44 protein-coding genes (1 of these 44 running past the window's edge) are annotated in these 57,671 nt (G+C 69.9%); 27 read left to right on the forward strand and 17 right to left on the reverse strand.

The window, feature by feature from the left end; genetic code table 11:
* Positions 1 to 2,235 (forward strand): M36 family metallopeptidase (locus tag ABZ783_RS27165; RefSeq protein ID WP_357442803.1); only part of this gene is annotated, 2,235 nt, incomplete at its 5' end.
* Positions 2,236 to 2,310: 75 nt separating this feature from the next.
* Here ABZ783_RS27165 and ABZ783_RS27170 read toward each other — a convergent pair.
* From ABZ783_RS27170 to ABZ783_RS27180, 3 genes are all read right to left on the reverse strand, one after another.
* Entirely contained in the window at positions 2,311 to 3,336 is a 1,026-nt protein-coding gene (locus ABZ783_RS27170) for an alpha/beta hydrolase family protein (RefSeq protein WP_357442806.1), read from the reverse strand.
* 226 nt (positions 3,337 to 3,562) lie between these two features.
* Complete coding sequence (locus ABZ783_RS27175) at positions 3,563 to 4,006, reverse strand: MmcQ/YjbR family DNA-binding protein (RefSeq protein ID WP_357442808.1); 444 nt, start codon at positions 4,004 to 4,006, stop codon at positions 3,563 to 3,565.
* A 48-nt stretch (positions 4,007 to 4,054) separates the two neighbouring features.
* The gene (locus tag ABZ783_RS27180; protein WP_357442811.1) at positions 4,055 to 4,444 is read right to left on the reverse strand and encodes an MmcQ/YjbR family DNA-binding protein; all 390 of its coding nucleotides are present in this window, start codon (positions 4,442 to 4,444) and stop codon (positions 4,055 to 4,057) included.
* Between the two features lie 607 nt (positions 4,445 to 5,051).
* Here ABZ783_RS27180 and ABZ783_RS27185 point away from each other — a divergent pair.
* The 11 genes from ABZ783_RS27185 to ABZ783_RS27235 all read left to right on the forward strand — a co-directional run bounded on the left by ABZ783_RS27185 (position 5,052) and on the right by ABZ783_RS27235 (position 14,005).
* Positions 5,052 to 6,248, forward strand: coding sequence for a TIGR04028 family ABC transporter substrate-binding protein (locus tag ABZ783_RS27185; RefSeq protein ID WP_357442814.1), 1,197 nt, complete (start codon positions 5,052 to 5,054; stop codon positions 6,246 to 6,248).
* A complete protein-coding gene (locus ABZ783_RS27190; RefSeq protein ID WP_357442816.1) occupies positions 6,245 to 6,634 on the forward strand; it encodes a hypothetical protein in 390 nt (129 codons plus the stop codon). The genes ABZ783_RS27185 and ABZ783_RS27190 overlap by 4 nt, the downstream gene beginning before the upstream one ends.
* A gap of 15 nt (positions 6,635 to 6,649) precedes the next feature.
* A complete protein-coding gene (locus ABZ783_RS27195) occupies positions 6,650 to 7,594 on the forward strand; it encodes an ABC transporter permease (protein ID WP_357442819.1) in 945 nt (314 codons plus the stop codon).
* Positions 7,591 to 8,442 (forward strand): ABC transporter permease, encoded by an 852-nt coding sequence (locus ABZ783_RS27200; RefSeq protein WP_357442821.1) that lies wholly within the window; start codon positions 7,591 to 7,593, stop codon positions 8,440 to 8,442. The genes ABZ783_RS27195 and ABZ783_RS27200 overlap by 4 nt, the downstream gene beginning before the upstream one ends.
* On the forward strand, positions 8,439 to 10,058 hold the full coding sequence (locus ABZ783_RS27205) for an ABC transporter ATP-binding protein (RefSeq protein ID WP_357442824.1): 1,620 nt from the start codon (positions 8,439 to 8,441) through the stop codon (positions 10,056 to 10,058). The genes ABZ783_RS27200 and ABZ783_RS27205 overlap by 4 nt, the downstream gene beginning before the upstream one ends.
* Positions 10,055 to 11,089, forward strand: coding sequence for a putative FMN-dependent luciferase-like monooxygenase (locus ABZ783_RS27210; RefSeq protein ID WP_357442827.1), 1,035 nt, complete (start codon positions 10,055 to 10,057; stop codon positions 11,087 to 11,089). The genes ABZ783_RS27205 and ABZ783_RS27210 overlap by 4 nt, the downstream gene beginning before the upstream one ends.
* Entirely contained in the window at positions 11,086 to 11,688 is a 603-nt protein-coding gene (locus ABZ783_RS27215) for a CMD domain protein (RefSeq protein ID WP_357442830.1), read from the forward strand. The genes ABZ783_RS27210 and ABZ783_RS27215 overlap by 4 nt, the downstream gene beginning before the upstream one ends.
* Positions 11,685 to 12,293, forward strand: a complete 609-nt coding sequence (locus ABZ783_RS27220; protein ID WP_357442833.1) for an alkylhydroperoxidase domain protein — start codon at positions 11,685 to 11,687, stop codon at positions 12,291 to 12,293. Before ABZ783_RS27215 ends, ABZ783_RS27220 begins: the two co-directional genes overlap by 4 nt.
* A gap of 22 nt (positions 12,294 to 12,315) precedes the next feature.
* Positions 12,316 to 12,942, forward strand: a complete 627-nt coding sequence (locus ABZ783_RS27225; protein ID WP_357442835.1) for a VOC family protein — start codon at positions 12,316 to 12,318, stop codon at positions 12,940 to 12,942.
* A 14-nt stretch (positions 12,943 to 12,956) separates the two neighbouring features.
* Entirely contained in the window at positions 12,957 to 13,496 is a 540-nt protein-coding gene (locus tag ABZ783_RS27230; RefSeq protein ID WP_357442837.1) for an OsmC family protein, read from the forward strand.
* A gap of 134 nt (positions 13,497 to 13,630) precedes the next feature.
* Complete coding sequence (locus ABZ783_RS27235; RefSeq protein ID WP_357442839.1) at positions 13,631 to 14,005, forward strand: VOC family protein; 375 nt, start codon at positions 13,631 to 13,633, stop codon at positions 14,003 to 14,005.
* Positions 14,006 to 14,066: 61 nt separating this feature from the next.
* On the opposite strand, the gene ABZ783_RS27240 is transcribed toward ABZ783_RS27235, so the two are convergent.
* Both ABZ783_RS27240 and ABZ783_RS27245 read right to left on the reverse strand, forming a co-directional pair.
* Positions 14,067 to 15,353, reverse strand: coding sequence for an MFS transporter (locus ABZ783_RS27240; RefSeq protein ID WP_357442841.1), 1,287 nt, complete (start codon positions 15,351 to 15,353; stop codon positions 14,067 to 14,069).
* Positions 15,354 to 15,394: 41 nt separating this feature from the next.
* Positions 15,395 to 15,553 (reverse strand): hypothetical protein, encoded by a 159-nt coding sequence (locus tag ABZ783_RS27245; protein ID WP_357442843.1) that lies wholly within the window; start codon positions 15,551 to 15,553, stop codon positions 15,395 to 15,397.
* A gap of 38 nt (positions 15,554 to 15,591) precedes the next feature.
* Here ABZ783_RS27245 and ABZ783_RS27250 point away from each other — a divergent pair, with 38 nt between their 5' ends.
* The gene (locus tag ABZ783_RS27250) at positions 15,592 to 17,289 is read left to right on the forward strand and encodes a carboxylesterase/lipase family protein (RefSeq protein ID WP_357442845.1); all 1,698 of its coding nucleotides are present in this window, start codon (positions 15,592 to 15,594) and stop codon (positions 17,287 to 17,289) included.
* 167 nt (positions 17,290 to 17,456) lie between these two features.
* Here the strand turns inward: ABZ783_RS27250 and ABZ783_RS27255 are convergent, their stop codons facing one another.
* Positions 17,457 to 18,749 (reverse strand): DUF1343 domain-containing protein, encoded by a 1,293-nt coding sequence (locus ABZ783_RS27255; protein ID WP_357442847.1) that lies wholly within the window; start codon positions 18,747 to 18,749, stop codon positions 17,457 to 17,459.
* 151 nt (positions 18,750 to 18,900) lie between these two features.
* On the opposite strand from ABZ783_RS27255, the gene ABZ783_RS27260 reads away from it, so the two are divergent.
* Positions 18,901 to 20,541, forward strand: a complete 1,641-nt coding sequence (locus tag ABZ783_RS27260; RefSeq protein ID WP_357442850.1) for a RecQ family ATP-dependent DNA helicase — start codon at positions 18,901 to 18,903, stop codon at positions 20,539 to 20,541.
* 818 nt (positions 20,542 to 21,359) lie between these two features.
* Here ABZ783_RS27260 and ABZ783_RS27265 read toward each other — a convergent pair.
* Positions 21,360 to 21,656: a hypothetical protein gene (locus ABZ783_RS27265; RefSeq protein WP_357442852.1), complete on the reverse strand. Its 297-nt coding sequence runs from the start codon at positions 21,654 to 21,656 to the stop codon at positions 21,360 to 21,362.
* Positions 21,657 to 21,869: 213 nt separating this feature from the next.
* On the opposite strand from ABZ783_RS27265, the gene ABZ783_RS27270 reads away from it, so the two are divergent.
* The gene (locus ABZ783_RS27270) at positions 21,870 to 22,511 is read left to right on the forward strand and encodes a GNAT family N-acetyltransferase (protein WP_357442855.1); all 642 of its coding nucleotides are present in this window, start codon (positions 21,870 to 21,872) and stop codon (positions 22,509 to 22,511) included.
* 364 nt (positions 22,512 to 22,875) lie between these two features.
* The gene (locus ABZ783_RS27275) at positions 22,876 to 23,670 is read left to right on the forward strand and encodes an SCO2525 family SAM-dependent methyltransferase (RefSeq protein ID WP_357442858.1); all 795 of its coding nucleotides are present in this window, start codon (positions 22,876 to 22,878) and stop codon (positions 23,668 to 23,670) included.
* 47 nt (positions 23,671 to 23,717) lie between these two features.
* Here the strand turns inward: ABZ783_RS27275 and ABZ783_RS27280 are convergent, their stop codons facing one another.
* Together ABZ783_RS27280 and ABZ783_RS27285 are read right to left on the reverse strand one after the other, a co-directional pair.
* Positions 23,718 to 25,724, reverse strand: a complete 2,007-nt coding sequence (locus ABZ783_RS27280) for a beta-propeller domain-containing protein (protein WP_357442861.1) — start codon at positions 25,722 to 25,724, stop codon at positions 23,718 to 23,720.
* A 393-nt stretch (positions 25,725 to 26,117) separates the two neighbouring features.
* Positions 26,118 to 28,340: an Ig-like domain-containing protein gene (locus ABZ783_RS27285; RefSeq protein ID WP_357442864.1), complete on the reverse strand. Its 2,223-nt coding sequence runs from the start codon at positions 28,338 to 28,340 to the stop codon at positions 26,118 to 26,120.
* A gap of 298 nt (positions 28,341 to 28,638) precedes the next feature.
* On the opposite strand from ABZ783_RS27285, the gene ABZ783_RS27290 reads away from it, so the two are divergent.
* The 11 genes from ABZ783_RS27290 to ABZ783_RS27340 all read left to right on the forward strand — a co-directional run bounded on the left by ABZ783_RS27290 (position 28,639) and on the right by ABZ783_RS27340 (position 48,274).
* Positions 28,639 to 28,836, forward strand: coding sequence for a hypothetical protein (locus ABZ783_RS27290; protein ID WP_357442866.1), 198 nt, complete (start codon positions 28,639 to 28,641; stop codon positions 28,834 to 28,836).
* Positions 28,830 to 29,870: a LacI family DNA-binding transcriptional regulator gene (locus ABZ783_RS27295; protein WP_357442869.1), complete on the forward strand. Its 1,041-nt coding sequence runs from the start codon at positions 28,830 to 28,832 to the stop codon at positions 29,868 to 29,870. The genes ABZ783_RS27290 and ABZ783_RS27295 overlap by 7 nt, the downstream gene beginning before the upstream one ends.
* Positions 29,871 to 30,014: 144 nt before the next feature.
* Positions 30,015 to 31,697 carry a ribulokinase gene (gene araB, locus ABZ783_RS27300; RefSeq protein ID WP_357442872.1) on the forward strand — a complete coding sequence of 561 codons (1,683 nt, stop codon included), beginning with the start codon at positions 30,015 to 30,017 and terminating at the stop codon, positions 31,695 to 31,697.
* The gene (locus ABZ783_RS27305) at positions 31,694 to 32,395 is read left to right on the forward strand and encodes an L-ribulose-5-phosphate 4-epimerase (RefSeq protein WP_357442875.1); all 702 of its coding nucleotides are present in this window, start codon (positions 31,694 to 31,696) and stop codon (positions 32,393 to 32,395) included. The genes araB (ABZ783_RS27300) and ABZ783_RS27305 overlap by 4 nt, the downstream gene beginning before the upstream one ends.
* Before the next feature lie 5 nt (positions 32,396 to 32,400).
* Positions 32,401 to 33,909, forward strand: coding sequence for an L-arabinose isomerase (gene araA, locus ABZ783_RS27310; RefSeq protein WP_357442878.1), 1,509 nt, complete (start codon positions 32,401 to 32,403; stop codon positions 33,907 to 33,909).
* 152 nt (positions 33,910 to 34,061) lie between these two features.
* Positions 34,062 to 35,360: a sugar ABC transporter substrate-binding protein gene (locus ABZ783_RS27315; protein WP_357442881.1), complete on the forward strand. Its 1,299-nt coding sequence runs from the start codon at positions 34,062 to 34,064 to the stop codon at positions 35,358 to 35,360.
* 107 nt (positions 35,361 to 35,467) lie between these two features.
* The gene (locus tag ABZ783_RS27320) at positions 35,468 to 36,379 is read left to right on the forward strand and encodes a sugar ABC transporter permease (protein ID WP_357442883.1); all 912 of its coding nucleotides are present in this window, start codon (positions 35,468 to 35,470) and stop codon (positions 36,377 to 36,379) included.
* Positions 36,380 to 36,383: 4 nt separating this feature from the next.
* Positions 36,384 to 37,304, forward strand: coding sequence for a carbohydrate ABC transporter permease (locus ABZ783_RS27325; RefSeq protein WP_357442886.1), 921 nt, complete (start codon positions 36,384 to 36,386; stop codon positions 37,302 to 37,304).
* A gap of 2 nt (positions 37,305 to 37,306) precedes the next feature.
* Positions 37,307 to 39,229, forward strand: coding sequence for a beta-L-arabinofuranosidase domain-containing protein (locus ABZ783_RS27330; RefSeq protein WP_357442889.1), 1,923 nt, complete (start codon positions 37,307 to 37,309; stop codon positions 39,227 to 39,229).
* Positions 39,230 to 39,744: 515 nt separating this feature from the next.
* The gene (locus ABZ783_RS27335; RefSeq protein WP_357442892.1) at positions 39,745 to 44,997 is read left to right on the forward strand and encodes a PxKF domain-containing protein; all 5,253 of its coding nucleotides are present in this window, start codon (positions 39,745 to 39,747) and stop codon (positions 44,995 to 44,997) included.
* Positions 44,998 to 45,352: 355 nt separating this feature from the next.
* The gene (locus tag ABZ783_RS27340; RefSeq protein ID WP_357442895.1) at positions 45,353 to 48,274 is read left to right on the forward strand and encodes a beta-L-arabinofuranosidase domain-containing protein; all 2,922 of its coding nucleotides are present in this window, start codon (positions 45,353 to 45,355) and stop codon (positions 48,272 to 48,274) included.
* A 145-nt stretch (positions 48,275 to 48,419) separates the two neighbouring features.
* On the opposite strand, the gene ABZ783_RS27345 is transcribed toward ABZ783_RS27340, so the two are convergent.
* The 8 genes from ABZ783_RS27345 to araB (ABZ783_RS27380) all read right to left on the reverse strand — a co-directional run.
* Positions 48,420 to 49,439 carry a LacI family DNA-binding transcriptional regulator gene (locus tag ABZ783_RS27345; protein ID WP_357442898.1) on the reverse strand — a complete coding sequence of 340 codons (1,020 nt, stop codon included), beginning with the start codon at positions 49,437 to 49,439 and terminating at the stop codon, positions 48,420 to 48,422.
* Positions 49,440 to 49,620: 181 nt separating this feature from the next.
* On the reverse strand, positions 49,621 to 51,126 hold the full coding sequence (araA, locus tag ABZ783_RS27350) for an L-arabinose isomerase (protein WP_357442901.1): 1,506 nt from the start codon (positions 51,124 to 51,126) through the stop codon (positions 49,621 to 49,623).
* A gap of 32 nt (positions 51,127 to 51,158) precedes the next feature.
* Positions 51,159 to 52,154, reverse strand: coding sequence for a galactofuranose ABC transporter, permease protein YjfF (gene yjfF / locus ABZ783_RS27355; RefSeq protein WP_357442904.1), 996 nt, complete (start codon positions 52,152 to 52,154; stop codon positions 51,159 to 51,161).
* Positions 52,154 to 53,224, reverse strand: a complete 1,071-nt coding sequence (locus ABZ783_RS27360; RefSeq protein WP_357442907.1) for an ABC transporter permease — start codon at positions 53,222 to 53,224, stop codon at positions 52,154 to 52,156. The genes yjfF and ABZ783_RS27360 overlap by 1 nt, the downstream gene beginning before the upstream one ends.
* A complete protein-coding gene (locus ABZ783_RS27365; RefSeq protein ID WP_357442910.1) occupies positions 53,221 to 54,768 on the reverse strand; it encodes a sugar ABC transporter ATP-binding protein in 1,548 nt (515 codons plus the stop codon). Before ABZ783_RS27365 ends, ABZ783_RS27360 begins: the two co-directional genes overlap by 4 nt.
* A gap of 180 nt (positions 54,769 to 54,948) precedes the next feature.
* A complete protein-coding gene (locus tag ABZ783_RS27370; protein WP_357442912.1) occupies positions 54,949 to 55,953 on the reverse strand; it encodes an ABC transporter substrate-binding protein in 1,005 nt (334 codons plus the stop codon).
* Between the two features lie 131 nt (positions 55,954 to 56,084).
* Positions 56,085 to 56,783 carry an L-ribulose-5-phosphate 4-epimerase gene (locus ABZ783_RS27375; protein ID WP_357442915.1) on the reverse strand — a complete coding sequence of 233 codons (699 nt, stop codon included), beginning with the start codon at positions 56,781 to 56,783 and terminating at the stop codon, positions 56,085 to 56,087.
* On the reverse strand, positions 56,780 to 57,671 hold the 3' portion of the coding sequence (gene araB, locus ABZ783_RS27380) for a ribulokinase (protein WP_357442917.1). It continues 806 nt past the right edge of the window; only the last 892 of its 1,698 coding nucleotides appear in the window; its start codon lies off the right edge, out of view; the stop codon is at positions 56,780 to 56,782. The genes ABZ783_RS27375 and araB (ABZ783_RS27380) overlap by 4 nt, the downstream gene beginning before the upstream one ends.

Here is a 57,671-nt window from a genome sequence, read left to right on the forward strand (position 1 = left end):
GGTTGGCAGCCGACCGACGACGGGCTTCGTCTGGCCTGGCAGCTGGTCATCGACGACTCCTCCGACACCCACCTGTGGAACGCCAGCGTCGACGCCCAGACCGGCAAACTGCTCGACGCCGAGGACTGGACCACCCACGAGGACACGGCGGAGATCGCCAACAACCTGGGCCGCACCGCGACGTCGGCGCCGCCGCTCAGCGCCGCGAACCCCAGCTCGCCGAACCCCGTCCAGGACGGGTCGAGCTACCGGGTGTTCAACGCCCCGAAGGAGAGCCCGAACGACGGCCCGCGGTCCCTGGTGACCAACCCGGCGGACGGCGACGCGTCTCCGCACGGCTGGCACGACACCAACGGCGCCGCCGGCGCCGAGCACACCACCACCCAGGGCAACAACGTCCACGCCTACCAGGACCAGGACAACAACAACGCGCCGGACGCCGGCAGCAGCCCGGACGGCGGGGCGAACCTGACCTTCGACTTCCCGCTGGACCTGGGCGAGCACGCGCAGAACTACCGGGAGGCGGCGACCGCCAACCTCTTCTACTGGAACAACATCGTCCACGACATCTCCCACCGCTACGGCTTCGACGAGGCGTCGGGGAACTTCCAGGCCAACAACTACGGCCGGGGCGGCACGGGCGGCGACTACGTCCGCGCCGAGGCGGCCGACGGCGGCGGCACCAACAACGCCAACTTCTCCACCCCGGCCATGGACGGCGGCACCCCCCGGATGCAGATGTACCTGTGGCCGGGCACCCAGTTCGGCAGCCCGAACCAGGTTGTCGTGGACGGTGTGGGCTCGTTCGACGCGTCGTGGTCGCGGTTCACGCCGGCGCCCACCAAGGCTGGCCTGGCCGGGCACCAGCTCGTCTACGCCGGCACCGGCTGCACCGCCGCGGCGTACCCCGCCACGCTGCCTTCCGGCGGCTGGATCAGCGTGGTCGACGGCGGCACCACCGCCTGCACCTACCTCCAGCGCGCCCAGGTCGCCCAGGCCGCCGGAGCCAAGGCGCTCGTCGTCGCCCACAACGCGACGGGTACCGCGCCGGTGCTCACCGGCGCCATGACGACCGCGCCGGTCACCATCCCGGCGGTCGCCGTGACCCAGGCCGACGGCGCCACCATCAAGGCCGCCATCGCCGCCGGCACCGCCACCGGTTCGGTGCGTATGCACCCGAACCACCCGGGCATCCGGGACGGCGACCTCGACGCCGGGGTCATCATCCACGAGTACACCCACGGCATCTCCAACCGGCTCACCGGTGGCCCGACGGTCAACTGCCTGACCGGCAACGAGCAGATGGGCGAGGGCTGGAGCGACTACGTCGCGCTCACCATGCTGCTCGACCCGAAGTTCGACACGGCCGACGGGCAGCGCGGCATGGGCCCGTACGTGCTGTTCCAGGACGACCGGCACGGCGGCGGCATCCGGCCGCGGCCGTACTCGCGGAACATGGACATCCAGCCGTTCACCTACGACAGCATCAAGACCGGCGGCTGGCTCAACGGCACCTCGCTGGCCGCGCCGCACGGCATCGGCCACGGCTGGACCTCCGTCCTGTGGGACATGACCTGGAACCTGATCGACCGCCACGGCTTCAACCCGAACATCTACGACGGGTGGAACACCGGCGGTAACAACCTGGCGCTGCAGCTGGTCATCGACGGGCTGAAGCTCCAGGGTTGCGGCCCGGGCTTCGTGACCGGCCGCAACGCGATCATCGCCGCCGACGCCGCCCTCACCGGCGGGGAGAACGCCTGCATCCTCTGGGGCTCCTTCGCCCGCCGTGGCCTGGGCTACAGCGCGGTGCAGGGCACCACCGCCCGGGACGACAACACCGAGGCGTTCGACACCCACCCGTCCTGCCGCGGTGACTTCGTCGGCCGCTCGGCGCAGCCGGCGCTGAACACCGTCGTCGCCGGCGACGCGGCACCGATGAAGTTCAAGCTCGCCACCGACCGGGGCCTGAACATCCTCGCCAGCGGCTCGCCGTACTCGCGGCTGGTCGACTGCGACACCCTCAAGACCGTCAACCCGAGCGGGGCGACCACCCCGCGGCCGACCCCGGTCGCGGCCCGCAACCCCGGCGGATCCTCGCTATCGGTCAGCACGCCCGGTCAGTACAACTACCCGTGGAAGACCGACCCGTCCTGGGCCGGCACCTGCCGCGAGTTCGTCCTGACCCTCGACAACGGATTCCAGTACCGCGCCTACTTCAAGTTCATCAGCTAGCCGGTAACACCCGCTGAAACCGGAGGGAGCGTTCCGATCGGAACGCTCCCTCCGGCCGTTGCAGGCCGACCGACCTCAGTGCTGAGGGGCGTGGGTCAGCACGCCGCGCCCCGTCTCCAGCGCGGCGAGCAGCATCGGGAGCGACCGGTGCAGCTCCCGCTGCCAGTACGGCCAGCTGTGGCTGCCGGGACCGTAGAAGTCGGTCGTGACGGAGACACCCTGCTCGCGTAGCTGCTCGACGAAGTCGACGTTCTCCTGGTGGATCAGCGCCTCCAGGCCGTCGGTCCGCCCCGGCGCGTCGAACGGCCCGCCCGCGGTGCCGTCGCCGGTGGCCACGAAGAGCGCCGTGTGCCGCAGCCGCTTGGCCAGGTAGTACGGGTCGTGGTCCTGCCAGATGTCCAGCTGCGCCACCGGGTCGCCCCAGAGCGCGTACGGGTCCAGCCCGGTGCGCGCGAAGAACGGCAGCCAGGACGACACGTCGCGCAACGGGTGCACGACGCCGCTGAAGGACGCCGCCGCCCGGAACATGCCCGGGTTGCGGGCGGCGTAGGACATCGCCCCGAAGCCGCCCATCGACAGGCCCGCCACCACCCGCTTCGGGCCCGCCCCGTAGCCGCGCTCGATGATCTGGCGCACCTCGCTCAGGTGGAACGTCTCCCACGCCGGGGAGCCGCCGCGGCCTCCGTTCCACCAGTCGCTGTACCAGCCGGCGGCACCGGCTTCCGGCATGACGACCAGGACGTCCCTGAGCTCGGGGATGCTGGCGACATCCGTGGAGCGGGTCCAGCTGACGTACGAGTCGCAGCAGCCGTGCAAGAGGTAGAGCACGGGCCAGTGGTCCCCGCGCGCCCGTTGCTCCCAGCCGTCGGGCGTCAGCAGGCGCACGGTGGCGGCCCGGCCGAGCGCCGGCGACTGGATCGTGAGATCGACCAGGCGCGGGCCGACGACCATCTCCTGCGCCACGTACGCGCCGTCGGAGGCCTGGGCAGGGGCGGCGACGGCGGGTGTCGCCGCCGCGACCGCCGGGTTTGCCGGCACGGACAGCCCGGCGAGCGCGAGCCCGACCGCGACGGCGATGCCGAGAGCCGATGATCTCTTCATTGGTTGTCCTCCTGACCGTGACAGGTCCGCGAACGTTCCTGCTCGACGCGGAACGATCCTGATCGTTGCCTGTCGATGGCGTGGGGCGAAGGACTTCACCGCGGACGAGCGGTCAGGGCGCAGGCGCGAGCGGTGACCGGCCGATCTCGCGCGACGAGTGGCCCTGGAGAACCGGGGGAGACCCGCCCGGGCGTACCCCGGGATGGGTGATCGCCGGGCGCCTCGGTCAGCCGCGAGCGGGTCGGCCGGGAGCCGGCTGTTCGGCCGGAGCGGCCACCTGGGCCACCAGTTTCTTGGGCGCCAGCAGGCAGTAGCTCTCGGTGAGCAACTCGCCGACCTCGTCCCAGTCGGTCGCCTCCTCGACGACCATGCCGAGGACGTCGGCGCCCCAGTCGGGCTTGAAGAACGGGTCGCCGTGGGCGACGAGGGCGTGCACCTCGTCGACCGGCGACCGGAAGGTCAGGACGCAGACGGGCTCGTCGGTGCCCGCCGCTCGGGCGTAGGCCATCTGGTGGTCGGGGTCGACGGTGAGCACGTGGGCGAAGGTGCGCTGGCGGATGCGCCAGCGCACGCCCACCCAGGCCGGCTCCTCGTAGGCCTGCGGCAGCGCGAGACAGATGGGCCGCAGCCGGTCGAGGAGTTCGGACGGTACGTCGCCAGGGCTGGTCACGGGAGAAACGGTAGCGGCGCCCTCCGACATTTCCCGCCGCGAGCGTCGCTAGCCGGTCGCCGGGCGATTGTCCAGCTCGGCGAGCAGTCGCTTGGGCGCTGTCGCCCGGTACGCCTCCTCGCAGGCCTCCGCCACCTCGGCCCAGTCCACGTCCTGGTCCAGCCGCACCCCGATCCAGCCGCGGTGCCCCACGTAGGGCGGCCGGAAGTAGACCTGCGGGTTGGCGGCCATGAGTTCCTGTTGGGCGCCGGGCGGCGCGGCGCACCACAGGTGGGGGAAGACGTTGTGGTGATGCCCGTCCGCCCACAGCATGACGAAGGACGTCTTGTCGCGGATGAACCAGGTCGGCGCGCCGTGGCTGGGGCGCTCGGTCACGCTCGGGAAGGCCGCGCAGATCCGGCGGATCTCATCGAGCAGGCTTTCCTCGTCGATGGCCACGATGCCTCCGGAGCGGTCGGATGGGGTGGCTTCAGCTTACGAGAGCACGGCCGGGCGGCGGGGGATGCGGGATCCGGTGGTGCGTCGGCGGTGCGGGCTCGCGGATACGGGGAGCTGCCCGGCTGAGGCGGGGCTCAGTGGCGGGGCCGGTTACCTGGAGTTTCCCGCGTCTCAGGATGCGAGCAGGACTTGTTTCCTACTAACCCTATGGGATAACTTCCTGACCATGATCCGTAGCAGCCACCAGGTGACCGGGAAGCACACCGTGACTTCCCTGGTCGCGCGGCGCTACGTCGACCATCAGCGCACCTGCAGCGCGCTGTGTCCGCGCTGATCGCCTAGCCAGCAAGCCGCTCGCGCAGTCGGTCCCGCCGGTCCCTGCACGAGCGGCAGTCGCCGCGCCCGTCGCCCGGCGGCTGCCAGCTCCTGGTCTCTGCCGGCTTTCCCCCCAGGGCACACCACACCGGGCGGCCCCGGTGCGAGCCGTTGCCCAGCGTCTGAATCCGCCATCCCGCTCCGCGCATCCTCTCTGCCTGCACGAAAGGCCATTACGCATGTCACGATCCAGGTTCCGGTCCGTCACGGCGGCCGGGGCTGCCGCCCTGCCGTGGCCGGGCTGCTCACCGCCTGCTCCGACCGGGGCCCGCTCGGCGATGTGAATGCCGCCGGCGACCCCGTCCACGGTGGCACGCTCGTCTACCTCGAACACCAGCCGCCGAGTTGCCTCTACCTGCCGGCCGCGGGCTTCTACCCGAACGGGGGCGTGCTCAATCAGCTCACCGACAAACTCACCTGGCAGGACCCGAAGACGCTCAAGATCGAGCCGTGGATCGCGAAGTCGTGGGAGATCAACACCGACGCGACCGAATACACCTTCCACCTGCGTGAGGGGGTGACCTTCAGCGACGGCAGCCCGCTGGACGCGGAGACCGTGGCGGCGAACTACGACGTCTACGGCCTCGGTGACCAGGAACGGAAGCTTCCAGTGGCCGAGTTCGTCAACAACTACGAGCGCAGCGAGGTCGTCGACAAGGGCACGGTGAAGTTCCACTTCAACAAGCCGTCGCCCGGATTCCTGCAGGGCACCTCGGTGATCGGCGCGGGCCTGGTGTCGAAGAAGACCATCTCACTGCCGTACGAGGAGCAGTGCCAGCTCAAGAACGTCATCGGCTCGGGACCGTTCACCGTGGCGAACCAGGTCATCGACAAGGAGATCGACCTGGTCGCCCGCCCGGACTACAACTGGGCGCCCCCGTCCTTCCCGCATCAGGGCCGCGCCTACCTCGACCGGATCAAGATCGTCGTGACGCCGGAGGACAACGTCCGGGTGGGGGCGCTGACCTCGGGGCAGGCCGACTACGTGCGCTACGTGCAGGCGTACGACGAGGCGACGGTGAAGGCCGCCGGCTACCGCATCTACGCCGAACCGACCCGTGGCGTCAACAACGGGCTCTACCTGCGACCGGCCAACAGCATCTTGCAGGACGTCAACGTCCGTAAGGCGCTGCAGGCGGGCACCAGCGCCAAGGAGGTCGTCGAGACGCTGTTCACCGACAGCTACCCGGTGGCGACCTCCGTGCTCAGCCACCTCGCCGCGGGGTACGTGGACCTGTCCGCGCAGCTCGCCTACGACCCTGCCAAGGCCAACGCGCTGCTCGACCAGGCGGGCTGGGTCCGGGGCGGCGATGGCGTCCGCGCGAAGAACGGCCGCAAGCTCGAGCTGAGCGTCTTCGTCTCCGGCCCGCAGCCGCTGTCGAAGCAGACCTCGAACTGGTCGCCCAGCAGTGGACCCGGATCGGGGTGAAGCTCGACGTCCGACCGGCGGACTCCGGCACCCAGGCGGCGGAGCTCAAGAACGCCGAGAAGACCCCGATCACCCACTCGATGGTGGGCCGGGCGGACCAGGACGTCATCAAGAGCCACTTCCACACCAAGAACCGGGACGTGCTGCTGTCCAACGACGCGAAGCTCGACCGGCTGCTGGAGGAGGAGTCCGCCCTCGTCGACGAGAACGCGCGCAACGCGAAGGTCGCCGAGATCCAGCGGTACGTGGTGGAGCAGGGCTACGCGATCCCGCTGTTCGAGGAGCCGCAGGTGTACGGTGCCGCGCCGTACGTGCACGGCGTCAGCTTCGAGGCGGTCGCGCGGCCCAGCTTCTACAACGTGTGGCTGTCGAAGAAGGACAAGTAGGGCGGACGGCGGCTCATGACCAAGTATCTCGCCCTCCGGGTCGGGCAGGCGGTGCTCGTGCTGTGGGCCGCCTTCACCGCGGGCTTCGTGCTGCTGCAACTACTGCCGGGCGACGCGATCCTGATCAAGTTCCAGAACCCCGAACTGGGGCTCTCGCCCGAGCAGATCGCGCAGATCCGCCAGCTGTACGGCAGCGACGAGCCGGCCCTCGCCCGGTACCTGCACACGCTGCACGGCTTCCTGCACGCTGACTTCGGCTTCTCGATCGACACCGGCACCCCGGTGCTCGACCGACTGGCCGAGGGCCTGCCGGCGACGGCCAAGCTCGCCACTCTCGGCTTCGCCGTCGCCGTGCTGCTCGCCGTCACGGTCGCCTTCGTGTCGAGCCACAGCCGGCTCGCCTGGATCCGTGGCGCGCTGCTGGCGCTGCCGCCCCTGTTCATCTCGATCCCCACCTTCTGGCTGGGCATCGTGCTGATCCAGGTGTTCTCGTTCCAGCTCAAACTCGTGCCCGTCATCGGCGGCACCGAGTTCGAGCAGCTGATCCTGCCCGTGCTGACCCTCGCCGTACCGATCTCGGCGCCGCTGGCCCAGGTGCTGGCCCGCAGCCTCGATCAGGTGCAGGCGCAGCCGTTCGTCGCGGTGGTGGCCGCCAAGGGCGCATCGCGGCGGTGGATCCTCTGGCGGCACGTCGCCCGCCACGCGCTGCTGCCCACGCTCACCATCGCCGGGGTCACCTTCGGCGAACTCATCGCCGGGTCGGTCGTGACCGAGACCGTCTTCGGCCGCAACGGCATCGGCCGCCTCACCGAGCAGGCGGTCGCCGCCCAGGACACTCCGGTGATGCTGGCCGTCGTGGTGCTCTCGGCGACCGTATTCGTGCTGGTCAACCTCGTGGTCGACCTGCTGTACCCGGTCCTGGACCCGCGGCTGACGGCGAAGGTCGGGGTCACCGGATGACCGCCGAACCCGCCGTTCTCCGGCCCGCCGCAGCCCGTGCCCGCCGGACTGTGCCGCTGCCTCCCGCGGGGCTGGCGCTCGCCTGGCTCGCCATCGCCGTCGTCGTGCTGTGGGCGATCGTGCCGGACCTGTTCACCGGGCACGACCCGATCAACGGGGTACCGGTGGAGAAGCTGCAGGCGCCGAGCGCGGCGCACCTGTTCGGCACCGACGCGCTGGGCCGGGACCTGTTCGCCCGCGTCGTGCACGGCTCCGCCCGCTCCCTGTCCGGCGGGTTCGTCGCCGTCGCGGTGGGGCTCGTGGTGGGCACGCTGCTCGGTCTGCTCGCAGGCTCGGTCGGCGGCCTCCTCGACGAGCTGGTGATGCGGGTGGTCGACGTGCTGCTCGCGGTCCCGGGGCTGCTGCTCGCGTTGACGGCCATCATCCTGCTCGGCTCCGGCACCATCAACGTGGCGATCGCCGTCGGTATCGGCTCGGTGGCGGCCTTCGCCCGGCTGGCCCGAGCAGAGGTGGTACGGGTCCGGCGCACCGACTACGTCGAGGCCGCCTTCGGCAGCGGCGGCCGCTTCTCCAGCGTCCTGTGGCGGCACGTGCTCCCCAACTCGCTCGGTCCCGTCGTGGCGCTCGCCGCGGTGCAGTTCGGCTCCGCGATCCTGGCCATCTCCACGTTCAGCTTCCTCGGCTACGGCGCGAAGCCACCGGACCCGGAGTGGGGACTGCTCATCTCGGAGGGCCGCAACTACCTGGCCACCTCGTGGTGGCTGACCACCCTGCCGGGCGTGGTCGTCGTCCTGGTCGTGCTCGCCGCCGGCCGGATCAGCCGCTCGATCGGCCGGGAGGACAGATGAGTCTGCTTGAGGTACGCGGCCTGACCGTCTCCTACCGGACCCACAACCAGGTCCACCGGGCGGTCAACGGCATCTCCCTCACTGTCGAGCCGGGCCAGGTGCTCGCGATCGTCGGCGAGTCCGGGTCCGGCAAGTCGACCACCGCACACGCGATCATCGGGCTGCTGCCGGCGAACGGGTCCGTCGACACCGGCCAGATCCTGCTCAACGGCACCGACATCGCCGGCTGGTCGTCGAAGCGTCTGGAGTCGGTCCGCGGCGCTCAGGTCGGCCTGATCCCGCAGGATCCGACGAGTTCGCTGAACCCGGTCAAGACGATCGGCGCGCAGGTCGGCGAGGTGCTGCGCATCCACCGGCACGGCGACCGGCGCACGATCTCGCGGCGGGTCGTCGAACTGCTCACCCGGGTCGGGCTGCCCGATCCCGAGCTACGCGCCCGGCAGTATCCGCACGAGCTGTCCGGAGGGATGCGCCAGCGGGTGCTCATCGCCATCGCCGTCGCCAGGCAACCGCAGCTGATCATCGCGGACGAGCCGACCAGCGCGCTCGACGTCACCGTGCAGCGGCGCATCCTCGACCTCATCGACGACCTTCGGGCGGAGTTCGGCACCGCCGTGCTCCTCGTGACCCACGACCTCGGTGTCGCCGCCGAGCGGTCGAACCGGCTCGTCGTCATGCGCGGCGGGCGCATCGAGGAGCAGGGCGAGACCCGCGCCGTGCTGGCCCACCCCGAAGCCGAATACACCCGGCAGCTGCTCCGGGACGCCCCGTCGCTGACGCCCCGGCCCTTCCGTTCGCCGGCCCGGGCCGCCGACGCCGGCAGCTCCACCGCCACGTCGTACGCCATCATCGTCCGGGACCTCGTCAAGGAGTTCCAGATCGGACGCACACCGTTCCGGGCCGTCGACGGGGTGTCGTTCGAGGTACAGCGGGGGAGCACGCACGCCCTGGTCGGCGAGTCGGGGTCCGGGAAGACGACGACGGCGCGCATGGTCGCCCGCTTCGCCACGCCGACCTCCGGGTCGGTGACCATCGACGGCACCGACGTGGCGCGGCCGCGCGGCGAGGAACTCCGCCAGCTGCGCCGCCGCGTGCAGCTGGTGTACCAGAACCCGGCCGGCTCGCTCGATCCCCGGCAGTCGATCGAGGACATCGTGGCCGAGCCGCTGCGCAACTTCCGGCTCACCGACCGGGCCGGCCGCGGCAGACGGGTACGCGACCTCATCGACCGGGTGGCCCTGCCGCAGACGGTGCTCGACCGCAAGCCTCGTGAGCTGTCCGGCGGTCAACGCCAACGCGTCGCGATCGCCCGGGCGCTGGCCGTGGACCCGCAGGTGCTGGTGCTCGACGAGGCGGTGTCCGCGCTCGACGTGACCGTGCAGGCGCAGATCCTCGACCTGCTCGACGGGCTGCAGCGCGAACTCGGGCTGACCTACCTGTTCATCTCGCACGACCTCTCGGTGGTGCGGCAGGTCTCCGACACCGTGTCGGTCATGAGGAAAGGGCACATCGTGGAAACCGGAACCACCCAGCAGGTCTTCCAGACCCCGCGGCACGACTACACCCGCGAACTGCTGGCCGCCGTACCCGGCATCGTCGCGGACCTCGTGGCATGAGCCGGCCCCGACTCGGGTTCTTCACCCGGCTGCTCGACGACGCTCCCGCGGACGCGCGCTACCGGCTGGCCGCCGAGCAGATCAGGCACGCCGAGGCGTACGGATTCGACTCGGCCTGGGTGGCCCAGCACCACTTCGACGAGGCCGAAGGTGGGCTGCCGGCGCCGCTGGTGTTCCTCAGCCACATCGCCGCACAGACCCACCGGATCCGCCTCGGCACCGGCATCATCACCCTGCCGCTGGAGAACCCGATACGCGTCGCCGAGGACGCCGCGGTGCTCGACCTGCTCAGCGGCGGCCGGCTCGAAGTCGGCGTCGGCAACGGCGGCACCCCGTCGTCGTTCAGCGCCTTCGGACAGGACAGCGCCAACCGCTCCGCCGTCTACGCCGAGCACCTCGGGGTGCTCGTCGACGCCTGGTCGGGGCACCCCCTCAGCGACGGAGCCAACCACCTCTACCCGGCGGCGCCGCGCCTGCTCGGCGCCATCTGGGAAGCGACCTTCTCGGTGAGTGGAGGAGCGCGCGCCGGGAAGGCCGGCAACGGGCTCATGCTCTCGCGGACCCAGCCACGGACCGAGGACGCCCCGCACGCGACGCTCGCGGAGATCCAGCGCCCGATCGTCGACGCCTACCACGAAAACCTGCCCCCGGGCGTGCCGCCACGGATCATGGCGTCGCGTACGGCGTTCGTCGCCGACAGCCGCGCCGAGGCGCTGCGCCTGGCCGAGGCCGGACTCGGCCGCGCCGCTCGGCAGTTCAAGGCGAAGGGCCACCCGGTACCCGACGGAGGCGTCGAGCAGCTCATCGCCGCGTTCGACGTGCACGTCGGCACCCCGGACGACGTTCTCGCCAGCCTGCAGGCCGACCCGACCCTCCAACGGGCGACCGACCTGGTCTTCCAGGTGCACTCAGTCGACCCGCCGCACCCATTCGTCCTCCGCTCCATCGAGCTGCTCGCGACCGAGGTCGCGCCCGCACTCGGCTGGGCACCATCCATCCCGGACCCGTCAACAGAACTGAGCAGAACATGAGCCCTACCGACGTCATCGACCACCTCGCCGGCATCGAGCCCGGATCCCACCTCGACCAGATACGCCACCAGCGGCCCGAAGCCCGCACGAACGCGCAGGCGAGCTACGAGGCACTCTTCTCGCCGCGCCTGCCCGGCGACGTCAGCACCACCGAACGGCTCGCCGTCGCCGCGTTCGTCACCGGCCTGCACCAGGACGCCCCGACCGCCGACTTCTACGCCACCAGACTCGCGGAGCACACCCCGAGCCTGGCCGCGGTGATCGCCAACGAGATCGACGCCGCCCGCACCAGCGGCCCGTACGGCGCCTATCCCGCGCCAGGTCCGCACGCCGCGGAGAGCGTGGCAGGGCCCGTCTACCAAGCGGTGGACCGCGAGGGACTCGACGCGCGCCTCGCCGCCGCGCTGGAACACGCCCACCTGCTCGTGTTCCGCCCACGCGAGGCGAGCCGCGAGGCATTGCAGGCACTCCTCGACGCCGGCTGGAGCACCACCGACGTGGTGACGTTGTCGCAGCTCATCGCCTTCCTCAGCTTCCAGGTACGCGTGGTCACCGGCCTCCGGCTGCTGGCCGCGCCCGGGAAAGGACCCCAATCGTGACCGACACCGTGCTCGACCGTCCCACCACCGAGCAGCCACTCGCCTTCACCCAGGACCAGCTCGGCTGGACCCCGTGGCTCGCCCCGCTCACCGAAGCCGAGCTCACCGACGTCCACCGGGCGGCCCTGGTCGACAAGGCCCGTGCCCGCTCGCCGTACTTCCTGCTGCTCGCCCGGGACCCGGAGATCCTGCAGGCCCGGACGAAGACCGACCAGGACATCTTCTACAACGCCAGCGGCGGACTGCCGCGGGCGGAGCGGGAACTCGCCGCGACGGCCACCTCGCGCCGCAACGGCTGCGTCTTCTGCGCCTCCGTGCACGCCCGGTTCGCCTCCCACTACTCGCACCGCCCGCAGGACGTGCAGCGCCTGCTCGACCAGGGCGTCGACGCACCCCAGGACGAGCGCTGGCGGGCACTCGTCGATGCCGCGGCGGCGCTCACGGCCACACCGAGCGCGCTGGGTGTCGAGCACATCGAGGCGCTGCGCGCGGTCGGCCTCGACGACCTGGCGATCTCTGATCTGCTGCACGCGGCCGCCTTCTTCAACTGGGCCAACCGGCTCATGCTCTCCCTCGGGGAGCCCACTCCACCGCCGACCGCGTGACAGCGACCTGAGAGGCAACGACATGACCGAACCCCTGCTCGACCATCTCGTCTACGCGGTGCCCGACCTCGCCGCCGGCGTCGCCCAGTTCACGGCACGCACCGGAATCTCCCCGGTGCCTGGCGGCCGGCACCCCAGCGGCACCGCCAACTACCTCGTCGGGTTCGGACCGACCTCGTACCTCGAGATCATCGGCCCGGACCCGGACGCCGACCCTGCCGAACCGCCCCGATCCTTCGGCTTGGACCGGCTGACCGAGCCGCGTCTCGTGACCTGGGCGGTGCACCCGGACGACCTCGACAAGACCGTCACCGAGGCCCGCGAACGGGGGTACGACCCGGGGGAGATCCACCCGCTGTCGCGCCGCCGGCCCGACGGGGTCCTGCTGTCCTGGCGGCTCACCCGGCAGGCGGCCCCAGCCGCGGACGGGCTGGTGCCGTTCCTGATCGACTGGACCGGCACCGAGCACCCCGCCCGGGCCGCGTTGCCGCAACTGCGCCTCACCTCATTCACCGCCACCCATCCGGACCCACCGGCCGTCCAGCGTGACCTCGCCGCCCTCAGCGTCACCCTCGAGGTGACCGCCGGGCCCGAGAACGGGCTGCGGGCCCTGCTGGACACACCGCGCGGTCCCGTGACACTGCGCTGACAAGAAAGCAGACCATGAGCAACCTGCGTGAGTACCTGTCCCAGAAGCGGGCGGCGTTGACCGCCCGACGCGAGTCCGCGAACACCGGCCCGGTCCCACTGCGGGCGCGAGTCACCGCCGAAGGACGCAGCGGCGTGCGCCGCATCCGGATCCGTGACTTCCAGATCATCAGCGACAGTCGCCCCGACCTCGCCGGATACGACCTCGGCCCCGGCTCGCCGGAACTGCAGGCCGGCGTGCTCGGCAGCTGCGTCACCCACATCTTCCTCATCAAGGCGGCCGAGCTGAAGATCCCCCTCGACTCGCTCGCCGTCGACGTGCAGGCCGAGTACGACCCACGTGGCCAGGCGCCCGACAACGTCGACGCGCCCGTCTATCCCTACAACTTCCGCTACCAGGTGCAGGTCGCCTCGCCCGCCACGGACGAGGACCTGGCCCGGCTGCACGCCGAGGTGCAACGGGTGTGCCCGATTCTCAACCTGCTCCGCAACCCGCAGGAGATCAACGGCTCGGTGGCCCGGGTGAGTCCGGCCGCCGAGGAACTCGCCGCCTGAGCTAGGGATAGCTTCACGAGCACGGCGGGGTCAGCCGACCGTGCCCGGCCTTGGACATCCCCGGGGCCGGGCACATCCGTCGTCGTCAACTCGGGCAACTCACCTGCTATGCCTGCCCAGCTAAGGTTGGCGGCATGATCCTCCGCCATGTGACCGTCGACTGTGCCGAGCCGTATGGCCTCGCGACGTTCTGGAGCGACGTCACCGGGTGGCCGGTGTCGGACCTGGACGAGCCGGGTGACGCCGAGGTCCTCATCGAGGCGCCCTCACCCGTTCCCGGCCTCCTGTTCATCCAGGTGCCCGAGGGCAAGACAGCGAAGAATCGGATCCACTTCGACTGGATGCCGACCGAGCGGACCCGCGACGACGAGGTGGAGCGCATCGTCGCCCTCGGGGCGAAGATCTACGAGGACCACCGCACCGCTGATGGACGCGGCTGGGTCACTCTGCTCGACCCTGAGGGCAACGAGTTCTGCATCGAACGGGGCGAGGCCGAGCGCGGCACCTAGCTGACCGGCCGCACCATGCCGGATGCCGAACGCCCTCCGGCGGCGGCTTTCGCCGGACCATTCAACCGGCAGCTTTCTCGGGCCAGCTCACGGCCTCCCCGCCCACCGTTTCCCGTTGCCCCGCAACCGCCACCTCAGTCATGACGCGGGACGGTAGTAGCCGCACGGCCACTACCGCGCTGACGGCGAGAACGACGATGACCAGCCAGACCGTCAGGGTGAGGGGTAGCTGTTGCCCGGCCACACTGCCGATCGCGCCGCCGGCCACCGTCGCGGCCATCTCCGCCGCGGAGAAGGCCGAACTGACCCGGCCGAGCTGCCGGTCTGGTGTCTGCCGTTGCACCTGCACCTGAGCCAGCATCAGCAGTGCACCACCGGGCACACCGGCCAGCGCGATGAACACCACCGCGGCAGCGAAGTGGGGGACGAGGAACAGCCCGGCGAAGCAGCCGGCGATCGCCAGCAGGCACCCCGTGACCGATGCCCGGAGCCGCCCGCTGCGCGACAGGACGTTCCCGGCGTACGCACTGGCCAGGAAGCCCGCACCCAGCGCGGCCATGAGGACACCGACATCACCGGCGTCGCCGCCGAGCACGCTGATGACGTACGGCACGAGGAGCACATTCAGAGCGGCGTTGGCCAGCAGGAACAGGCTGGAGACGACCAGCGTCCCGCGAAGCACACGGTGTCCGAGGAGAAAGGCCAGACCGTCCCGGACCTGGCCCCGGAACGTAACCAGCCAGGACGAGACCGCCTTCTGCTCGTGGTCTCGCTCGTCCGCCCGCAGGCGACCCATGCCGAAGATCAACACGGCGGAGACCACGTACGTTGCGGAGTCGATCAGCACCAGCCCGTCGAAGCCCACGATCGCGTAGAGCGCGCCGCCGACAGGCGCGCCGGCGAGGCGGACGATCCCACCCGCGACGGTGTTCCAGGCGTTTGCCGCCTCGAGGTCCCGGCCCCGGCCCACGAGGGTGGGGACGACGGCCCGGGCTGCGGGCTGGAAGAAGTGCCCGACGGTGCTCTCAGCGAACATCGCCGCGTAGAGCAGCCAGAGCATGCCGGGATCGTCGACCAGGAGCAGCGCCAGGACGATGACCATGCGCAGCAGGTCCGCGCCGACCATGACGAAGCGACGGTCCCACCGGTCGACCAGCACCCCGGCCAGCGGGGCGAAGGCGACCGCGGGCAGCGTCTGGGCAACGAAGGCCAGGCCGCTGCTCATCGTCGAGCCGGTCATCGTGTATGCGTAGACCGGCACCGCGACGACCATCAGCCAGTTACCCAGGTTGGACAGCAGAGTGCTGCACCACAGCAGGCCGAACCGACGATTCCTGGCAACGATCATCCGCCTCGCCCCTCACCCCTCGTGCCACGGCGCTTGCTGGATCACACCACCCCGACCGGGCGCTGGTGGGCCCCGGTGATGTCGGTGCCGGCGAGGTAGGGCGTGGACCCGGTAACGAAGAGCCGGTATGCGTCGTGGTAGCCGAGGTAGGAGCCGCGCGGCCAGTGGTGCTGGCACCACCAGTGCTGAGGTGCTGACACTCCTGAGCGGCCGGCCGGCGCCGGGTTGGATCGACGGTATGACGAACATGATCCACTCGCCTGAGCCGGTTCGGGCGCGACGTCGGTCATCGCGGCTGGCGCGCGGCGCGCTGATCGCGGTCACCGCTCTCAGCGCACTGGCCGCCGCTGCCATCGCGCTCGCGCCGCCTTCGACCGCAGGCCCCACGACGGGCAGCGGCGCCTCCGCCGTCGTCGTGACAGACAGCGGCCCGATCAGGGGCGTGGTCACCGGCGGTTACCGGTCTTTCCAGGGGATTCCGTACGCGGCGGCGCCGGTCGGCGAGCTGCGTTGGGCCTCACCGCAGCCTCCCACGCCGTGGACGGAGGTGCGCGACGCCACGAATCCGGGCAACGCGTGCGCCCAGCCCGCCGGCATACCGATGGGCCGGCCGAGCACCACAGAGGACTGCCTGTTCCTGAACGTGACCACACCACGTGGCGGTGGCGCCCGGCTGCGGCCGGTGATGGTGTGGCTGCACGGCGGCAGCCTCACCTACGGAGCAGGCGACATCTACACCCCGACGGCTCTGGTGACCCGCGGCGATGTCGTCGTCGTGACCGTCAACTACCGGCTCGGCGCACTCGGTTTCCTCGCCCATCAGGCCTTCGACGCCGGCGCGGCCAGATCGGGCAACTTCGGCCTGGAGGACCAGCAGGCCGCCCTTCGCTGGGTGCGCCACAACGCCGCGGCCTTCGGTGGCGACCCGCGCAACGTGACCCTGTTCGGGCAGTCCGCTGGCAGCTTCAGCAGCTGCGCGCACCTGGCCTCACCGGCGTCGGCGGGACTGTTCGACAAGGTGATCATGCAGAGCGGGCCGTGCACCGCAGGGTGGACCCCGGCCACCACGTCATCGCCGCGACCGCGGGCGGTGGCACAGCAGGAAGGGCTGGCACTGGCAAGGTCGCTCGGCTGCTCAGACGTGGCCACCGCCGCGGCGTGCCTGCGGGCAACGCCGGTCGACGAGCTGCTGACGGCGACGGCGTCGCTACCCGACCTCGGACCCGTGCTGGGCGGCCCGATCCTGCCGACCGACCCGGCCGAGGCGCTGGCCACGGGCCGGTTCCACCGGGTACCCGTGATCCACGGCTACAACCGGGACGAGGAGCGGCTACGCGTGTGGGGCCTGGAGGTGTCCGGGGCGAACTGCGGCCCGGGGGTGCCGACCCTGCCCGGCCGGCCGCAGGAGTGCCCGCTGACCGACACCCAGTACCTCGACCAGCTCCGTCAGGAGTGGCACCGCAATGCGGGAAAGGTCGCGGCCCGCTATCCGAGCGGCAGGTACCCGTCACCGAGCGAGGCTCTGGGCGCCGCGCTCACCGATGCCGTCTGGGTCCGGTCCACCCTGGACACCGCTGCCGCGTTGGCCCGTCATACCCCGACATACGTGTACGAGTTCGGCGACGGGCACGCGCCGTTCTTCGTCGGTGCGAACCCGCCCAGCTTTCCGCTCGGCGCCTTCCACACCGCGGAACTGCCGTACCTGTTCACCGTCGGCTACGCCCAGCCGCTGTCCGTCGCCCAGCAGGCGCTGGCCGAGCAGATGATCGCCTACTGGACGCGATTCGCGTACACCGGCGACCCGACGACTCCGGGCGCACCGATCTGGGCTCGGTATGACGGGCGGCATGTGCTGTCCCTGAGCCCGGATGCCGTCCGGCCCATCGACGCCAAAGGCACCCACCACTACGACTTCTGGCAGTCGCTGTACGGCTGAGGATCTGGAAGCGCGGGGTTGGCGCAGATCTCGCCGACCCCGCGCCACCCGCGCCCGCCAGCGGTTGCGCCAGGTCATTGCGCGCGACATCCACGGCGATTGCCCTGCTGCCGGGTGGAGACCTGTCTCCCGTCGATCAATCGGGGCGACGATCGTGACTGGCTCGATCAGTAGAGCAGGTAGGGCCGGCGCTGCCGGTCGAAGGCGGCCAGCTCGTCGGCCCACGCGCCCACCACGTCGTCCACGTCAGCACCCGCGTCGATCATCGTGCGCAGCCGGGGCGATCCGGTGAGCTTGTCGATCCAGTACGGCCGTTGTGCGTCCCACGCGTCCTGCCGCCAGGCGAAGGCCGGATACTTCCGCGCCTCGACCAGCAGCGCCACCCCGGTGCGAATCGGGTCGTAGGCGGCCCGGTCCACGACCTTCACCTCAACGCCGGCGCAGAGCTTGTTGAGCAGCGCCGGCTTCTGGCCGGCGGCCGTCGGCGAGAAGTACGCCTCCCGGAACTCGACTCCGGGCAGGTCACGAGCGTTGAGGCGGTCACTCCAGTGGTAGTCGAAGTCGGTGGCGAGCCCGCCGATCAGCTCGAACGGCCGGCAGGTGCCCCGGCCTTCGGTGATCGACGCGACGCCCTCGAAGAGGCAGGTGCCCGGGTAGACGAGCGCCGTGTCCGTGGTGGGCATGTTGGGGCTGGGCATGACCCAGGGCAGGTCGGTGTCGGCCGCCAGCATGCTCCGCTTCCAGTGCCGGCACTGCACCACGTGCAGGTCGACCTGCCGTCCCACCTCGGCGGGCAGGAACTCGGCGTTGAAGAAGCGGGCCAGTTCGCCGACGGTCATGCCGTGCTGCTGAACGATTTCCTTCAGCCCCACACCAGAGGTGTAGCTGGGGGTCATCATCGGGCCGTACGCCCGGCCGCCGATCGGGTTGGGCCGGTCGAGCACGACGTACCGCTTGCCGACGCGAGCCGCGGCGAGCATGGAGGTGTACATGGTCCAGATGTAGGTGTAGAAACGCGCGCCGACATCCTGGATGTCGAACACCACGGTGTCCATCCCGGACTGGGTGAACATGGCCTCCCACTTGGCCTGCGAGGCGCCGTACGCGTCATAGACAGTGATGCCGGTCCGCGCGTCGGTGCCGGTGCCCTCACTACCGCCTGCCTGGGCCGAGCCCCGAAAGCCGTGCTCCGGGCCGAACGCCGCGACCACGTCGACCTGGCCCGAGCCGTGCATCAGGTCGACGAGGTGACGGTAGGCGGAGTCGACGCCCGTCGGGTTGGAGATCACTCCCACCTGCTGCCCGCGCAGCTCCGCAAAGCCGGAGCGCACCAGCACGTCCAGGCCCGTCTCGATCCGGCGGATCCCCGGGTCGGCGCTGCTGGGTGCGCTGGCCAAGGTTCCGGCGAGGGCGCCACCGGCGACCGCCCCGGCTCCGGTGAGGAAGGTCCTGCGCTCCATAGGGTGCCTCCAAGCAGCTCAGTTCATCGAAACTTAGCTACAGCACCACGGTCAGTCAAGGAAGGATACCTACAATCCTGCGCCGCGGTGGTGTAGCCGGATGTGCACCCGCCACCAGCCGCAGCGGATCGACGACCTAACATGCCCGGCAATGATGTTCATGTTTCGCGCCCTGCGGCTACGCCGCGCCGCCCGCAGGCACTTCGGCTGGCAGAAGCTACGCCCGGCGCAGCTACGCGCGATGCGGGCGCTGCTGGCGGGCCGCGACGCGCTCGTCGTCCTGCCCACCGGCGGCGGAAAGTCGGCCATCTACCAAGTTCCGGCGACGCTGCTGCGCGGTCCCACCGTGGTGATCTCACCGCTGCTGGCGCTGCAACAGGACCAGATCGGCAACCTCAACGAGCGCGACGATCCGGCGTTGCGCGCGGTTCGAATCAGCTCCGCGGAGAGCCCCGGCAAACAGGCCGCCGCCCTGGCGGAGCTGCGCTCGGGTGCCGCGACCTTCCTGTTCATCACCCCGGAGCAGCTCAGCTCGCCGGAGCGGCTGGCCGAGGTCCGCGCGCTGCGTCCGGCACTGGTGGCGGTGGACGAGGCGCACTGCATCTCGTCGTGGGGGCACGACTTCCGCCCCGACTACCTGAGCATCGGCCACCTCATCCGCGAGCTGGGGCGACCGCCGGTCGTGGCGTTGACCGCCACCGCGTCGCCGCCGGTACGCGACGACATCACCGCGCGCCTCGGCATGCGCAAGCCGCGAGTTGTTCTCGGCGGGCTGGACCGGCCGAACCTTTTCGTGACCGCCACGCACTGCCCCAGCGAGGACTACCGCTGGCGCAGGCTTCTCGCCTTCCTCAAGGAGACCGACCCGCCGGGCATCGTGTACGTGCCGACCCGGCGCGCCGCCGAGGAACTCGCCGAGCGGCTCTCCGACGCGGGTTTCCCCGCCGAGGCGTACCACGGGGGGATGGCGGCGGGAGTGCGTCACCGCCGCCACGAGGACTTCCTCGCCGACCGGGTGCCGATCATGGTCGCCACGTCGGCGTTCGGTATGGGCATCGACAAGCAGAACATCCGTTGGGTGGCGCACGTGGCGCTGCCCGACTCACCCGACAGCTACCTGCAGGAGATCGGCCGGGCAGGGCGGGACGGCGAAGCAGCCCGGGCGCTGCTGCTCTACCGGCCTGAGGACGTCGCCCTGCAGCGCTTCTTCACCGGCGGCGCACCCGACCTGCCCGAGCTACGAGCGGTCGCAGCAGCCCTGCACGGCGGCCCGATGACGCGCACCGCGCTGGCGGCGGCAACCGGCCTGGGCGCCCGCAAGCTCGCCAGCCACCTCAGTCTGCTGGAGCAGGTCGGCGCGGTGGCGACCGGCCTCAGGGGACAGCTCACCGTCCCTCGGTACGCGCCCCTGCCCGATGAGGCGGCGCGGCAGGCGGTGGCCGGATACGCCCGCTATCAGGTCGGGCAGCGTTCCCGCACCGACATGATGCGCCGCTTCGCGGAGATTCCCGGCTGCCGGATGCAATCGCTGCTGGGCTACTTCGGGGAGCAGTTGAGCCTGCCCTGCGGGCATTGCGACAACTGTGCCGGCGGCACGTCCGAGGTGATCCCGGACGACGGCCCGTACCCGCTGCACAGCACGGTGCGGCACGCCAAGTGGGGACCCGGCGTGGTGCTCGGGTACGAGAAGGACCGCATGACCGTGCTCTTCGACGATGTCGGCTACAAGACTCTGTCGGTGTCGGTCGTGCAGACCCAGGGCCTGCTCGAGCTCGAGGTGAGCCGCCGCTGAGTCCACTGGCTGTTCGCCGCGGCGAACCGGGTTGACCGTTGGGTGGACCCGCCTCAGCGCGGCCTGACGGACGGCGCCAGAATCCCGCGACGACCCCTCGCTCGGATGATCAACACAGTGGCTACCGCCGCCGATGCCCAAACGGTCAGCCGCACCGGCTGAGCCATCAAGCTCTCCGGCGGAGGCGGCAGTATCACCATCTGCAGAGCGGCGCCGGCCGGCGCCAGTAGGGCGGCGAGCGTCCCGGCCGGACCCGGGTCGCCCGATCAACGCGCCGGCAACCCCGAGCGCAGGGCCGAGCACCACGCTGCTGATCAGCCAGTACCGGGTCGCCATGCCCCACCAGGGGTCGCCGTCGAAGAGCACGTCCATGCCGTAGTAAGCGGTGGTGGCGAACGCCAACGTGAGGCCCCCGGCTACCGCCCCACGCAGCAACCCCGCAACGGGTCGGGTGTGCCCGCTCACCAACCAGCCCACCAGCACCGCCGTCGCGGCCCACGCCCATCCGGCGTCGAGAACGAGACTCGCGAACTCTGCGGTCTGCGACCAGCCACCACGCTCGGCGCGCGCAGTGCCGACTTCGCCAAGCCAGATCGGCACATGGTTCACCACCGAGTCGACGGCACCCAACGCCATCCCGACGACCGGTCCAGCCGCCACCCACCACACGCGATCATGCCCCCGCACCATGGCAAGCATTGTGCGCGATGCCAGTCGATCAACCCGGCTGCCTGGTCGGCGGATCGGAGCCACGACGAGACCGCTCGGTCTTCCCCGGCGTGCGAGCGCTTGCCGCGGTGGTGCCCAGTTCAGGGCAACTACCGAGGACTATCGATGGCCAGTGGGGTGCGTGGGAACACCCGATTGACGGCGATGCGAGCGAGCCAACCGAGAGCGGCGGTGAAGAGCGGCGGCCACACGATCGGCCCGAAGGTGTAGGCGACCAGCACCACGAGCGGAATCCACACCCGGTGCACGGCCTGGTAGCGCAGCCCGGGCGCACGAAGGCCGGCGAGCCGCGCCAGGTCGGGCAGCGCGAAGAACGCCAGGGCAGCGGCTGTGGTCGCCAGGCCGTACTTGAGGCTTTCGAAGATTGCGAACGCGACGAGGAACACCGCGAGCGCCGCCCAGCCAACCCGTCTCGGTCCACTGCGGGCTCTGGGGAGGGACTGCGAAACCGGACGGCGAGTTCCCTCAGTAGTCACCTGCGAAGCGTAGCTTCGGAATCATCACTGGCCCCTTACGCCGGTACCGCGGTCCGGAGGATCGTCCACTGGCCTGCGGACACTCGGTAGCGTGGCGTCGGCCCAGTCGTCATGATCGGGTCCGTGCTTGCTGACCTGTGGCCCCAGTACGGCCTGACCATCTACACGCCACGACTCGAACTCCGCCTGCCCCATGAGGAGGAACTCGCGGCACTCGCTCGGCTGGCAGCCGACGGCGTGCACCGGGCCGACGAGCGTCCGTTCCTGACCCCGTGGACCGACGGCAGTCCCGAGGATCGGGCGCGGTTCGTGCTGCAGGGACATTGGGACCAGCTCGCCGGGTGGAGCGTGGCAGCGTGGCGCCTCGGGCTCGCCGTCTTTCACGACGGGAACCCGCTCGGCGTGGTCACCCTTCGAGCACGCGATTTCGTGGTTGTTCGGGAGGTCACCACGTCCTCGTGGCTGGGGATCGAACACCAGGGCAAGGGTTACGGAACCGAGGCTCGGGTCGGTCTGCTTACGCTGGCCTTCGACCACCTCGACGCACGTGCGGCGCTGACCGAGGTGTTCCAGGACAACCACGCCTCACAACGAGTGTCCCGCAAGCTCGGCTACGAGGCCGACGGCATCTCGGTCGACGCCCGCGGCGGCGAGGCCGTCGTGTCGGACCGCCTACGGCTCACCAGGCAGAGGTGGCTTCAGCAGGAGCGGCCCGAGGTAAGAGTTGACGGCATGGCAGCTTGTCGCCCCATGTTCGGCCTTTGATGGCATCCGCTCAGAGCCGCCGCCCGCGTGCTCGACGTCGGTCGGCCGGACGAAGGCCTGGATTGTCGGACGACCTGTCGGACAAGCACTGCCGCGAACGGCCGGCGGCGGCCCGTGCGAGCCGGGACCGGGGGAGCAGGGTTGGGATCGGCGCTGTCGCCGTCGCGGCGGTGCTCGCGCTGTCGGTAATCTGACCGATTCCCGTGGACCGGCAATCGGATTCCTAGTCGGATGTCGCCCCCCGGTGGGTGATGTCGTCCGTCCACTTGCCAGTCGGTACCACCTTCGATACACAATGGGCGGTGGGCTGAGCGCGCCGGGGCGACGACCAGAGTGATCCGCCGACACCGATGGAGGCATATCCATGGCGTTGACGCCGGCAGTTGGCAGTGGCTGCGGCGCGTCGTCAACCCCACCGCCACCAACCCAGTCCGAGCGGCCGGCCAATTCCGAGGTCGAGTGGGACAGCTTCGATTCCCACGCCTATCTTCGGCACAACTATTCGGCGCTGCGCGCCGATGACCGCGAAATTCTCTGCCGTACCAGAGATTTCTTTGCCGATGCGGAACTCTCCGACGTGCGCTGCGTGGATGTGGGGTCGGGGGCCAATCTCTACCCGGCGCTGTCGCTTCTGCCGTTCGCGCGTGTCATGGACCTGTGTGAATGGTCGGCGTCGAACGTGGGCTGGCTGCGCACGCAGATCGACGGCTACGACGAGCTGTGGGATCCGTACTGGCAGGTCTGCGCGGAGCACCCGACGTATTCCGCGCTGGCCGACCCGCGGGGCCGCCTGGCGCAGGTGGGCCGGGTACGGAAAACGAGCGTCTTCGACCTGCCGAGGCGCACCTGGGACGCGGGCACCATGTTCTTCGTGGCCTGCTCGATATCGGCCGACCGGGCGGAATTCCAGCACGCCGTGGGCCGATTTCTCAGTGCCCTGCAGCCCGGCTCGCCGTTCGCCGTGGCGTTCATGCTCGGCTCCCGCGGCTACCACGTCGGCCAACGCTGGTTCCCGGCCGTGGAACTGCAGCGCGTCGACGTGGTGGCGAGCATCGCCGCCGGCGCGTACGACCTGAACGTCCACGAGGTGCCGCCCACGCCGCCGCTGCGGGACGGGTACCTGAGCATGCTGCTGGCCACGGGTCGTACCCGCGGCTGAAGCAGTGCGGAGCTTCGGATGAGGTAGCGCGTGGGCCGCGGCGACCGTCACGCCGTCCGCAGCCAGCCGAGGGTCTTCATCGTGGAGATGTCGGTGGCCTTGAGGCCGGCGTCGGAGACGGTCCAGAGCACTCCGTCGACCATCAGTGACCGGCGGATCGGCATCAGATCCTCGGGGCGCCCCGTGCCCAGCGGGTGGTCGACCGTGCCGACCTCGGTGAATCCGCCGTCGCCGACCCGCAGCGCCAGCGCCACGTTGGTCGGCGGACCCGGCCTTCCGGCGGCACTCTGGCCGTTGGCCGTGCCAGGCCGCACGGCGCCTCCGTAGACGGTCAGTGGGACCACGACCAGGCGTTCGGGCGGCCAGTAGAGGAACGCGTGCGGGTCGAACTCCGCCTCGGAGTTCCCCTGCTTGACGTGGTACTGGGCGGTTCGGGTCGGCTTGGCCGGATCGGAGACGTCGAAGAGTGACAGCTGGGTGCCCTGGACCCGGCCCTGGTCCGTCGCCTCCTGCCCGACGCCGAGGAGTTGCCCTTCGCCGGCCGGGTGCAGGTACGCCGAATACCCGTTGATCTTCAGTTCGCCGCTCACCTTCGGCGCTGTCGGATCCCGCAGGTCGACGGTGTAGAGCGGGTCGGTCTGCCGGAAGGTGACGACGTACCCGGCGTCGCCGACGAACCTCACCGCGTGGATACGTTCGCCCTTGCCCAGTCCGGTGACCTTGCCGACCTGGGTCAACGTCGTGCCGTCCGTGCGCAGGACGTACACGCTGGAGGTCGAGTCTGGCTTGTCGCCCCAGGTGCGGCCGCTGGTGGTGGCCACCCGCAGGTGCCCGTCCCACTCCGACATGGCGTACTGGTTGATCAGCCAGCCTGGCACGGTCGCGGCGGCGAGGTACCGCGGGGCGCCCTCGCCCGAGGTGTCGAACTGGTAGATCTCGGTGGTCTCGTCCTTGGGATCGGGGGCGGTGTTCCGCCTGGTCAGCATCGGCAGCACGCGCCAGCGCTGATCGTTGGCGACGTACAGCCGCTGCTCGTTGCTGTAGACGGTGTCGCCATCGGCCAGCACGGTGACCGGGTCGCCGGCGCCGAGCGTGGCCGCACCCAGGTCGAAGCTGAGCACGGTCACCAGCGACGTGCCGGAGTAGCTGGCCGGCCGGCTCACCCGATCGCAGCCGACCCGCCCGGTGCTGGTCCGCCCGCCGGCGGTGATCTCGTACCGGGGCAGCCAGTCGTCGGCGGTGGCGTTGTCGATGATCTCCCGGTTGGCGGCGGTGCGCTGCGCGTCGGTGACCTTTTCGCGGTACGGGAAGGCCAGCCGAGGCGCGGAGCGGACCACGACACGAACCGTCGTGCCCACCTGGCGGGCGTCCACCAGGCTCCCGTCGATCCGGTATTCGCCGATGATCTTCGGCGCGCCGGAGAGGTCAACCATGATCAGCCGTGGGCCGACGAGGTCCTCCGACGTCGGGACGGGACACCCGTCCGCTGGCGCCGTGCGGCCGCCCGCAGCGGCGGCGGGTTTCGCCGTCCAGGCCCACCCCTCGCGGAGCAGTACCAGCGCCCGGTCGCCCTGGAGCAGCAGGCTGTCCTCGGCGCCACCGAACCCGTCGGCGCCGGGCACCAGTTCCAGTTCGCCGGTAAGCCGGCGGGCGGCCGGATCGATCACGTACAGCTTGCCCCGGTTGACCGTGACGATCCGCTTGCCGTCGGTCTTGACCAGGTCCGGCTCGTCGACTCCGGCCTCGTGGGTGTTGGTGCCCGAGTAGCCGGGGGCGCCAGCCCCGGGCGCCGGGTTCGCCTGCTTCGCTGCGGCGGGCGCCCCGGCCCGTTCCGCACCGTCCGCGGCACGCAGGTCCCCGTTCGGGCCGAACCCCCAGGGCCCGACGTACGCCTTGGCAGCCGTCTTGAGCTGCCGCAGCGCCTCCGCGCAGGAGTCGAAGGCAACGAGCCGGAAACCGCCGGCCGGCACTGCCCGGTCACGTGGTGGCGCGGCGGCCGGTTCCGCCGTGCAGCCGGCGACCAGGGACAGGCTGACGACCAGGATCACTCGCATGGCCCGGGCTTGAGCCATGCCTCGGAGGACGCCGGTGGCGGCGGTTCGATGGGGGACGTGGACGCTGCTACCCGTCATGTCGCCTATGACGTGTCCGCCCCGGGCCGGGTTCCTAGCGAACCGCCCGCGCGTGGAGGTTTACCCGATCGACGACGCCGGGAGCCTCGACTCACCGTCGGGCCGCGCGGGACTTGAGGTCGATCAGGGCGGCTCGGCGAGGGGCGGCCCGGCTGAGCTCGACGGCCATGCGTCAGCCCCGTGACCTTCAGGGCGCCCGTCTGACCAAGGCCGCCCCTCGATGTCCACTCCGACGGCTCGGCGTTCGGTCGGGTGGTTCGGGGCGGCGCCGGTGGGTCCGGCGCCGCCCCGAGCCGAGGCGGGACTGTTTTCCGTTCAGCGTGTGGCGAGGAATTCGTTGATGGCGATGGTGACCTGCTGGCCGGTGGTGTGGCTGCGCACTATCGACATCACGTGGTCGTGTAGGTCGGTGGTGCCGGTGCGGTCGTAGGTGTCGGAGATGACCAGGTCGAGCCAGGGTCGTTTGATCGGTTCCGGTTTGCCTTGGACGGGTGTGGCGAAGAAGTCGGCGAGGGCGTCGGCGAGGCGGCGTTTCGCTGTGGCGAGTTGCTGTGGCAGGTCGCCTTGCCGGTCGGTGGGTATCTGTTTCAGGGTCGTGGTGGCGTCGGTGAGGTCGGTGACTGCGGTGTCGAGTTGTGCGGGGGTGGTGAGTTCGGTTGCGGCGATGTGGTTGAGCAGGTCGCGGGTGTGGACGAGGTGTTTCACGACGGTCAGTCGCTGGTTCAGGGCGGTGACCTGGGTGGCGTCGGTGACCTTGGCGATGGCCGTCTCGGCGGTCGTGATCGTGTCCGCCGACGGGTTGGTCTCGGCGGCGGCGACCGCGTCCTGCGCCGCCTTCAGCAACTGGGCCGCGACCCCCGGGTCGTCGGCGAAGATCCGCCACTCGGTGATCGCCACCGCGGAGTAGGTGGTGCCGTTGCCGTTGGCCTGGACCGTGGCCCGTACCCGGGGCGTGGTGACGGGGTCGAAGGTGACGGTGTTGAACGCGGTGGTGCTGGTGCCGTAGGCGGCAGCGCCGGTCACGTCGCGCCAGGCGGAGGCCGCCTCGTCCCAGTACTGCAGCACCCACCCGTCGGGCTGGGCCACCCCGTCGCCGGTTCCGCGGTTGGAGTCCCGCCAGAACTTCAGCTCCGTGCCGACGAGCCGTACCGGGCGAGACCAGTCGTACTGGACCCACTGGGTGGCCGGGCGGGTGCCGGACCAGGTGCCCCAGATCTGCGCCTGGCTCGGGCTGGGCGGATCGGCGTTGTCATTGAGCGCGGTGAGGCTGTTCCAGCTCGCGGTGTAGGAGGCGGACGGGGTCGCGATCGGTCCGATGTTGTCGGTGAGCGGCCCGTACAGGTCCGCCGGGATGGTGACCGTCTTGGCGGTCTCCAGGTTCCCGGCCAGGTCGATCGCGCGGAACGACACGGTGTGCTTGTTCGCGTCGGGTGCCGCGATCGCGTCGCTGTAGGTGGTCCACGCCCCGGTGTCGATGGCGTACTCGATGCGGGCGACTCCGGAGGTCGTGTCCCTCGCGGTCACCGTGACCCCTCGGGTGGTGCCGTCCACGGTGGCGGCGCTGACCGGTGCTGTCGCGTCGATGCGTACGGCGAGGCTCGCGGGTGCCGATGCGTTGCCCGCCCGGTCGGTCGCGGTCGCCGTGACGGTGTGCTGCCCGTCCCCGGAGACGTTGACGTCCACGTGCCGTACGTCGGTGGCGACCACCGGCTGGCCGGCGTTCACCCGCGACTCGATGGTGAGCCGGCCGCCGCGGTCGTCGACACCGGCGACACGCACCCGCACGGCGGACCGGAACCAGCCGGCGGCGCCGGCGCTGCCGCTGGGCGTGAGCGTCACGGTCGGCGGGGTCACATCGCCCTCGGTGTCGTCGGGTGAAATGACGTTGACCTGCGCGGAGACCCGGCCGCCGGCGTAGCCGAGCACGGTGCCCTGGATCGTGACCGTGCCCGGCTTGGTGACCTGCTCCGGCGTGAGTGGGTCCCAGAAGACCGGAATCTGCAGCGTTTCGTCGCCGAACGCCACGGGGAGGGTGTCGGGCAGCTCGACCTCACCCACTTCGACCGTCATGGACGGCGCGGTGACGGATGCCGGCTGCGCGGCGAGGATCTTCCACTCCTCGACCGCCACCGCCGAGTAGGTGCTGCCGTTGGTCGACGCGTCGAACAGCGCGCGGACCTGGGTGGTGGTCACCGGGTCGAACGTGGTGTTCTGGAAGCCCTGCGTGCCGGTTGGGTAACCGCTCGGGTTCGGCACGTCCGTCCATTGGCCGGTGGCGAGGTTCCAGTACTGGATGCGCCAGCGGGCAGGCGCGGCGACGCCGACGCCGGTGCCCTGCGGCTGGTCGTTCCAGAAGTCGATCTGCGAACCGGAGATCCGCATCGGCTGGTTCCACGTGTACTGCACCCACTGCTGGGGCGGGTTGTTGCCGGTCCAGGTGCCCCACATGTCCGGGGGCAGGGGGTTCGACCGGACGATCTCGTCGTTGAGCGCCTTGACCCAGTACTGCGTGGGCACCGGCTCGTTGGAGACGGTCACCTTCGCCTCCTGGGCGATGTTCGCCCGGGGCGTGAGGTCGCGTCCCTTGACCGGGGTCGGCGTGACCGCGGCTCTTCGCGGCCATCGACGGCGTCGCCATGGCCAGCTCGGAGGAATTCCCCGGCCGCGTCGTGTTGCGCGAGTCGACCGTGCCCTTCGGCTGAGGCGCACGGGCGGGTCGGGCGCGACGCCGCCGTGCGGGCACCGGAGCGGGGTTGCGGAGTGTCACTGGACGAGGCAACATTTCGGTCCTCCGCCAAAATGTTACCGTTAACGTTCCGCGTCGGGGAGGGGTTCCATGGCCGACTCGACCATGAAGGTGGCCAGGCTGCACGGGCCGGGTGAGGTCCGGCTGCATGATGAGGTCCTGCCGGGCGTGGTGGGGGTCGACGACTCGTTGGTCAAGTTGACCGCTGCGTCCGATCGAGCTGGCCACCCGCGGGAAGGCTTCCCTGGCGCCGCTCGGAAATCGAGGATGATGAGCCTCAAATGGTGAAGGAACCATCAGAAGTGAATGCGCCGAGGGGCCGCCGGTTGCCGGTCATGGGGGACGTCGCGCGCCTGGCAGGCGTGTCGCACATGACCGTGTCCCGCGTCCTCAACGAGCCCGAGTCGGTGCGCCCGAAGACCCGCGAGCGGGTTCTGCTGGCCATCGAGCAGCTCGGCTACCGACGCAACAGCGCCGCGCGGAGCCTGGTCACCCGGCGTTCGCAGACGCTCGGCGTCGTCTGCTTCGACACCACGCTCTATGGTCCGGCTTCGATGCTCAACGGCATCGAGCATGCCGCCGAGGACGCGGGATACGCGGTGAGCGTGGCGAGCCTGCGCCGGCCCACTGCTGAGGCGGCGACCCAGGCCGTCCAGCGTCTCGTGGGCCAGTCGGTGGACGGGCTCGTCCTGATCGCTCCGCAGGCTGCCGAGGCGATGGCGTTCGTCCGCGCGTTGCCGACTGACGTTCCGGTCGTGGCGGTGGAGAACGCGTTGCCGAACGTCACCAGTGTCTCGGTCGACCAGGTCCTGGGTGCCCGCATGCTCACCGAGCACCTGCTGTCCCTGGGCCATGAGACCGTTCACCACGTGCGGGGGCCGTCGGACTGGAGCGAGGCGAACGGGCGTGTCGACGGCTGGTTGGCCGCGCTCGAGGAGAACGGGCGAACGGTGCCGCGAGAGCTCGTTGGCGACTGGAGCGCCAAGTCCGGGTACGTTGCCGGCCAGAAGTTGGCCCGGGATCGTCGGGCCACCGCGGTGTTCGCGGCCAACGACTCGATGGCCCTGGGCGTGCTGCGGGGGCTGCACGAGGCAGGGGTGCGGGTGCCGGAGGACGTCAGCGTGGTGGGGTTTGACGACATCCCCGAAGCCGCGTTCATGACGCCGCCGCTGACCACGGTCAGCCAGCCGTTCCGGGATGTCGGGCGGCGCAGCATCGAGATCCTGTTGAGCGAGATCGAGGGGGGCGAGGAGCCTGGGGCTTCGTCGCTCATCCCACCTGAGCTCGTGGTTCGCAACAGCACGTCGCACCGTCGCCGGTAGGGCGCCCTCGACGACCGCGCGCAACCTGCTCGAAACAATCTCTTCTTCGAGTCTTGACGCCGCCGAAGTTAACGCTAACATCTCGGGTGACTCCGCTCACACGCCTACGCCGCGATTGCGCACGTACCTGGTTGGAGGAACCCGATGTTGCCGCGCTCCGTTATCGCTCACGCCTCCGGGTACGTGGTGGGTGTCGACTTTGGCACGTTGTCCGGCCGGGCAGTGGTGGTCCGCGTCCGCGACGGCGCGGTGGTCGGCTCCGCGGTCCACGAGTACGCGCACGGCGTCATGGACGAGTTCCTGGCTGCCAGCGGTGAGCGGCTGCCGCCCGACTGGGCGCTCCAGGTCCCCGCGGACTACCTCGACGTGCTGCGCCACGCGGTGCCCGAGGCGGTCAACGCAGCCGGCATCGCCGCCGACGAGGTCATCGGCATCGGCACCGACTTCACGTCCTGCACCGTGCTGCCCACCCTCGCGGACGGCACACCGCTGTGCGAGCTGCCCGAGCTGACGGGCCGGCCGCACGCGTACGTCAAGCTCTGGAAGCACCACGCGGCCCAGCGCCACGCCGACCGGATCAACCAGTTGGCCCACGAGCGCGGTGAGCCCTGGATCAGTCGCTACGGCGGTCGGATCTCCTCGGAGTGGGAGTTCGCCAAGGGCCTCCAGCTCCTCGCGGAGGACCCCGACGTCTATGCCCGGACCGACCGCTGGGTCGAGGCCGCCGACTGGATCGTCTGGCAGCTGACCGGCACCTACGTCCGCAACGCCTGCGCGACCGGCTACAAGGCGATCTACCAGGACGGCCGCTACCCCGCCGAGGACTTCCTCGCGGCGCTGCACCCGGGCTTCACCGACTTCGTCAGCCGCAAGCTCGCCGGCCCGATCGCGGCGCTCGGCACCCGAGCCGGCAGCCTGACGCCCGCGGCCGCGGCGCTGACCGGTCTCCCGGCGGGAATCGCCGTCTGCACCGGCAACGTCGACGCCCACGTGACCGCGCCCGCGGCCGGGGCCGTCGAGCCCGGCCAGCTCGTCGCCATCATGGGCACCTCGACCTGCCACGTGGTCAGTGCCGAGGTGCTGACCGAGGTGCCCGGCATCTGCGGGGTGGTCCATGGCGGAATCGTCGCGGGGCTCTGGGGGTACGAGGCCGGCCAGAGCGGCGTCGGGGACATCTTCGCCTGGTTCACCGAGCGGAACACCCCTCCGGCTTACGTCGACGAGGCACGCGCCCGAGGCATCTCGGTGCACGACCTGCTCACCGAGAAGGCAGCCCTGCAACCGGTCGGCGCGCACGGCCTGGTCGCGCTCGACTGGCACAGCGGGAACCGGTCCGTCCTGGTCGACCATGAACTCTCCGGTCTCGTCGTCGGGCTGACCCTGGCGACCCGGCCCGAGGACATCTACCGGGCGCTGCTGGAGGCGACCGCGTTCGGCACCCGCGCCATCGTCGACGCCCTGCGCGCGGGACGCGTGCCGGTCACCGAACTCGTCGTCGCGGGAGGCCTGGTCAAGAACCGGTTCCTGATGCAGCTCTACAGCGATGTGACCAGGCTGCCCATCAGCATCGTGGGTTCCGTGCACGCACCCGCGGTCGGCTCGGCGATCCACGCCGCGGTCGCCGCCGGCGCGTACCCGAGCGTGCCGGACGCGGCGGCGGCCATGGGCCGGCGCGACGTCGCGGTCTACCAGCCGGACGAGAAGCGCGCCGCGGCCTACGACGCGCTCTACGCGCAGTACCTGAGGCTGCATGACTACTTCGGCCGCGGCGGCAACGACGTGATGCACGAGCTGCGCCGGATCCGGCGGGAGGCGGAGACCCGATGACGATGTACGAGACGACGCTCACCGAAGCGGTGCGAACGATCCGGGAGGCGGTTGCGGCGCTTCATGCGCAGCTGACCGCGTACCGCCTCGTGGCCTGGACGGCGGGCAACGTGTCCGGCCGGGTGCCGGGTCGCGATCTGATGGTCATCAAGCCGAGCGGGGTGGACTACGCCGACCTGACGGCGGACTCGATCGTCGTCTGCGACCTGGACGGCAACCTGGTCGAGGGTGACCTCAACCCGTCGAGCGACACCGCGGCCCACGCGTACGTCTACCGGCACCGGCCCGACGTCGGCGGTGTCGTCCACACCCACTCGACGTACGCCTCGGCGTGGGCAGCTCGCGGCGAGCCCATCCCGTGCGTGCTCACCGCGATGGCCGACGAGTTCGGCGGCGAGATCCCGGTCGGACCGTTCGCCATGATCGGCGATGACTCCATCGGCCGGGGCATTGTGGAGACGCTCTCCGGGCACCGATCGCCCGCCGTGCTCATGCGCAACCACGGCGTGTTCACGATCGGGTCGACGCCCCGCGACGCGGTGAAGGCGGCGGTCATGTGCGAGGACGTCGCGCGGACCGTCCACCTCGCACGGCAGCTCGGCACACCGCGGGCGATCGATCCGGTCGACGTGGACCGGCTCTACGCGCGCTACCAGAACGTGTACGGCCAGCCCGGCCGGTCCGATGGAACGGAGTGACACTCGTGCCGACAGTAGATGAACCCGGTGAGATCTGGTTCCTGACGGGAAGCCAGGCACTGTACGGCGAGAGCGTGCTCGAACAGGTCGCGGCGCAGTCCCGCGAGGTGTGCCAGGCGCTCGCCGGCGGCCTGCGCGTTAACGCTCGCCTGGTGTGGAAGCCCGTGCTGACGACCGCCGACGCGATCCGCCGCACCTGCCTGGACGCCACAGCCGACGATGCCGTGGTCGGCGTCATCGCCTGGATGCACACGTTCTCACCGGCGAAGGCCTGGATCGCCGGCCTGTCCGCGCTGGGCAAGCCGCTGCTGCACCTGCACACCCAGGCCAACCGGTCGCTGCCGTGGGCCGAGCTGGACATGGACTTCATGAACCTCAACCAGGCCGCACACGGCGACCGCGAGTTTGGGTACGTGCAGTCGCGGCTGGGGGTGGCCCGCAAGACCGTCGCGGGCTATGCCGGCGATCCGGGCGTCGCGGACCGGGTCAGCGCGTGGGCCCGCGCGGCGACCGGCTGGCGGGCGGCTCGGTCGCTGCGGATGGCCCGCTTCGGCGACAACATGCGCGACGTCGCCGTCACCGAAGGCGACAAGGTCGGGGCGCAGGCGACCCTGGGTGTCTCGGTCAACGCCTACGGGGTGAACGCGCTCGTCGCGGCCGTCGACGAGGCGGGTGACGCTGACGTCGACAAGCTCGTCGTCGAGTACGAGGAGCGCTACGACGTGGCACTTGAGCTGCGTCGCGGCGGCGAGCGGCACGAGTCCCTGCGCTACGGCGCCCGGATCGAACTCGGCCTCCGCCAGTTCCTCGAGGCCGGTGGCTTTGACGCCTTCACGACGAACTTCGAGGACCTTGGCGGTCTGCGGCAACTCCCCGGTCTCGCCGTGCAGCGCCTGATGGCCGACGGCTACGGGTTCGGCGGTGAGGGGGACTGGAAGACGGCGGCGCTGCTGCGCATCCTGAAGGTGGTGGCCGGAGACGAGCCCGGCGGCACCTCGTTCATGGAGGACTACACGTACCACTGGGGGCCGGGCGAGCCGAAGATCCTGGGCGCGCACATGCTTGAGGTCTGCCCGAGCATCGCCGACGGCCGGCCGAGCCTGCAGATCCACCCGTTGTCGATCGGAGATCGCGAGGACCCGGTTCGCCTGGTCTTCACCGCCGCGCCCGGCCCCGGTCTCGTGGTCGGCCTGGCCGATCTGGGTGGCCGGCTCCGACTGACCGCCAACGAGATCGACCTGGTGGAGCCGGATGAGCCGCTGCCGCGGCTGCCGGTCGCCCGTGCGGTATGGAAACCACACCCCGATCTCGCCACGTCGGCCGAGTGCTGGCTGCTCGCGGGGGGTCCGCACCACACCGTGCTCAGCACCGCGGTCGGCCGGGAAGCCCTTGCCGATTTCGCCGACATGGCCGGTGTCGAGCTGCTCATGATCGACGCCGCGACCGACCCCCGGTCGTTCGCCGATCGAATCCGCTGGAACAGCACGTACCACCGCCTGGCCCAGCGACCGTAATCCCGCCTGCCGGCCGGCCGGGCGGACCGGGCCCGTGGGATCTCCGACGCCAACGGAGTCCTGCGGGCGTGCGGACCGACGCACCACACGTAGAAATTTCCAGCCTCGCCGGGACCGCGGCGCGGATCGAACGATGAGCCTAGGAGAAGGATATGAGACGAACCTCGCGCGGGCGAGTTGGCCTGCGCTCGCTGGCAGGAGTCCTCGTGGCGGCGCTGGCCCTCGGCGCGGCCGCGTGCGGCAAGGACGACTCGAAGGGGTCGGCAGCGGTGCAGGCCGGGCCCGATGGCACCGATGACGGCAGTGAGCTGACCCTCTGGACCCGCGCACCGCTGGAGAAGCAGGCGAAGCTCCTCGTCGAGGCGTACAACTCCAGCCACAAGAACAAGGTCAAGCTGACCGTCGTCCCGAACGACGACTACGTGGCGAAGGTGGGTGCGGCGGCCGGCTCGGGCGGGCTTCCCGACCTGTTCGCCGCGGACATAGTCTACGTGCCGAACTGGGTGCAGCAGGGGCTGTTCAAGGACCTCAGCTCGAACATCAACGGCCTCGGCTTCAAGGACTCCATCAACAAGGGGCACCTCGCGGCCGGCACGCGCGAGGGCAAGTCGTACGTGCTGCCCTTCGTGCTGGACCTGTCGATGATGTTCTGGAACAAGCAGCTGTTCAAGGACGCCGGCCTGGACCCGGAGAAGGCCCCGGCGACGCTGGAGGAGTACGCCGCCGCCGCCAAGGCGATCCAGGCGTTGAAGAAGGATGGCGTCTACGGCACGGCAACCGGTCTGAACTGCGGCGGGTGCCTGGTCTTCACCTGGTTCCCCACCATCTGGGCCAGCGGCGGTGAGGTGCTCAGCGAGGACGGCGCCAAGTCCAAGCTCGCGGACGACACCGCCCAGAAGGTCTACAGCACCTGGCGGGACCTGTGGAAGTCCGGTGCCGTGCTCCCGTCGTCGAAGGACGAGGCGGGCCCGACCTGGACGGCCGGGTTCACCCAGGGCAAGGTGGGCCTGATGTTCTACCCGGCGACGCTGCTCTCCTCGACGCCGTTCGATGTCGGGGTCGCCGGCATCCCCGGCCCGAACGGTGGCGCCTCCACCTTCGTCGGTGGCGACGGCATCGGTGTCTCCAAAGACTCGAAGAAGGCCGCGCAGGCCTGGAACTTCCTGAACTGGATGATGTCCGAGGAGGCCCAGGTCGAGGTCCTGGCCAAGAACAAGGACGTGGTGTCGCGCTCCGACCTGGCGAACAACAAGTACGCCGCCCAGGACCCGCGGCTGGTCACCATCAACGAGGTGGCCGGCAAGGGTGACACGCCGGTCGCGTTGAACTTCCAGCAGGCGTTCAACGCGCCGAACAGCCCGTGGCTGACCCTCGTGCGCAACCAGGTGCTGGGTGAGGGCGGCAATCTCCAGAAGGACAACGACGAGATCTCTGCCGTGCTGGGGCAGTAGCCGTTCGCCGTGGGCGTGTGCCGGGCCGCCGGTCCGGCACACCCTCGCGGCACGACACCGGCCCGGCACGCGGCAGCTGCCCGCCGGCCAATGAACGAGAGGTTTCCATGAGAGTCAACGCACCTCCATCCGGTGCGGCGATTCGACGCGTCGCCCGTCGCAGCAGCCGTCGAGCCCTGCTCGGCTGGCTCTACGCCACACCGACCGCGGTCTTCGTGGCGGCGCTGTTCGCTGTTCCGCTGCTGCTTGTGATCCGGATGTCGGCGTCGAGATGGCCGCTGCTGGCCGGCGACCAGGGAATCAACTTCCCCGACAACTTCGTGAAGGCGGTGAACCACCGGTTCTTCACCTCATCGGTGGTGTTCACCATCAAGTACACGGTGCTCGCGACCGTGTTGCTGCTGCTGCTCGGGCTGGGCCTAGCCCTGCTCGTGCAGGAGTCGAGCCGATGGAACAACCTGGTCCGCGCCTCGTTCCTGGTGCCCAGCGCGCTCGGGCTGGCCTCCGCATCGCTGCTGTTCTACGTGCTCTACTCGCCGTACGCCAGCCCGGTGGCACCCCTGATGGAGCGCTGGGGCTTCACCTTCCTCGGTTCACCGAACGCGGCGCTCTTCTCCACGATCTTCCTCATCGTCTGGCGCTACGCCGGCTTCTACATGGTGCTCATGCTCGTCGGCTTGCAGGGCATCTCGGCGGACGTGTACGAAGCTGCGCGGATGGACGGCGCCAGCCGTTGGCAGACGTTCTGGAAGGTCACCCTGCCGCTGCTGCGTCCGACACTGGCGCTGACCACCGTGCTCTGCGTGACCGGCTCCCTGCTCGCCTTCGAGCAGTTCTACATCCTCACCAAGGGCGGCCCGGACAACAGCACGATCTCCGTGGTTCAGCTCATCTACTCGGTGGCGTTCCAGGGCCAGAACGACCTCGGGGTGGCGGCGGCCCTCTCCATCATCGCGCTGGTGGCCCTGGTCATCATCAACGCGCTGCAGATGCGCGCCTTCCGGTCCGAGGAGAGCTGACGCGATGCCCACCGGTTCCCCGTCCACCGCCACCGCGATCAGCGAACGGCCGTCGACGCCTACGACGGCCCCGGCCGCACCAGGCAGTTCGGGTGGTACCACCACCCTCGCCGGCGTCGCACTGCGGACGCCCTACTGGGTACTGACCGGGGCGTTGGCCCTGATCTTCCTGTTTCCGCTCGTCTGGACGGCCGTCGCCTCCGTCGCGCCGCAGGCCGGCACGAACCAGACGCAACGCTGGGGGTTCGGCAACTACGAGACGTTGACCAACTACCAGGCCGGCATCTGGCGCTACCTCGCGAACTCGGCGTTCGTGTCCGCGCTGACGGTCGCCCTGACCCTGCTGATCTCCCTGCTCGGCGGGTACGCGTTCGCGCGGTTCCGGTTCCCCGGCAAGAACGTGCTGTTCCTGATCACGCTGGCCATCCTCATGGTCCCGTACGCGACGTTGCTCATCCCGCTGTACGTGCTGCTCAACGAGGTGGGACTGCAGAACTCCCTGGTCGGCGTGGCCCTCGTGCTCACGGTGTTCCAGCTGCCGTTCTCCACCTTCCTGATGCGCATCTCTTTCGAGGCGGTGCCGCGGGAGCTCGACGAGGCCGCACTGGTCGACGGATGCTCGTCCTTCGGCGCGCTCTGGCGCGTACTCGTGCCCGCGGTGAAGCCGGGCATGATCACTGTCGCGCTCTTCGCGTTCCTCGCCGCGTGGAACGACTTCATGGCGCCGCTGATCCTCATCAACGACTCCGAGCGGATGACCCTGCCCCTCGCCGTGTCCAACCTTCGTGGCCAGGTCCAGGGCGTCGTCGACTACGGCGCGACCGAGGCGGGCGTGGTCGTCCTCGCGCTTCCGTGCATGGTCCTGTTCCTGCTGCTTCAACGACACTACGTGCGCGGCTTCATGTCCGGCGCCCTGAAAGGATGACCATGATCGGCACCGCACCCACGGCCGCACCTGTCATGGCGAGCCGCGGCCGGCTCCGGCCGCTCGGACTGGGCGACGTCCGGATCACGGGCGGATTCTGGGCCGAGCGCCAATCGGTCAACGCTGCGGCGACCCTCGAGCACATCCAGCACTGGCTCGAGCGGGAAGGCTGGATCCGAAACTTCGACCTCGCCGCCGAGAAGGGCGACCTGGCTCGCGAGCGGCGCGGACGTGAGTTCTCCGACTCTGAGGTCTACAAGTTCCTCGAAGCGATGGCGTGGGAGATCGGCCGGACGGGCGACGCGGGCCTGGAGTCGCGGTTCCGCGCCGTCGTTCGGCGGGTGGCCGAGGCGCAGGAGCCGGACGGGTACCTCAACACCAAGTTCGGCCGGCCGGGCCAGGCGCCCCGCTGGTCCGACCTGGAGTGGGGGCATGAGCTCTACTGCACCGGTCACCTCCTGCAGGCGGCGGTCGCCCGCGCGCGGACCCGTCCGGACGCCGACGACGGGCTGCTCGCGGTCGCTCGCCGTGCCGCCGACAACGTCTGCGAAACGTTCGGACCGGACGGCATCGACGGCGTCTGCGGCCACCCGGAGATCGAGACGGCGCTGGTCGAGTTCGCCCGGGTCACCGGCGATGACCGTTACCTCGCCCAGGCCGCTCTCTTCGTCGAACGGAGGGGCCACGGCCGGCTCCGCGACGTGGAATGGGGCCGGGAGTACTTCCAGGACGAGATCCCGGTGCGCCAGGCGACAGTGCTGCGCGGGCACGCGGTGCGGGCGAACTACCTCTCCGCCGGCGCCGTCGACGTCGCGGTCGAGACGGACGACGCGAGCCTGCTGGCGGCGGTGCGTCGGCAGTGGCAGAACACGGTGGCGCGGCGCACGTACGTCACGGGCGGGCAGGGCTCCCGCCACCAGGATGAGGCGTTCGGCGACGACTGGGTGCTGCCGCCCGACCGCGCGTACTCCGAGACCTGCGCCGGCGTCGGCTCGGTGATGCTCGCCTGGCGGCTGCTGCTCGCCTCCGGCGACCCCCGGTACGCCGACCTCATCGAACGGACGCTGTTCAACGTGGTGTCGACGTCGCCGTCGGCCGACGGCCGGAGCTTCTTCTACACCAACACCCTGCACCGCCGGGAACTCGGCACCGTCCCGGACACCGACCGGCCCAGCCTTCGGGCCGCCGCCTCGCTGCGCGCGCCCTGGTTCGAGGTGTCCTGCTGCCCGACCAACGTGGCACGGACCATGGCCAGCCTGGCGGCGTACGTCGCCACTGCGGACGACGAGGGTCTGCAGCTCCACCAGTACCTGCCCGGCACCGTCACGCACCGCCTGGCCGACGGGCGTGACCTGTGCGTCACCGTCGCGACCGACTACCCCCACGACGGCCATGTCCGGGTGCGGGTCGACAGCGACGACGACCGCCCCTGGTCGCTGTCGTTGCGCGTTCCTAGCTGGGCCGTCGAGGGCGCGACGCTGACCGTTGACGGAACCACCCTCCCGGTCGGCCCGGGCGTCGTCACCGAGCGACGGACGTGGCGACGCGGCGACAAGGTCGTCCTGTACCTGCCGATGGCACCCCGCTTCACGTACCCGGATGCCCGCATCGACGCGGTCCGCGGCTGTGTCGCGGTGGAGCGCGGCCCGCTCGTGCTGGCCCTGGAATCCGTCGACGTGACCGGCGTCGAGACCGTTGACGAGCTGCGCGTCGACCCGAGCGAGCCGCCTCGCCTGGTCGACGGCAGGGTCGTCGTGCGCTGCCGGCGCGTGCGCCCGCAGGACCACGACTGGCCCTACCGGAGCGCCGGGGCCGAGTCGGCACCCGGAGCGGGGGAGGAGTTCGCCGAGGTGGCCCTGGTGGAGTACCACGCCTGGGCCAACCGGGGGCCCTCCACGATGCGCGTCTGGCTTCCCACGGGCTGACGGTCGGCGGTGCCCGAGATGGACCGGAGGAGACCAGCGGGTCGGCCCCGGCGTGTCTGCTCGTGCGACGGGCGGCCGCCGGGTCGGCTCGTCCCCGGATCCGATCCAGCTCGGGCCGCCGCTTCAGCGCGAGCCTCGGCCCTGGCCGGTGACCAGCCCTCAGGCCGGCCCGCCGAAGTGAGCGCTAACGCTGTGCCCCGCCGGTGTGGACTTCGAGAAAGAAAAGCCAGGTCGAGGATTGACGGCACTAATGTTAGCGCTCACACTCGGGTCTCATGTGGCCTCGCTCACAGGAGCGCACCTCGGGCGGCCGCGACGGGCGACCGCCCCAGCGCTGCCGTTCATTCGCGACGAGGCCGGTGTCGAGGCCCGAAAGGCCACCGCGGGTTCGGGATACCCGGCAGCCGCACGCAATGCCCCGAAACACCACCACCACCACCAAGGTGCGGAGCTGGTAGCGCCCCCGATGGCCAGCCGCACCGATATCAAGGAGGAAACGCACGATGACTAGACGCGTGAGGAGGACGCCCCTCTGGGCGGCGCTGGCCGCGCTGGTCGTGGGCGGGGTCGTCGGCCTGCCGTCCCCGGCCCACGCCGCCAGCCCGATCCTGCCCGGCAACGAGGGCGACGTGGGGGTCTACACCAACGGGCAGAATCACGTCATGGAGATCGGGGACCCGGTCTACAACAACGTCGCCGAGGTCGCCGCGCAGCTCAAGCCCGGCGTGCCCTTCACCGCCTCGAACATGCACCAGTCGATCTTCGACAAGGACCTCGCCGCCGGCGGCACGGACTACTACCTCGACCGCGTGCTGGGCGTCCGTGGGACGCTCGGGTCCGCGGTGCTGATGACCAGGGGCCGCTCCCTCTACATGCGCGGCGCGAGCACCAACAACTTCACCACCATGGGCTTTGCCGGCAGCACCTACGTCGGCGGTCCCAACAACCTCGGCAACCTCTACACCGTCACCGTGCCCGGGCAGACCGTCACCGAGGTCAGCGCGAACCGGTTCAACGCGCCGAGCCACGCCAAGGGCCGCTACACGATCGGCACCACCGGCGTCACCGCCGACCTGACCAAGTTCATCACCTACGACAACGTCGCCGTCACGGCCATCGACTTCACCAACCCCGGCGGCTCGCCGGCGACTTTCACCGTCCGCGCCGCCTCGCCGCTGGCCACCCAGGCCGGCAAGAGCGCCGCCGAGCTCACCGGCACCCGCACCATCACCAGCGGCGCCAACAACGGGCTCGTCGACACCCCGTGGAACACCGTCACGATCGACCTCACCGGTGCCGGCTTCACCCGTAGCGGCACCAACCTCGACCGGCAGATCACCGTGCCCGCCGGCGGCGCGGTGTCGCTGTCGGTCGTCGGCGCCGTCTCCTCGGCCACGCTGCCAAAGACAGTGGAGAGCTACCAGGAGTACGCCGCGATGGCACCGGCCCAGGCCGTGCGCACCGGCATCACCGAGTTCAACCGCCGCTGGGCCCAGGACGTCCCCTACATCAACGTCCCCGACCCCGCCCTCGAAAAGGCCATCGTCTACCGCTGGTGGGGCGAGCGCTACAACAGCCTCGACGCCAACGCGCCCGGCTACGCCTACCAGTACCCCACCACGGTCGAGGGGTCGAACCTCTACCAGAACGCCATCGCGCTGACCCAGCCGATGCACCTGCAGGACACCAAGTGGCTGCGTACGCCCTACCTGCCGTACGGCCAGATCCTCAACATCGGCGAGCTGTCCGGCTCCTCCGCCTTCCTGGACAGCCCCGGTCACACCAGCTGGAACAACCACTACTCGCAGTACATCGGCACGGCCGGCCTCGAGGCGTACAACGTGCACGGCGGCGGCAAGGACATCGCACGCAAGTTCGCCCAGTACTTCGAGGGCGACGGCGTCGGCCAGCTCGAGCACTACGACGGCAACAAGAACAAGCTCATCGCCTACGACACCAACTACATGCCGGGCAACGACGCCGACGCCATCTCCTTCGGCTTCCCGAAGTCCAACGCCGGCGCTCCCGGCGCGCGCACGATCGAACGCCCCGAATCGGCGTACGTGTGGGGCGCCCTCGACGCCGCCAGGCAGCTCTACCAGATCTCCGGCGCCGACCAGGCCAAGGTCAACGAGATGGCAACCGCCGCCAACGGCACCCGCGACGCGATCCTCAGCCAGCTGTGGAGCCCCGACATGCGGATGTTCCTGGCCCGCACGTCGTACGGAGCCACCAGCGCGGCCAGCTCCAACGGCAAGGCCAACCCGCTGCCCGCGTCCGCCCGTGCCCTGATCCCGGCCAAGGAGTCGAACCTCTACGACGTCTACGCCGAGAACCTCATTCCGTTCGACCAGTGGCAGAACTACGTCGACGGGTACCGCTTCCTGACCTACGGCGACAACTTCCCGATCTTCCCGTTCTACACCGCCAACCAGTACGACCGGGCGGCCTACGGGATCGGCGGCTCGAACAACTTCTCCAACATCAACTTCACCGTGCAGTACCGCGGTGTCCGCTCGGCGCTGCGCCACTACGACCCGCAGCAGAAGTACGTCACCCCCGAGTACGCCAAGCGGCTGCTGGACTGGATGGCCTGGAGCATCTACCCGGGTGCGGACGTGCGGGCCCCGAACCAGGCGGAGTACTACTCCAACTGGAACGCGACCGCGAAGACCTACAACCGCAACAACCCGAACCACGTGATGCTCGGGAACATGAACTACATCTTCGTCGAGGACATGGCGGGCCTCCAGCCACGGTCCGACGACAAGATCGAGCTGTGGCCGATCAAGTTCGGCTACGACCACTTCATGGCCAACAACCTGCGCTACCACGGGCACGACGTGACGATCGTCTGGGACCCCGACGGCAGCAAGTACGGCCTGGGCGCCGGCTACAGCCTGTTCCTGGACGGCGAGAAGAAGGTCAGCACCGACAAGCTCGGCAAGCTCACTTACGACCCGAACACCAACCAGGTCCAGGCCGAGGACGGCGTGACGGTCACCTTCACCGCGGGGAGCCGGAGTAACTTCCCGAGCGCGGTGAACACCACGATCAAGGACGACCGCGTCGTCGAGTACCTCAAGACGGCCGGCATCGACCTCAGCCAGAACGCGCCGAACCTGGCGACGGGCGCCGCGCTGAGCTCGTCGTACACCCAGCAGGGCGCGCGGCCGACGCCGTGGCGGCAGTTCCACACGCCGGGCTGGAGCACCACCTCGATGAACTACACGCCCGGGGCGATCGCGGAGCCCGAGCGGCCGGTGTCGCTGGCCGCCGTGACCGACGGCGTCACCGCGAACGAGCCGTTCTGGGGCAACTACGGCACCACCGAGAAGAACGGCTACGTCGAGCTCGACCTGGGGTCGGCCAAGTCCTTCGACAACGTGAAGGTGACCTTCGTCAGCGACCGGCAGGCCGGCGGCTACCACGAGCCCGCGCGCTGGTGGGTCCAGGTGCCCAACGACAGCGGCGGCTGGAAGGAGGTGCCGGACCAGTTCAAGAACCCGACGGTCCCGGCGGCCAAGTTCAACGAGGCGCTCTTCAAGACCGTCACGTCGAACAAGGTGCGCATCGCGTTCACGAACAGCCCGACCTACTACACGGCGATCGCCGAGGTCCAGGTGTTCAACTCCGGGCGCGACGTGCCCGCCGTCTCCAACCAGGCGCCCGTCGTCACCGCCACGCGCGACGGCTCGGCGGACGGCAACCTGTCCACCAAACTGGTCGGCACGGCGTCCGACGACGGCATCCCGTACGACAACGAGCTCAGCTTCGGCTGGGAGACCGTCTCCGCGCCGCAGGGTGCGGGCGTCATCTTCGCCGACCCAAAGGCGCTGGCGACTCGGGTGACCGGCACGATCGCCGGTGACTACGTGTTCCGGTTCGTCGCCGACGACGGCGCCAAGCAGTCCGAGGCAACCGTTGCGGTGACCCTCGCCAAGCGGGCGGTGACCGCGGAGTTCGGCTCCTCGGCGACGGTCACCACCAGCGGTACGGCGTCGTGGGAGAACCACCAGCGGGTCAACGAAGCCAGCAACCCGAGCAGCTCGAACCCGGGCGCCGGCAACGGCTGGGGCAACTGGGGCCAGACACAGAACGGCACCAGCACCGCCCGGGAGGCGTGGATCCAGTACAGCTGGACCTCGCCGGTGCGGCTGTCGTCGACCGACATCTACTGGTACGACGACAATGGCGGCACCCGCCGGCCCAACGGCACGACCTACGCCATCGAGACCTCCTCGGACGGCACCACGTGGACGCCCGTCACCCTCACCAAGGGGTCGACGTACGCCAACGGGGTGGCCATCAACGCCTACAACCACTTCGACTTCGAACCGATCACGACGAGCCGGTTGCGCATCCGCATCTGGGGCGTTCAGGGCAGCGGCGCGGGCACAGGCGTGCTGCGCTGGCGCGCCAACGGCGAGACGGTCGACTCGGTGCGTTCGCCGGTGCTGATCCGGACCGGCGTGGGCGAGGTGCCCATCCTGCCGAGTGAGCTCGACGGGATCTACGCCAGCGGCGCCCGCGGCAAGGTCGGATTCAAGTGGCAGGAGATCACGCCGGCGATGGTCGCGGAGCCCAACGTCGACCCGTTCGTGGTCTACGGCACGAACGACGCCTACGGCCTGATCGCTGAGGCCCGCATCTACGTGCGGCCCGAGATGTCCCAGGGCGGCATCTCGATCCAGGGTGCCGAGACGTTCGAACAGACCGTGGACGTGGGTGAGCAGCCCTACCTGCCCAACAAGGTGGAGGTGTCCTACAACGACGGATCCCGGGACAACCAGGCCATCGGCGTCGACTGGCGCTTTGACGGGAACATCGTCAACACCCCGGGCCGGTACGTGGTCATCGGCGATCTGATCCTGCCCGACTACGTCAGCCAGGCCGGTGCCACGCAGACCACGCTGACCCTCACCGTCGGCACGGACACGGTGGCCCCGACGACGACGCTGACCTGGTCGCCGGCGGAGCCGAACGGCGACAACGGGTGGTACAAGGCGGTCCCGTCCTTCACGCTTCAGGCGAAGGACGCGTTCGCCGTGGCCAGCACGCAGTACCGGCTCGACGGCGGGGACTGGACGGCCTACGGGGACGGACCGGTCCTCGTCGACCAGCAGGGGACCCACCGGGTGGAGTTCCGTTCGACCGACACCAGCGGCAACGTCGAGGAATTGAAGGCGGCCACGGTCAAGGTCGACACGGTCGCGCCGAGGGCGGAGTTCTCCGCCACGGTCGGCATCGTGTACTTCGGCGCGGTGCCGGCCGCCCCCGCGTGCACCGCGAGCGACGCCACCTCTGGTCCGGCGGGTTGCGTCGTCAGTGGCTACCGCACCGATGTGGGCACGCACACCCTCACCGCGACGGCGACCGACGCCGCGGGCAACGTGGGTACCGCCACCCAGACGTACACCGTGCTGCCGTGGACGGTGAAGGGCTTCTCCAGCCCGGTCGACATGGGCGGGGTGCTCAACACCGTCAAGGGTGGCAGCACCGTGCCCATGAAGTTCCAGGTCTTCTCGGGTGACACCGAGTTGACCGACACCGCACTGGTCACGATGGACGCCAAGCAGGTCACCTGCGCGGCTGGCGCCCCGACGGCCGACATCGAGGTGCTCGGCAGTGGTGCCACCTCGTTGAAGTACGCGGACGGCCAGTTCCAGTACAACTGGAAGACGCCGGCCACCCCCGGCGCCTGCTACGCGGTCACCGCGACGACCCGTGACGGGTCGAGCCTGACCGCGCTGTTCAAGCTCCGATGACGGGGAACTGAGGTACGCGGAGGGGCTGCTGTCAGGCAGCCCCTCCGCTGCTTTATCGGCAGTGGGCGTGTCGGCCGGAAACGGTGGGCGGGTCGCGCCGGACTGCGCAGTTCCATTGACAACGCTGATGTGAGCGGTAACACTTGAACCGCCTTAACCTGCGCGGTTACCTGCAGGTTGTACTCAGGCAACGGCCTTGAGCGCGCTCACATGCCCGGCTCGCCCGCGACGGTGGACGACCACGTGCCGAGGCCACCACCTCCGGACACCCGCCTGCGCCTGTCCTGCGATGGCGGCTTCCGGTGAATCCCTCGTCAGCGGGCCCCGACCACGGGCCAAACCAAGGGAGTGAGAAGTGGGCAAGCAGTTCTCCCGCCGAAATCTGCTCCGGGTGGGCGTGTTGGCCTCCGCCGCCCCCGCCGCGATGACCATCGCGTCGGCCACGGGAGTCTCGGCGGCCAGCGCCAACGGCGGCGGCGCCGGAACCGGGAATACTCCCGTGCAGCTCGGCCGTACCACAGCCAAGCCGTTCGACCTCGGCCAGGTGGCCCTACACGAGGGGATCTTCCAGCAGAAGCGCGACCGGATGCTCAACTACGCCAGGAACTACCCGGGCACGGCCAACATCCTTGACGGACCGGACCGGATGCTGCACCTGTTCCGGGCCAACGCCGGCCTGCCTGCCCCCGGCACCTGGCCGGGCGGCTGGGACACGCCGAACCACCTGCTACGCGGGCACTTCACCGGGCACTACATGACGCTCCTGTCCCAGGCCTACGCCGCCACCGGCGAGGAGATCTTCCTCGACAAGCTCGACTACCTGGTCGAGGAGCTGGGCAAGTGCCAGCGCGCGCTGGACGGGCGGGAGGTCGGCCGGGTCGCCGGCCGGTCCGGCAGGGCGGTACGGCTCAGCGACCCGCACCCGAACCAGTACGTCCTGCTGCCCGCGGGGCTTCTCGCCGGCGTCAGCGACGTGACGATCGCGGTCTGGATCAAGCACGCCACCACCCAGACCAACGCCAAGATCTTCACCTTCGGCGCCAGTTCGAGCACCTACATGACGCTGTCGCCGTGGGTCTCGGCCAACCTGGGCCCGCGGTTCGCGATCACCACCAGCGGCAGCGGCAACGAGCAGCGTATCGACGGCGCGAGCAACTCGGTCCCGGTCGGCGAGTGGGCCCACGTGGCGGTGACGATCTCCACCGCGGACGCCACTGGCCGGCTCTACGTCAACGGGATCGAGGTCGGGGCGAACACGATCCGACTGACCCCGGCCAACCTGGGCTCGACCACCAACAACTGGATCGGGCGGTCGCAGAGCGCCAACGACCCCTATCTCAACGCGACGGTGGACGACTTCCGGGTCTACGGCCGCGCCCTGACCTCAGCCGAGGTGCAGGCACTCGCCAATGACCCGGCGCCGGAGTCGCCGGACCGCACCGGCATGGTGGCCTGGTACCGCTTCGAGGAGGAGGGAGAGACCGCCGTCGACCACTCGGGCAACGGCCGCGACGCCACCATCATCGGCACGAGCTATCCCGGCTTCCTCGCCGCCTTCCCCGAGGGGCAGTTCAGCCGGCTCGAACCACCGACACTCCAGCCGAACAGCGGCGCCAACGCGGTCTGGGCGCCGTGGTACACCTGCCACAAGATCATGAGGGGGCTGCTCAACGCCTACCACCTGACCGGAAACGAGGAGGCGCTGGACATCGCCTTCCGCATGGGGGACTGGGCCTACCACCGGCTCAGCCGGTACAGCCAGGCCGAGCTGGATCGGATGTGGAACATCTACAGCGCTGGCGAGGCCGGCTCGATGAACGAGGTCATGGCCGAACTCTCGGCGCTCGCCCCGGACGCCGAAGCGTCGGCTCGGTACCTTCAGGCCGCCAAGGCGTTCACCTTCACCACGCTGTTCGACGCCTCGCTCGCCGAGCGCGACGAGTTGAACGGGCGGCACGCCAACCAGTACATGGCCCCGAACATCGGCTACCTGCGGATCTTCGAGCAGACCGGCGTCGAGGAGTACCACACCGCCGCCAGGAACTTCTGGGCGATGGTCGTCCCACACCGCACCTTCAGCAACGGCGGCGCCGGCCGCAGCGAGCACTTCGGGGTACGCGGGATCATCACCTCCGGATTCACCTCGTCCTCGGACCCGCGGCACGCCGAAACCTGCTGCGCCTACAACATGCTCCGGCTGACGCGGAATCTGTTCTTCCACGATCAGAATCCGGCCTACATGGACTTCTACGAGAAGGCGCTGCACAACCAGGTCCTCAGCTCACGCCGGGACGTTGACAGCGTCACCGCCACCGAGGTGACCTACCACCAGAACATGTGGCCCGGCCGCTCGCGGAGGATCGGCAGCACCATCGAATACAGCCGGTACGGCGGAAACGGTAGCTGTTGCAACGGCACCGGCCTAGAGAGCCACACCAAGTACCAGGAGTCGATCTACTTCCAGTCGGCGGACGAGTCGACGCTTTACGTCAACCTCTTCATCGCCTCGACGTTGACCTGGCCCGGCCGCGGGTTCGTCATCACCCAGGAGACGCAGTACCCGACCGAAGGGGCCAGCCGGCTACGGATCGACCAGGGCAGCGGCCGGCTGAAGATCAGCCTCCGGGTGCCGTCGTGGGCCGTGAAGGGCTACACGGTCCGGATCAACGGCCTTCGCCAGCAGTTGACCGCGGCACCCGGCAGCTACGTGACCCTCGACCGGCACTGGTCCCGCGGCGACACGATCGACATCTCGATGCCGTTCAGCTTCCGCGTGGAAAAGGCGCTCGACAACAAGTCGATCCAGTCCATTCTCTACGGCCCCACCCTCATGGTCGTCCGCGACGACACGCCCAGCTACCGGGAGTTCACCTTCTTCAAGGACCTGAAGCTGGACGGCGACCTGGCCGGTGCCATCCAGCCGACGAATGTCCCGATGCATTTCACGACGCACGGATACACCCTGGCGCCGTACTACATCTCCGACCCGGTGCCTGGGCAGTTCAATGCCTACCATCCGTATGTCAAGCGGGTCGAACCCGAGGTCGTCTTCGGGTCGGCCGCCACCGGCGTACCGAACGACGGCATTCGGGACGAGGGCGGCGAGACGTTCCTCGACCGGGTCTGGGAGACGGCGCCCTTCCGCAACCACGGACAGTTCCTTCAGCGGGTGATGGTGGTCTCGGACGAATGGGTCACCGCCGGGCGGCACACCGAATCGCAGCGGCAGGCCATCTTCCTCGCGGCCGCCAAGTCCGAGCGGGATCTGGCCCCGTGACCGTTCCTGTCTGCCGGGGGTCGATCGGGGCCGGGCCGCGCCGGGCCATGGATGGCTGGCGAGCCCTCCGGTAGGTGGCTCAAGCGGCGTGTGGAACGGACGGCCCGGCGGAGAACGATTCCGCCGGGCCGTTCGGGGTCTTTGCTCAGGACTTCCGGCTGCCGCTGCTGTCCCGGACCACGAGCGTGGGTGCCACCGGGGGTGGGTTCGCCTGTCCGAGGGACGGGTCGGCGGTCATCAGCTCCAGCAGTGCGGCGACGCACCGGCGGCCGACTTCGTCGAAGTCCTGGCGGATGGTGGTCAGCGGCGGGGAGAAGTACGCGGCCTCCGGAATGTCGTCGAATCCGACCACGCTGACGTCGTCCGGAACCCGCACGCCCCGCTGGTGCAGGGCGCGGAGCAGGCCGAGCGCCTGGTGGTCGTTGGCGCAGAAGATCGCGGTGATGTCCGGGCGGTCGACCAGGGTCTGGCCGATCTCGTAGCCGGACCGCGGGCTCCAGTCTCCGGCGATGACGGGCGGGACGCGGCGGCCGGCCGTCTCCAGGGCAAGCCGCCACCCGTCGGTGCGGTCGCGGGCCTCCAGCCAGTCGCGCGGCCCGGCGATGTGCCACACGGTCTCGTGCCCGAGCTCGAGGAGGTGCTCGACGGCGAGGCGGGCGCCGGCAACCTGGTCGACCGCGACGTTGGGCAACTCGCCGTCGCCGCCGGGCTCGACCACCACCGCGGGTACGCCGGTGGGCAGGCCGTGCACCGCGGCACTGACCATCGGGGCGATGAGCACGACCCCGGCCACGGACTGCTCGGCCAGGGCGTCGATCGCGGAGGTCACCCCGGACCGGTCGAGCCGTTCCAGGGTGACGATGCTGATGCCGTAGCCGGCGGCGCGGGCTGCGCGCTCGATGCCGAGCAGGGTGGCGGCCGGGCCGTAGAGGATCGTGTCGAAGCTGACCACGCCGATGACGTGGGAGCGCCGTGAGGCCAGCCCGCGGGCCAGGGCGTTGGGTCGGTAGTTGAGCTGATGCACGGCCCGGAGCACCCGTTCCCGGGTTTCCTGCCGGACGCTCGGATGATTATTCAGCACTCGGGAGACGGTTTGATGGGAGACGCCGGCAAGACGTGCGACATCGCTCATGACTGCGGCGCGCACGGCCGGCTGTTGAATCATGGCACCTCCCTGTCGAGGTCATCGTAGTCCTGCCGCTTTCGGCGGGGAGAGGCGCACGCCCTCCCCGGCGATAGCGGTGGGGAGGGCCGTGCGGCGCTCGGTTGCGGATGGGCGTGCCGGTGCGTTTCCGGCACCGGGTCGCGTCGATTGTTAGTCGATTCTCGCCAATTGTGATTCCGGCTCAGAATCCTCTGGCCAGTCGGAAATAGGCTTGATTCGAGCGGATCTCGTGGGCGAACCGCCGAGGGGTGGTTTCGGCGTCGATGACGACAAGTTCGGTGCCGGTCATTTCGGCGAGGTCGTGCAGTTCCTCGGTCCCGACGGCCTGGGACAGGACCGTGTGGTGCGGTGCGCCCGCGGTGAGCCAGGCCTCCGCGGAGGCGGCGAGGTTCGGGCGGGGCCGCCACACCGCCCGGGCGACCGGCAGCTTGGGCAGCGGCTGCGGTGGGGCGACCACGTCGATCTCGTTGGCCACCAGCCGGAACCGCTCGCCGATGTCCGCCAGCCCCAGGACCACCGCCGGACCGGGCCGGGCGTCGAAAACCAACCGCACGGGGTCCTCGCGCCCGCCGATGCTCAACGGGTGGATCTCCACGGTCGGCGTCGCGTCGGCGATGCTCGGGCAGACCTCCAGCATGTGCGCGCCGAGGACGAGTTCCCGCCCAGGGGTGAGGTCGTAGGTGTAGTCCTCCATGAAGGACGTGCCGCCGCCGCTCCCCACCGACATGGCCTTGAGCGTGCGCACCAGTACGGAGGTCTTCCAGTCGCCTTCCCCGCCGAAGCCGTAGCCGTCGGCCATCAGCCGCTGCACGGCGATGCCGGGCAGTTGCCGCAGCCCGCCGAGGTCCTCGAAATTCGTGGTGAAGGCGCCGAACCCGCCGGCCTCGAGGAAGTCCCGCAACCCGGCCTCGATACGGGCGGCGTAGCGCAGGGAGTCGTGGCGCTCACCGTCGGGGCGCAGCGTCGGGTCCAGCCGGTAGCTGTCGTCGTACTCCTTGACCAGCTCGTCGATCCGTGAGTCGGCGACGGCGTCGACGGACTGGACCAGGTCGTTCACCCCGTAGGTGTTGACCGAGACCCCGAACCTCAGCTCAGCCTCGACCTTGTCGCCCTCGGTGACGGCCACGTCGCGCATGTTGTCGCCGAAGCGGACCAGCCGCAGCGACCGCATCTCCGAGTAGCCGATCGCGGCTTGGGTCCACGCCGCGATTCGGGCGGTGACCTGCGGGTTGCTGACGTGCCCGGCGACCGTCTTGCGGGCGACGCCGAGGCGGGTCTGCGCGTATCCGAACTCCCGGTCGCCGTGGGCGGCCTGGTTGAGGTTCATGAAGTCCATGTCGATCTCGGACCACGGCAGCGCCACGTTCGCCTGGGTGTGCAGGTGCAGCAGCGGGGTACGCAACGCGTCCAGGCCGGAGATCCACATCTTCGCCGGGGAGAAGGTGTGCATCCACGCGATGATCCCCACGACCCCCTGTACGGCGGCGTCGCGGCAGACGGCCAGGATCTCGGAGCTGGAGGTGAGTACGGGCTTCCAGACCACCCGGGCGGGGATGGCGGGATCGGCATCGAGTCGCGCGGCGATCTGCTGGGACTGATCGGCCACCTGACGCAGGGTCTCGGGGCCGTAGAGGCCCTGGCTGCCGGTGAGGAACCAGACCTCGGCGGCCGGGGATGGGCTAGTCATGGGGGGTTGCCTTCCGATGTGCGGGTCGTGGGTTACTTCTTGCCGATGGCGATGAGGCGTTGGAGCAGGATGAACGCGAACAGCAGCCCGCCGATTACGATCTTGGTCCACCAGGAGTTGAGCGTGCCGTCGAAGGTGATCAGTGTCTGGATGACGCCGAGCACGAGCACACCCAGCACGGTGCCCAGGATGTAGCCGGCTCCGCCGGTGAGCAGGGTGCCGCCGATGACCACTGCGGCGATCGCGTCCAGCTCCATGCCCACGGCGATCAGTGGGGCGCCCGACAGGGTGTAGAAGGACAGCAGAATGCCCCCGATCGCCGAGCAGAGACCGCTGATCGTGTAGACGGCGATCCGGGTGCGGCCGACCGGCAGGCCCATCAACAGCGCCGACTGCGGGTTGCCGCCGATGGCGTACACGTCGCGGCCCAGTCGGGTGTAGGCCAGCGTGTACGCGGCCAGGCCGACCACCACGACCGTGACGAGGACGCTGACGGTCACGAAGTTGTCGCCGATCCTGATCCGCTCCTGTGCCGCAGCGGTCCAGAAGCCGTCGGAGATGGGAACGGATACCGAACTGATCCAGGTGCACAGGCCGCGGGCGAAGAACATTCCGGCCAGGGTGACGATGAACGGCTGGATGTCGAAGAAATGGATGATGCAGCCCATCACGAACCCGAGCGTGGGGCCGATCAACAGCGCGATCAGCAGCACCAGCGCGGACGGCAGGCCCTCACGCAGCAGTGCGGCCGACACCATCGCGGTCATCGCGACCACCGAGCCGACCGACAGGTCGATGCCGCCGGTGAGGATCACGAAGGTCATCCCGACTGCGACGACGAGCAGGAACCCGTTGTCGATGAAGACGTTGAAGATGACCTGGATGTTGGAGAAGGCACGGTACTGCGAGACGCCGATGCCGTACATGACGAGCAGCAGACCGAGGCTGACCAGTACCGGGACCTGCCGCCGGGGCAGGCGCCACCACGTCGGTCGGCCCAGCCGCGCGGTCAATTGCGTGGTGCTCATCAGGCTGCCACCTGCTCCTTCTTCTGCTCGACCGGGACCGACGGTGGCGCCCCGGCCACTCGCCGCCGGCGGAACCTGGCGCGGAACGCCGGTGCCTGGATGAGGCAGACCGCGATCACCACCATCGCCTTGAACAGCAGGGAGGTCTGCGGGTCGATGTTCATGGCGTACACGGAAGTGGTCAGGGTCTGGATGATCAGCGCGCCGACGACGGTGCCGCTGAGGTAGAAACGGCCGCCGGTCAGCGCCGTGCCGCCGATGACCACGGCGAGAATCGCGTCGAGTTCCACCCACAGGCCGGCGGAGTTGCCGTCGGCGCTGGACACGTTCGCGGTCATCATGAACCCGGCCACGGCGGCGCAGGCAGCGCTGACGATGTAGACGAGGAGCTTGATGCGTCGCGCACGGATGCCCGCCAGCCGGCTGGCCTCGGCGTTGCCGCCGACCGCCTCGATGATCATCCCGAGTGCGGTGCGGCGGGTGAGTACCGCCACGATCAGGGTCACGGCCAGGGCGATGATGATCGCGAACGGCAGGGTGAGGAGGTGTCCGACCCCGATCATCCGGTAGGGACTGCTGTTGATGGTGATGATCTGGCCGGAGGTGATCAACTGGGCCAGGCCGCGTCCGGCGACCATCAGGATCAGGGTGGCGATGATCGGCTGGATGCCGATCACGGCGACCAGCACCCCGTTCCAGGCGCCGAGGAGCAGCGCGACCCCGCACGCGATGAGCAAGGCGGCCAGTACGGTGCCGACGCTGCTCTGGTCCGGCTGGCGACTGATGTAGAGGCAGGCCACGGCGCCGCTGACGGCTACCACGGACCCCACGGAGAGGTCGATCCCACCGGTGGCGATCACGAGGGTCATGCCCAGGGCGACCAGGATCAGCGGGGCGCTGAGCCGGACGATGTCGATCAGGCTGCCGTACAGGTGCCCGTCCTTGACCTCGACGGCCAGGAAACTCGGCCGATAGACGGCGTTCGCCGCCAGCAACGCCACGAGCACCACGACCGGCCAGAACAGCCGGTGACCGGTGGCACCCGACAGGCGTGTCTTCCAGGTGGTCATGCGGCGTCCTGCCCTTTCTGCTGCTCGGCTCCGCTGGCGATGACGCGCATGACGCGTTCGGCATCGAGGCTGTCGTCGTTGGCCAGCTGGGTGACCAGCTGCCGGTCGCGCATCACGGCGACCTTGTGGCTGAGCCGCAGCACCTCCTCCAGTTCGGCGGAGATGAACAGCACCGCCATCCCGCCGTCGGAGAGTTGCACCACGAGGCGCTGGATCTCGGTCTTCGCGCCGATGTCGATTCCGCGGGTCGGCTCGTCGAGGATCAGCAGCCGCGGCTCGGTGATCAGCCAGCGGGCGAGCAGGACCTTCTGCTGGTTGCCCCCGGAAAGGTTGCGCACCGGCATGTCCGGGTCGGCCGGGCGGATGCTCAGCGTCTCGATGTAGCGGCGGACCAGCTCGTCCTGGCGGCGTCGGGGCACCTGCCGCAGCCAGCCGCGGGCCGCCTGCATGGCCAGGATGATGTTCTCCCGCACCGACAGGTCGCCCACCAGGCCCTCGGTGCGGCGGTTTTCGGAACAGAACGCGATGTTCTGTTCGATGGCGGCGACCGGTCCCCGGATGGTGACGGGGCGGCCGTCCATGGCGAGCTGGCCCCGGTCGGCCCGATCGGCTCCGAAGAACAGCCGGGCGACCTCGGTGCGGCCCGATCCGAGCAGGCCTGCCATGCCGACCACCTCACCCTGGTGGATGGTGAGGCTGAACGGGGCCACGGAGCCGGTTCGGGCAAGCCCGGTCGCCTCGACGACCGGGGTGCCCGTCTCGACGGCCGCCAGGTCGCGCCCGGCCTGCTCGTCGAGCCGCTCCAGGGTGTCGAGTTCCTTGCCGATCATCTTTTCCACCAGGGCGAACTGCGGTAGCTCCGGGGTCGGGTACTCGCCGACGAGGCGGCCGTTTCGCAGGACGGTGATGCGGTCGGCGATCTCGTAGACCTGGTCGAGGAAGTGCGTGACGAAGAGGATCGCGATGCCCTCGTCACGCAGCTGGCGCATGATGCGCATCAGCTGCGTCACCTCGTCGGCGTCGAGACTGGATGTGGGTTCGTCGAGGATCAGGACCCGGGCGCGTACGTCGACGGCGCGGGCGATCGCCACCATCTGCTGTACGGCCAGGGAGTAGCTGCCCAGCAGCTCGCTGACGTCGATGTCCAGGTCGAGGCGGGCCAGCAGAGCCCTCGCGCGGCGGCGCATCTCGCGCCAGTTCACGGTCCCGAACCGCCGCGGCTGGCGCCCGATGAAGATGTTCTCCGCCACGGACAGGTTCGGGCAGAGGTTCACCTCCTGGTAGACGGTGCTCACCCCGGCTGCCGTGGCCTGCCTGGGGCCGGTGAAGGCGACCGGGGCGCCGTCGAGCGTGATGGTTCCGGCGTCGCTGGCGTACACCCCGGTCAACACCTTGATCAAGGTGGACTTGCCGGCGCCGTTCTCGCCCATCAGGGCGTGCACCTCGCCAGGGAACATCCGGAAGTCGACGCCGTCGAGGGCGCGGACTCCGGGGAAGAACTTGCTGATCGCGGTCATCGTCAGGACCGGATGCCTATCCGACATCCCACCAGACCTTTCGTGATTGTCGTCAGGTGCCCTGCCGCCGCGACCGTGCACGGCGGTCCCGGCCCGTCGGCTCACGGTGCGGGAGAGTGGTCGGGGCCGGCGGTGTGGTCCACCGCCGGCCCGTTCGGTGCGCCGACGGGCATCGCGGCGCAGGCGCTGTGCCGGTGCCCCGGCCCGTCAGTACTTGCGGTTCGGCAGGGCCTCCTTGGCCTGCTCCTGGGTGAAGGTGGTCTCCTCGGTCTCGATCCGGGTCGGCACCGTCTCGCCGGCGTGGACCTTCTTCGCCAGGTCCATCAGCTGGGGACCGAGCAGCGGGCTGCACTCGGCGATGAAGTTGAACTTCCCGTCGGCCAGCGCCTGCATGCCGTCCTTGACCGCGTCGACGGTGATGATGGTGATGTCCTTGCCCGGCACCTTGCCCGCGGCGGTGATGGCTTCCAGCGCGCCCAGGCCCATGTCGTCGTTGTGCGCGAACAGCACGTCGATCTTCGGGTTGGCCTTGAGGAACTGCTCCATGACCTGCTTGCCGCCGGCGCGGGTGAAGTCACCGCTCTGCGACGCGATGATCTTCAGGTTGGGGTTGGCGGCGATCGCCTCCGCGAAGCCCTTCTTGCGGTCGTTGGCGGGTGCCGATCCGGTGGTGCCCTGCAGCTCCACGATGTTCACCGGTCCGGTCGCGGACTTGGTCTGCTCGACCAGCCACTCGCCGGAGAGTCGGCCCTCCTTGACGAAGTCGGAGCCGAGGAAGGTCTTGTAGAGCGACTTGTCGGCCGAGTCGACGGCCCGGTCGGTCAGGATCACCGGGATCCCGGCGTCCTTGGCCTCCTTGAGCACGGTGTCCCAGCCCGACTCCACGACCGGCGAGAAGGCGATGACGTCGACCTTCTGCTGGATGTAGTTGCGGATCGCCTTGATCTGGTTCTCCTGCTTCTGCTGGGCGTCGTCGAACTTCAGCTCGATGCCCGCGGCGCCGGCGGCCTCCTTGATGGAGTTGGTGTTCGCGGTACGCCAGCCGCTCTCGGCACCGACCTGCGAGAACCCGAGCACGATCTTGCCGTCGGCCTTCTTGCCGCCGTCGCCACCGGTGTCGCTGTTGGAGCAGGCGATCAGCCCGGTGGCGAGCAGCCCGGCCGCCAGCATGGTGGCGAACCCGCGGCGGCTGATCGAATTGCCGGTGTTCATGTGATGACTCCTTACGGGTGTGGTGGGGTACCTGGCTTTGCCTGGCCGCGCCGGAAGGCCTGGCCATGGACGATGCGCGCTGTTCAGGTTGGCGAGTTCAGTCGTGAGATGCCGGCAGGCACCGGCTTGCGCTACCGGTTGGTGGACGGAACCGGGGCCTGCCCGTAGACGTTCTGGTAGCGCTCGTAGAGCGAGTCGATGTCCTCGGCGGCGATGGGTACCGGCTGGCCGAGCGCCCTGGCCAGGTGTGCGGTGCGGGCCACGTCCTCGCACATCACCGCGGCCTTGACCGCCGCCCTCGCGTCCGGGCCGATGGTGAAGACCCCGTGGTTGGCCATCAGCACCGCGGGGGAGCGGTGCCCGGAGAGGGTGGCGACGATGCCCTTGCCGATGTCGTCACCGCCGATGCGGGCGAACGGGCCGACCGGGATCTCACCGCCGAACTCGTCGGCCTGTGCGGTGAGGTGGCAGGGGATGGGCTCGCCCCGCGCGGCCCACGCCGTCGCGTAGCTGCTGTGGGTGTGCACGACGCCACCGACGTCGGGCATCGACCGGTAGACGTAGGCGTGCGCGGCGGTGTCGCTCGACGGCGAGAGGTCACCCTCCACCACGATCCCGTCGAGGTCACAGACGACCATGTTGTCGGGCTGCAGGTTGTCGTAGGACACCCCGCTCGGTTTGATCACCATCAGGTTCCGTCCCGGCACCCTGGCCGAGACGTTGCCGGCGGTCCAGGCCACCAGGCCGTACCGGACGAGTTCGGCGTGCAGGGCGGCCACCGTCTCGCACAGCTGTGCCACCTCGGCGCTCGTGCTGAACTGCTTGCTCATGCCATGACCTTCGCGGGGAGCGGGGCCTCGTCGGCCCGCGTGTGGTTGACCGCCGACCGGGCGGCGTTACGGATGGCGCGTAGGCGCAGCAGGGCGTCGTCGCCGCCGCGGCCGAAGTGATCGTGTAGCCGCCGGTACTCGGCGTACAGCGCGTCGTAGGCACGGGCCCGTTCGGGATCGGGCAGGTAGGCGTCGCGGTCCACCCGGCCCATCGCCGTGGCGGCCGCGAACACGTCGGGGTAGGCGCCCGCCGCGACCGCCGCGTGGATCGCCGAGCCCAGCGCTGGCCCTTGGGCCGAGCCGATGATGCCCAGCGGCCGGTTGGTGACGTCGGCGTAGATCTGCATCAGCAGCGGGTTGCTGGTCAGTCCACCGGCGACGATCAGCTCGTTCACCGGCACCCGCGCATCGGCGAACGCCTCGATGATCATGCGGGTCCCGTACGCGGTGGATTCCAGCAGCGCGCGGTAGATGTCGGCCGGCCGGGTGGCCAGGGTCAGCCCGACGATCACCCCGCTCAGGTCGTGGTTGACCAGCAGCGACCGGTTGCCGTTCCACCAGTCCAGCGCCACCAGCCCGTGGGCGCCCACGGGCTGGGCAGCCGCCTGTTCGGTCAGCAGCTCGTGGGAGGCGAACCCGTCGGGCGCGGCGTGCTCGACGTACCAGCCGAAGATGTCGCCGACCCCGCTCTGGCCGGCTTCGTACCCCCAGAGGCCGGCGCTGATGCCCCCGTCGACCACGCCGCACATGCCAGCCACCTCGGCCAACTCCGTGCCGTTGACGACGTGGCAGGTGGAGGTGCCCATGATGGCGACCAGCCGGCCCGGTTCGAGGGCCTGCGCGGCGGCGGCGGTGACATGGGCGTCCACGTTGCCGACCGCCACGGCG

Source organism: Micromonospora sp. NPDC047738 (assembly GCF_040642675.1).
Classification (GTDB): domain Bacteria; phylum Actinomycetota; class Actinomycetes; order Mycobacteriales; family Micromonosporaceae; genus Micromonospora.

Excerpts from the sequence above, each read along its gene's own strand:
- ABZ783_RS27170 (WP_357442806.1), bottom strand. The coding sequence starts at position 3,336 with ATGAAGAGATCATCGGCTCTCGGCATCGCCGTCGCGGTCGGGCTCGCG.
- ABZ783_RS27195 (WP_357442819.1), top strand. The coding sequence starts at position 6,650 with ATGACCAAGTATCTCGCCCTCCGGGTCGGGCAGGCGGTGCTCGTGCTG.
- ABZ783_RS27200 (WP_357442821.1), top strand. The coding sequence starts at position 7,591 with ATGACCGCCGAACCCGCCGTTCTCCGGCCCGCCGCAGCCCGTGCCCGC.
- ABZ783_RS27205 (WP_357442824.1), top strand. The coding sequence starts at position 8,439 with ATGAGTCTGCTTGAGGTACGCGGCCTGACCGTCTCCTACCGGACCCAC.
- ABZ783_RS27210 (WP_357442827.1), top strand. The coding sequence starts at position 10,055 with ATGAGCCGGCCCCGACTCGGGTTCTTCACCCGGCTGCTCGACGACGCT.
- ABZ783_RS27215 (WP_357442830.1), top strand. The coding sequence starts at position 11,086 with ATGAGCCCTACCGACGTCATCGACCACCTCGCCGGCATCGAGCCCGGA.
- ABZ783_RS27225 (WP_357442835.1), top strand. The coding sequence starts at position 12,316 with ATGACCGAACCCCTGCTCGACCATCTCGTCTACGCGGTGCCCGACCTC.
- ABZ783_RS27230 (WP_357442837.1), top strand. The coding sequence starts at position 12,957 with ATGAGCAACCTGCGTGAGTACCTGTCCCAGAAGCGGGCGGCGTTGACC.
- ABZ783_RS27235 (WP_357442839.1), top strand. The coding sequence starts at position 13,631 with ATGATCCTCCGCCATGTGACCGTCGACTGTGCCGAGCCGTATGGCCTC.
- ABZ783_RS27240 (WP_357442841.1), bottom strand. The coding sequence starts at position 15,353 with ATGATCGTTGCCAGGAATCGTCGGTTCGGCCTGCTGTGGTGCAGCACT.
- ABZ783_RS27250 (WP_357442845.1), top strand. The coding sequence starts at position 15,592 with ATGACGAACATGATCCACTCGCCTGAGCCGGTTCGGGCGCGACGTCGG.
- ABZ783_RS27255 (WP_357442847.1), bottom strand. The coding sequence starts at position 18,749 with ATGGAGCGCAGGACCTTCCTCACCGGAGCCGGGGCGGTCGCCGGTGGC.
- ABZ783_RS27260 (WP_357442850.1), top strand. The coding sequence starts at position 18,901 with ATGATGTTCATGTTTCGCGCCCTGCGGCTACGCCGCGCCGCCCGCAGG.
- ABZ783_RS27275 (WP_357442858.1), top strand. The coding sequence starts at position 22,876 with ATGGCGTTGACGCCGGCAGTTGGCAGTGGCTGCGGCGCGTCGTCAACC.
- ABZ783_RS27280 (WP_357442861.1), bottom strand. The coding sequence starts at position 25,724 with ATGCGAGTGATCCTGGTCGTCAGCCTGTCCCTGGTCGCCGGCTGCACG.
- ABZ783_RS27290 (WP_357442866.1), top strand. The coding sequence starts at position 28,639 with ATGGCCGACTCGACCATGAAGGTGGCCAGGCTGCACGGGCCGGGTGAG.
- ABZ783_RS27295 (WP_357442869.1), top strand. The coding sequence starts at position 28,830 with ATGGTGAAGGAACCATCAGAAGTGAATGCGCCGAGGGGCCGCCGGTTG.
- araB (WP_357442872.1), top strand. The coding sequence starts at position 30,015 with ATGTTGCCGCGCTCCGTTATCGCTCACGCCTCCGGGTACGTGGTGGGT.
- ABZ783_RS27305 (WP_357442875.1), top strand. The coding sequence starts at position 31,694 with ATGACGATGTACGAGACGACGCTCACCGAAGCGGTGCGAACGATCCGG.
- ABZ783_RS27315 (WP_357442881.1), top strand. The coding sequence starts at position 34,062 with ATGAGACGAACCTCGCGCGGGCGAGTTGGCCTGCGCTCGCTGGCAGGA.
- ABZ783_RS27320 (WP_357442883.1), top strand. The coding sequence starts at position 35,468 with ATGAGAGTCAACGCACCTCCATCCGGTGCGGCGATTCGACGCGTCGCC.
- ABZ783_RS27325 (WP_357442886.1), top strand. The coding sequence starts at position 36,384 with ATGCCCACCGGTTCCCCGTCCACCGCCACCGCGATCAGCGAACGGCCG.
- ABZ783_RS27330 (WP_357442889.1), top strand. The coding sequence starts at position 37,307 with ATGATCGGCACCGCACCCACGGCCGCACCTGTCATGGCGAGCCGCGGC.
- ABZ783_RS27345 (WP_357442898.1), bottom strand. The coding sequence starts at position 49,439 with ATGATTCAACAGCCGGCCGTGCGCGCCGCAGTCATGAGCGATGTCGCA.
- araA (WP_357442901.1), bottom strand. The coding sequence starts at position 51,126 with ATGACTAGCCCATCCCCGGCCGCCGAGGTCTGGTTCCTCACCGGCAGC.
- yjfF (WP_357442904.1), bottom strand. The coding sequence starts at position 52,154 with ATGAGCACCACGCAATTGACCGCGCGGCTGGGCCGACCGACGTGGTGG.
- ABZ783_RS27360 (WP_357442907.1), bottom strand. The coding sequence starts at position 53,224 with ATGACCACCTGGAAGACACGCCTGTCGGGTGCCACCGGTCACCGGCTG.
- ABZ783_RS27365 (WP_357442910.1), bottom strand. The coding sequence starts at position 54,768 with ATGTCGGATAGGCATCCGGTCCTGACGATGACCGCGATCAGCAAGTTC.
- ABZ783_RS27370 (WP_357442912.1), bottom strand. The coding sequence starts at position 55,953 with ATGAACACCGGCAATTCGATCAGCCGCCGCGGGTTCGCCACCATGCTG.
- ABZ783_RS27375 (WP_357442915.1), bottom strand. The coding sequence starts at position 56,783 with ATGAGCAAGCAGTTCAGCACGAGCGCCGAGGTGGCACAGCTGTGCGAG.